Source organism: Kitasatospora sp. NPDC058478 (assembly GCF_042720345.1).
Taxonomy (GTDB): Bacteria; Actinomycetota; Actinomycetes; order Streptomycetales; family Streptomycetaceae; genus Kitasatospora.
This window is the reverse complement of the sequence record NZ_JBHXML010000031.1, coordinates 56,215-96,917: the sequence shown is the minus strand read 5'-3', so window position 1 is coordinate 96,917 and position 40,703 is coordinate 56,215. Positions and strand designations below refer to the sequence as shown.

The following is a 40,703-nucleotide window of genomic DNA, read 5'->3' as shown; positions in this document are numbered from 1 at the left end:
CCACAGCTCATCGCAGTCGTGACGCCGATCGGCCGCTGTCCAGAATCCCGGTCAGCGGCCGATCGGCGTTTCCGCACCCTCTGGGGGTGTCGGACACGCCCAGAGGGCCGGGCGACGGGTCAGTGCGGTCCGCGCGGGTCGTGCGGCTTGGGGTGGTCGCCGTCGTCGTCGGGCCGGCCGGGTGGCGGAGCGGGCTCGGTGGCCGTGTCCGCCGGGGTGGCGGCGTCGACCGGCCCGGGGGCCGTCGCGCCGGCGGCGTGCGCACCGGCGGGTTGGTCGGCCCGGTCGGTCGGGGGTTCGACCAGCCACTCCGGGTTGCTGTGCCGGCGCCACCACTGCCAGGCCACGATCCCGCCGCCGATCGCCAGCGCACCGGCCACGGCGAGGCCGGTGGCCAGGCCGTTGCACCGCTTCCTCCGGGCGTTGCGGGCGGCCAGGTGGCTGATCTCGGCCGAGGTGACGTTGCCGTGCAGCGCGGTCAGCGCGGCGGCGCCCCGGGTCTGGGCCTCCTGGGCGACCGGGGTGACGGCGGCGCGGGCCTCCTCGACGGCCTGGACGACCCTGGGACCGACCGTGGAGCGGGCCTGGTCGGCTGCGCGGGCGGCGGAGAGCCGGGCCGCCAGGGCGGCCTCCTGGGCGCGGTGGAAGGCCTTCAGGACGTGCTGCTGGGTTTCGGGGGGCAGGCTGGCGAAGGCGTGACCGAACTGCGGGGCGATGTGCCGGTCGTACTGGACGCGGAGGCTCTGGGCGGCCTGGGCGGCTTTCGGCCCGAGGGTGTCCAGGGCCGGGCCCAGGCGCTGCTTGGCGCCGTCCGCGAGGTGCGCGGCGGTGTCCCGGGTCTTGGTGGCCGTCTCACGAGCCGAGTCCGAAAAGGTCACGAGTCTCTCCTCCTGGGTGGCGTCCTTTATGCACATATCCACCTGAATGCTGATCATGCATGCTGATTTGTCCACCGGCATGTCGGAGTGGGCCGTACGCGGACTGTGGGAGCGGCCGGGGAGAAGGCCCGATGTCGGATCCGCCGCAGTAGGCTGGCGATTTCGGCGGTCCCGTACGGGAGGGGAAGAACCTGATGCTGACCGGCTGCTACCGGCACCCGCAGACGGCCACCGGCGTCTCCTGCACCCGCTGCGAGCGGGCGATCTGCCCGCAGTGCATGGTGGCCGCCTCGGTGGGCTTCCAGTGCCCGGAGTGCGTCGGCGGCGGGCACGCCGGGACGCGGCGGGCGACCACCCGGTTCGGCGGGGCGATCGCCCGGGACGGCGGGCTGGTCACCAGGGTGCTGATCGGCATCAACGTGGTGGTCTTCGTGCTGGCCGCCTACGTGCTCACGCCGCGGCTGGGCCAGGTCTGGGAGCTGTACAGCGTCGGGCGGGCCGTCCTGGGCGGTCCGGACGGCGTCGCCGACGGCCCCGCCCAGTGGTACCGGCTGCTGACCTCGGTGTTCCTGCACCTGCAGTGGTGGCACATCGGGATGAACATGCTGGTCCTGTACTGGCTTGGCCCCACGCTGGAGGCGGCGCTCGGCCGGCTGCGGTTCCTGGCCCTCTACCTGCTCTCCGGCCTGGGGGGCAGCGCCCTGGCCTTCCTGATCGACGGCAACTCGCTGCGGTCGGTGGGGGCCTCGGGCGCGATCTTCGGGCTGATCGGCGCCACGGTGGTGATGCAGCTGCGGAACCGGGGCCCGCTCGCCCCGGTGATGGCGTTCCTGGTCTTCAACCTGGTCGTCACCTTCTCGCGGACGGACATCGACTGGCGGGCGCACATCGGCGGCCTGGTGGTGGGCGCGTTGACGGCGGCCGGCCTGATGTACGCCCCGCGCGAGCGCCGCGGCCTGGTCCAGGGGCTGGCGTTGGCGGGGTCGCTGGCCGTGGTGGCGGCGATGCTGATGATCGGGATGGCCCGCTACGGCGCGTGACGCCGCGGGTGTTTGTCCACAGCGGGTGCGGGGTTGTGCACAGGCTGTGTGCCGCCCGGGGTGTGGACTGCTGTTCTACGCGTGTCCTGCTGTGCGGTTTTCCCATTCTCGGGAAGTTGTGCACAGCCGTGGAAAGCCCGCGGTCGAAAAGTTATCCACAGGCTGGGGAGACTTTTCCCCAGTGTGGATAACCATGTGGATAAGCGCGACCATCTGATGATGGGGATAACCGACCGGCTTCCCGCCCGTGTCCGGGCATGCCTGACCGCCGCCCGGCACCAGTGGCCCGAAGCGGCGGAGGTGGCTCGATCGGAGCCTCAGGAGGAGCGGGAAGCTACTTCCACTGGGTGGAGACGCCGAACCCCGCGGCGATGAACCCGAAACCGACCAGGATGTTCCAGTTCCGCCAGCCCTCGACCGGGTAGCTGCCGCTGGTCACGTAATAGGTGACGATCCAGACCAGGCCGATCAGGAACAGCGCCAGCATCAACGGTGCGACCCAACTACGGCCCGAACTGATCTTCACCGTGGCCGTGGTCGGCGGGGTGTAGTCGGACTTCTTGCGGAGTCGAGACTTCGGCACGAGGAGCTCTCCTGTCGATGCGCTGTGAGACCGCGCAGAGGTGCAGCGGGGGTCGGTCTGCCGGCGACGGGCGGTGCGGAACGCACGGGACCGTTCCCGCACGCGCCACCGGCGTCCGTTAGCGTAGTGGCTCGGTGGGTCTTAAGGAGATAAGGGTACGGTGCCTAATTTGTCGATTCCCCCTCGGCCGACCACTACCCGCCGCTCCGGCACCCGAATTGTCGGGCGTGCCCTGACCTGTGCGGTCTTCGCGCTCGCCGGACTGCTCTTCTACATCAGCGCGCAGACCGCCCGCGGCACCGACCTGCGGACCGACAACTCGCTGCTGAGCCTCGGCGACGTGATACGCCAGCGCAGCTCGCAGAACCAGCAGGCCCAGGCCCAGCTGGCCGACCTCCAGGCCCGCGCGCAGGAGCTCACCGGGCAGCAGGGCGGCAACCCCGCCGACGCCGCCCGGCTGGAGGACCTGCGGCTCGGCGCGGCCCTGGAGCCGCTGCAGGGCGGCGGCCTGACCGTCACCCTCAACGACGCCCCGCCGAACGCCACCGCCCGCATCCCGGGCGTCCCCGAGCCGGGCGTCAACGACCTGGTCATCCACCAGCAGGACATCCAGGCCGTGGTCAACGCGCTGTGGCGGGGTGGAGCCGAAGGGGTGCAGGTGATGGACCAGCGGCTGATCTCCACCAGCGCCGTCCGCTGCGTCGGCAACACCCTGCTGTTGCAGGGCCGGGTCTACTCGCCGCCGTACGTGGTCCGGGCGGTCGGTCGCACCGATGCGCTGAAGGCCGCCGTGGACGGCGACCCGACGATCCGCAACTACCTCCAGTACGTCCAGGCGTACGGGCTCGGCTGGAAGGTCCAGGAGAGCGGTGACCTGACCCTCCCCGGATACTCCGGGACCACCGAGCTGCGGTCGGCGGGCGGGCAGCAGTAGCGGACCGGCCTCGCGGTCGTTGATCCCGGGTCTACTCTTGACCCCAGTCCGCTACGTCGAGGGAGCACCATGTACGGCTGGATCTGGCGTCACCTCCCGGGAAACACCCTGGTCCGCGCCGTCGTCTCGCTGCTCCTCATCGCGGGGATCGTCTATCTCCTCTTCACCTACGTCTTCCCGTGGGCGGAACCGTTGCTCCCCTTCGGTGACGTCACAGTGGACGGCGGCGAAGGTGCCGCGGCCGGCTGAACCGGCGGCCCTGCTCCTCCACCCTGCCGACCCCGCCCCGCATCCCACGGAGACCACGCGAGAATGACCACCCAGCCGACCGCGCCCCGCATCCTGGTCGTGGACAACTACGACAGCTTCGTCTTCAACCTGGTCCAGTACCTGTACCAGCTCGGTGCCACCTGCGAGGTGGTGCGCAACGACGAGGTGACCGTCGAACACGCCGTCCGTCGGTCCGGCGGCGAGGACGACCAGGGCTTCGACGGGGTGCTGCTCTCCCCCGGGCCCGGGGCGCCGGAGGAGGCCGGGGTCTGCATCGGGATGGTGCACCACTGCGCGGGGATCGGGCTGCCGGTGTTCGGCGTCTGCCTGGGCCTGCAGTCGATCGCGGTCGCGTACGGCGCGGTGGTCGACCGGGCACCGGAACTGCTGCACGGCAAGACCTCGCCGGTCGAGCACGAGGACGGCGGGGTGTTCGAGGGACTGCCCTCGCCGCTGACCGCCACCCGGTACCACTCGCTGGCGGTCGAGCCGGCCACCGTGCCGGACGAGCTGGTGGTCACCGCGCGCACCGACAGCGGCGTGATCATGGGTCTGCGGCACCGCGAACTGCCCGTCGAGGGCGTGCAGTTCCACCCCGAGTCGGTGCTCACCGAGGGCGGCCACCGGATGCTCGCCAACTGGCTGGCGGAGTGCGGCTACCCGCAGGCCGTGGACCGGTCGGCCGGGCTCGCCCCGGTGATCGGCCGGGGCTGAGCGGCGTGACCGCGCTGCGTCCGGAGGGGCGTTACCAGCCGGCGGCGGGCCCGGGAGACGGACAGCCGTACGGCGGCGCGCAGCACGGCGACGGCCCGTACGGCGGCGGTCCGTACGGCGACGGGCAGCACCACGGCGGCGCGGCGGCGTACCCGCAGCCGTACCCGGCGCAGCCCGGACAGGGCGCCGCCGAGGACGCCTGGGGCGTGTACGAGCAGGCCGAGCAGCCCGCCGCGTCCGGACCCGAGTACCCGTGGCTGCCCGACCAGACGCTCCAGCTGCGCCTGCCCCTCGACATCGGCGGGCCGGCCGCGGAACCGGCCCCGCCCACCGGCGGCCGGGCCGAGCGCCGCAGGGCCGCCCAGGGCCGGACCTCCGTGCGCGCGGGCGTCGGTCGGCGCCGGGCGAGCGGCCGGGGCGCCGGGGCGAAGGCGCGGCCCAAGGAGTCCGCGGTCGTGGTGGCCGCGCGGCTCGTCGGGGAGCTGTGCATCACGCTCGGCGTGGTGATGCTGCTCTTCGTCTCGTACCAGCTCTGGTGGACCAACGTGCAGGCCGACGCGGCCGCCGACGGCGCCCGCAACCGGCTGGAGCAGCAGTTCGACGCGGCCCTGGCGCCGCCGAAGCCCGGGCAGCCGGCTCCGGACCCGGCCAAGCCGGAGTCGTTCGAGCCCGGCAAGGGCTTCGCCATCATCTACCTGCCCAAGCTGGGGCTGAAGTTCCCGATCGCCGAGGGCACCTCCAAGCCGGCGGTGCTCGACAAGGGCCTGGTCGGCCACTACACCGGCACCGGGATGCCGGCCGACAAGGCGGGCAACTTCGCGCTGGCCGCGCACCGCAACACCCACGGCGAGCCGTTCCGGTACATCAACCAGCTCGGCAAGGGCGACAAGATCGTGGTGGAGACCGCCACCTCGTACTACACCTACGAGGTCACCAGCAGCATCCCGGAGACCTCCCCCAACAACGTGAGCGTGATCAAGCCCGTCCCCAACGGCGCCGGTTACGCGGGCGCCGGCCGGTACATCACGCTGACCACCTGCACCCCGGAGTTCACCTCCAAGTTCCGCCTCATCGTCTTTGGCAAGATGACCGAGGAACGGCCGCGCAGCCAAGGCAAGCCGGCCGCGATCACGGGCGGGTGACCGCCCGGGCACCCGGCACGAAGGGGGAGCACCGGAGATGACGGACGAGACCGCGCAGTCGGCCGAGCCGCGGGAGGAGGCCTTCCCGCCGCCCGAGACAGGCCCCGCGCCCGCCCGGCGCGGCCGCAGCCGGGCGCTGGCCGCACTCGGCGTCTTCGGCGAGCTGCTGATCACCCTGGGACTGGTGCTCGGCCTGTTCGTGGCCTACTCGCTGTGGTGGACCAACGTCGAGGCGGACCGCTCGGCGGCCGCGGCCTCCGACCGGCTGCGCGACACCTGGGCCGCGAGCCCGACCGGCACCCCCTCGGCGCCCCCCGGCGGGACGCCCGCCCCCGCCGCGCCGTTCGCGGCCGGGGACGCGGTCGGCTTCCTGCACGTCCCGGCGATGGGCCGGGACTACCAGGTGCTGATCCGGATGGGCACCGACGGCGACACCCTGGCCGAGGGCGTGGCGGGGGTGTACGAGCAGCCCTACCGCGCCGCGATGCCCTGGGACCAGGCCGGCAACTTCGCGCTGGCCGCCCACCGGGACGGCCACGGAGCCAAGTTCCACGACCTGGACGCGGTGCACCGGGGCGCCGCGGTCGTCGTCGAGACCAAGGACAAGTGGTACGTCTACCGGGTCGACAGCACCCTGCCGGAGACGTCCAAGTACGACACCGGCATCGTCGCGCCCGTCCCGGTCGGCTCCGGCTACACCGGACCCGGCCGGTACATCACGCTGACCACCTGCACGCCGGTGTACACCTCGCGCTACCGGATGGCGGTCTGGGGGAGCCTGGTGCGGGTGGACGACGTGGACGCCAAGCGCACCCCGCCGCCGGAACTACGCCAGCCCTGAGCCCGGCTGCCGCTGCTGCGGCCGGCTGCCGTAGGCCGGAACCGAGAACGCCCGAGGGCCCGTCGCAACCGCTGCGACGGGCCCTCGGGCGTACGGCCGGACAACTCCCACCAAGCCTCAGATCCAGGGGAACCAGGGCTTAGTTGTTGCTCCCCCCTTTGGTGTTGGAGGGTGAGGGGGAGAGGGGGTCACCCCCTTTGGGCGGATCGGCCGGCTTCGTGATGAGCATCACCTGGGTGTTCGGGTCCAGCTGGGTGCCGGCGGGCGGGTTGGTGCTCACGACGATGGCGTTCGGGTCCGACGGACCGGACACCACCGTGTAGAGCAGCCCGACCTTGCCCAGCTGCGAGATGGCGTCCGACAGCTTGACGTTCTGCAGCGGCGGGACCTGGGGCTTGTCCTGCATCTTGAAGATCGTCAGCGTGATCTTCGTGTTGGCCGGGACCTTGGTGTTGGCCTGGACCGACTGCGCGGCGACGGTGTTCGCCTTGCTCTGGTCGGTGGTCTGCACCGTCTTCGAGGTGTCGACCTGGAAGCCCAGGCCCTCCAGCTGGGCCTGCGCCACCTCCTTCTGCGCGCCGGCCACGTTCGGCACGGTCACCTTCGACTTGCCCTGCGAGACGGTCAGCTTGACCGGGGCGGTCGGGTCGCCGGCGGTGCCCGCCGCCGGGTCCTGGGCGGTGACGTTCTCCTGCGGAGCGGTGTCGTCGTCCTTGTACTCGGTGGTGACGTTGGTGAAGCCGGCGTCGCCGAGCGCCTTGGTCGCCTGGTCCTTGGTCTTGCCGACCACGTTCGGCAGGGGGGCCTTGGCCGGGCCGGAGGACAGCTGCACGGTGATGGTGCTGTTCTCCGCGACCTGGCCGCCGACGGCCGGGTTCTGGGTGCAGACCTGGTCCTTCTTGATGTTGGCGTCCGGGCAGGCGAGCTTGTCGCCCTCGGCCACCACGAGCTTGGGACCGGCCGCGGCCGCGGCCGTCTTGGCGTCCGCCAGGCTCTTGCCGACCAGGTTCGGCACGGCGACCTTCGGGGTCTCCGTGGTGCCGCCGCCGTTGCCGTTGAACATGGCCTGGGCCACGAAGAAGGTGCCGACCAGGACCAGCACGGCGGCGACCGCCAGCACGATCCAGGAGGTGTTGCTCTTCTTCGGCGGCTGCTCGCCGCGCCGGCCGCCGTCCCGGCCGTAGCCGTCGTCGTGGCCGCCGCCCGCCGGGCCGTCGGCGTAGGCCTGGCCGTAGCCGTCGTCCTGGTAGCCGCCCTGCGGGCCGTAGCCGGGCTGGCCGCCGGCCTGCGGCAGGACGGTGGTCGGGCCGCCGCCGGGCTGCTGCGGCAGCACGTTGGTCTGGCCGTACGGGTCGTGCTGCTGCGGGTAGCCGTTCTGGTCGTAGCCGTACCCGGCGCCCATGCCGTACGCGGCGGCCTGCTGGGCGGCGGCCACCGGCAGGCCGTCGAGGAAGCGCTCGATGTCGTCGCGCATCTCGTCGGCGCTCTGGTAGCGGTAGTCGCGCTCCTTGGCGAGCGCCTTCAGCACGATCGCGTCGATCTCGGGGCGGACCTCGGGGTCGAAGACGGACGGCGGCTGCGCCTCCTCCCGGACGTGCTGGTAGGCCACCGCGACCGGGGAGTCGCCGACGAACGGCGGGCGGACGGTCAGCAGTTCGTACAGCAGGCAGCCGGTGGAGTAGAGGTCGGAGCGGGCGTCGACCTGCTCGCCCTTGGCCTGCTCGGGGGAGAGGTACTGGGCGGTGCCGATGACGGCCGAGGTCTGGGTCATGGTCATCCCGGCGTCGCCCATCGCACGGGCGATGCCGAAGTCCATGACCTTGACGTTGCCCTGCCGGGTCAGCATCACGTTGGCCGGCTTGATGTCACGGTGCACGATGCCGGCGCGGTGCGAGTACTCCAGCGCCTGCAGGATGCCGATGGTCATCTCCAGCGCGCGCTCGGGCAGCAGCCGTCGGCCGGAGTGCAGCAGCTCGCGCAGGGTGGACCCCTCGACGTACTCCATCACGATGTACGGGATGGAGATGTTGTCGATGTAGTCCTCGCCGGTGTCGTACACGGCGACGATCGCGGGGTGGTTCAGGGACGCCGCGGACTGCGCCTCGCGGCGGAAGCGGGCCTGGAACGACGGATCCCGGGCCATGTCGGCCCGGAGCGTCTTCACTGCGACGGAACGGCCGAGCCGGGTGTCATGGGCGAGGTACACCTCGGCCATGCCGCCGCGTCCGAGGACGCCGCCGAGCTCGTACCTGCCGCCTAGGCGACGAGGCTCTTCCATAGTTCCGACCCTCTCCCTCACCTGCCGGCGAGGTTGTGACGTAGGTGTCCCCGCACGCTCAGGGTGACGCCGAGCGGGTCTCGACCGGTTCTCCGGCCGGGCCGTGCGCCGTCTCGCGGGCGGCAACGGGCACACCCGCTGCTGGCGGATACGCTACCGGTCGCACCGCATCGGACCGGAGTCGGCCGTCGGCCGATATCAGACCGGTATCCGGACGGGGGTGTCGATCGTGACTTTCCACTCACGGTCGGGCCTCCTCCTCACTTGCCGAGGACGGCCTGCATCACCGCCTTGGCGATCGGGGCGGCCAGCCGGCCGCCGCTGATGCCGTCGCGGTTGTTGGAGCCGTCCTCGACCACGACCGCGACCGCCACGGACTGGCCGTCGGTGGTCTTGGCCCACGAGGTGAACCAGGCGAACGGCAGCCCGGCGTTGTCCTCGCCGTGCTGCGCGGTACCGGTCTTGCCGCCGACCTGGAGGCCGGGGATCTTGGCGTTCTTGCCGGTGCCGTTGTCCACCACCGAGACCATCAGGTCCTGCATCTTCTGCGCGGTGGCCGGGCTCATCGGCTGGGAGAACTGCTTCTCGGTGTGCTTGGAGATGGTGGTCAGCGAGGCCGAGCGCTCCTGGTCGACCAGGTACGGCTGCATCAGGCTGCCGTTGTTGGCGATCGCGGCGGACACCATGGCCATCTGCAGCGGGGTGGCGCGGGTGTCGTGCTGGCCGATCGAGTCCTGCGCGGTGCCGTCCAGGCTCGCGCTGCTCGGGAAGATGCTCTTCTCGGAACGGACCGGGGTGTCGATGGTGCTGTTGAAGCCGAACTTCTCGGCCTGCGCCCGCATCTTGTCCTTGCCGAGGTCCGCGCCCATCTTGGCGTAGACCGTGTTGCAGGACTGGTCCATCCCCGACTTGACCGTGGCGTTCCCGCACTTCTCGAGCGGCGACTCGTTGTTGAGCACCGTCTGGGTGCCCGGCAGGGTGTACGGGTCCGGCGTCGCGGTCTGGTCGTCGATGTTCTGGTACAGGCCGTTCTCGAACGCGGCGGTCGCGGTGACCAGCTTGAACGTGGAGCCGGGCGGATAGGTCTCCTTCAGCGCCCGGTTGAGCATCGGCTTGTTGGGGTCGGCGTTGAGGTCCGTCCAGGCCTTGGAGTCGCCGCTCTCGCTGCCGGCGATGGTGCCCGGGTCGTAGGACGGGGTGGAGACCAGCGCCAGGATCGCGCCGGTCTTCGGGTCGATCGCGACGGCGGCGCCCTTCTTGTCCCCGAGGCCGTCCCAGGCGGCCTTCTGGGCCTTGGCGTTGATCGTGGTGACGACGTCGCCGCCGCGCTGCTGCTCGCCGGTCAGCATGTCCAGGGTGTTGCGGAAGAACAGCCGGTCGTCGGTGCCGGAGAGGATGCCGTCCTCCAGGTTCTCCAGCTGGCTGGAGCCGAAGACCTGGGAGGAGTAGCCGGTGACCGGGGCGTACATCGGGCCGTCGACCCAGGAGCGCTTGTACTTGTAGCGCAGGCCGTTGACGAAGTCGGACTTCGTGACCGGCTGGCCGCCGACGATGATGTTGCCGCGCGGGTGGGCGTACCGGTCGTACTGCTGGCGCTTGTTGTTCTTGTTGGTGGCCCAGGCGTCGGCCTGGACGCCCTGCACCCAGTTGGTGCGCACCATCAGGGCCAGGATCAGGACGAGGCAGAAGATCGAGACCCGGCGGATCGGCTTGTTCATCGGACGGGTCCTCCCTGGCCCTCGGTGGCCGGGGTCGCTTCGACCCCGGGTCGGCGGGCGCTGTCGCTGATCTTCAGCAGGATCGCGACCAGCGCCCAGTTGGCGACCACGGACGACCCGCCCTGGGCGAGGAACGGCATGGTCATACCGGTGAGCGGGATCAGCCCGGTGACGCCGCCGGCCACGACGAAGACCTGCAGCGCCATCGCCGACGAGAGCCCGACGGCGAACAGCTTGCCGAACGGGTCGCGGGCGGCGAGGGCGGTGCGCAGGCCGCGCTGCACCAGCAGGGCGTACAGCAGGAAGATCGCCATCAGGCCGGTCAGCCCGAGCTCCTCGCCGAACGAGCCCAGGATGAAGTCGCTCTTCGCGGCGAAGTTGATCAGCCAGGAGCGGCCCTGGCCGAGGCCCGAGCCCGTCACCCCGCCGGAGCCGAGCGCCATCAGCGACTGACCGATCTGCTCGGTGGCGCCCTTCGGCGGGTGTGCTCCGAAGGCGGCCATCGGGTCGAGCCAGGCGTCGATGCGGACCTTGACGTGGCTGGTGGTCATCGCGACCGCGACCGCGCCGCCGATCGACATCAGCAGGCCGAACAGGATCCAGCTGGTCCGCTCGGTGGCGACGTAGAGCATCACCACGAACAGGCCGAAGAACAGGAAGGACGTGCCGAGGTCGTTCTCGAAGACCAGGATCAGCAGGCTGAGCAGCCAGATCACGACGATCGGGCCGAGGTCGCGCCCGCGCGGCAGGTACAGGCCCATGAAGCGGCGGCTGGCCAGGGCGAGGGCGTCGCGTTTGACCATCAGGTAGCCGGCGAAGAACACCGTCAGGATGATCTTGGCGAACTCGCCGGGCTGGATGGAGAAGCCGCCCATCCGGATCCAGATCTTGGCGCCGAAGTCCTCCGCCCGGGCCGGGAAGAAGGCCGGCGCGGCGAGCAGGACCAGCGCCGCCACCATCGAGATGTAGGTGTAGCGCTGGAGCACCCGGTGGTCCTTCAGGAACACCATCACGCCGATGAACAGCCCGATCCCGAGGGCCGACCACATCAGCTGGTTCCGGGCCGCCGGGAAGTTGGCGCTCAGCAGCTTGCCGGCCTTGTCGAGCCGCCAGATCATCACCACGCCGAGACCGTTCAGCAGGGTGGCGATCGGCAGCATCAGCGGGTCCGCGTACGGCGCGAAGCGGCGCACCAGCAGGTGCGCGACCAGCGCCAGCGCGCCCATGCCGAGTCCGTAGCCGACCATGCCGCTCGGCAGCGCGGAGTCCATCGCGAGGCCCACGTTGGCGTACGCGAGGATCGGCAGCACGACGGCGAAGGCCAGCAGGGCCAGCTCGGTGTTGCGCCGGTTCGGCGCGCCCTGGAGGGAGATGGTGGTGTTGGCCCGGCGCCGGGAGGCGGCGCGGTCGGTGGCCGTCCGGCGCCTGCCGGCCCGGCCGGTGTCGTCGCTCAGGTCGTAGGTGCTCACGTGGTGACCGCTCCCTGACGGCCGGCTGCCCCGCTCGGGGCGGGCCTATGTCGGATCACGGAGGTCACTGCTTCGGGCAGGAGTCGGCCCGGCTGCGCTCCTCCTCGGTCAGCCCGGAGAGGTCGCCCGACGGGCCGGTGTTCGGCGCGGCGGCGTTCGGCGCCGGTGCGGTCGGGCTCGGGGCCGTCGGGGTCGGGGTGGCCGGGGTCGGAGTGGTGGGGGCCACCGGGGGGCGGGTCTTCTCGCCCGGGGTGGGCGTGACGGCCAGGAACGCGGCGTGGGTGGCCTGCGCCGCCTGGGTGCCCTGGGCGCCCGGGTTGGTCCGGGCGTCGGCGACCTTCTTGCAGAGCTTGACCCAGCCGTCGAGCTCCTGGACGGTCGCGGTGGCGGCGCCCAGGCTGTCGGCCGAGATGGTCTTGTTCAGGTGCTCGGCCTGGTCCTGCGGCAGGTACTTGAGCTCGACGTCCTTGTACGCGGTGTGCACCGAGGACAGGCTCAGGCCGGCCAGGTTCTGGTTGATGCCCTGGTAGACCGCGACGTGGTCGCCCTGCTTGGCGACGTAGTACTGGTCCTGGGTCCACTGGTAGCCGAAGAACCCGGCGCCGCCGAGCAGGCCGAGGGTGACCAGGACGGCCACCGAGACGGTGAGGCCCTTGCGCTTGCGCTTCGCGGGCGGCTCCTCGTCGAACTCCTCGGCGCCGTACACCGAGGGCTCGCCGGAGCCGTAGCCGTACTCGCCCTCGTAGCCCTCCGCGGGGCCGAAGCCGCCCTGGGCGGCGCCGTAGCCGGCGTCGTAGCCCTCGGCCGGGCCGAAGGCGCCCTGCGGGGCGCGGCCGAGGCCGGCGGCGCGGCCGGCCGGGGTGTCGGCGATCGAGCGGTCCGCGGCGGCCGAGGACGGCGGGGTGTCGGCGACCGCGCCGACCACCACCGGGACGTCGTTGTACTGGCCGCTCGTGGTGTCCGTGGCACCGACGTCGATGACGTCCGCCACGATGCAGGTGATGTTGTCCGGACCGCCGCCGCGCAGCGCGAGCTGGATCAGCTCCTGCACGGTCTGCTCGGGCGAGTAGTAGCTGCCGAGGGTGTCCTGGAGGGTCTGGTGGCTGACCGGGCCGGAGAGGCCGTCGGAGCAGATCAGGTAGCGGTCGCCGGCGCGGACCTCGCGGATCGACAGGTCGGGCTCGACCTGGCCGCGGCCGTCGAGCGCCCGCATCAGCAGCGAGCGCTGCGGGTGGGTCTCGGCCTCCTCCGGCGTGATCCGGCCCTCGTCGACCAGGCGCTGCACCCAGGTGTGGTCCTGGGTGATCTGCACCAGCGAGCCGTCGCGCAGCAGGTAGGCGCGGGAGTCGCCGACGTGCACCATGCCCATCCGCTGGCCGGTCCAGAGCATCGCGGTCAGCGTGCAGCCCATGCCCTCCAGCTGCGGGTCCTCCTCGACCATCTGCCGGAGCCGGTCGTTGGCGCCCTGGACGGCGTCGCCCAGCAGGGTCAGCAGGTCGGCGCCCGGCACGTCCTCGTCCAGTCGGACGATCGAGCCGAGCACCTCGGAGGACGCGACCTCGCCGGCCGCGGCGCCGCCCATGCCGTCGGCCACGGCCAGCAGCCGCGGCCCGGCGTAGCCGGAGTCCTCGTTCCCCTCCCGGATCAGTCCCTTGTGGGAGCCGGCGGCGAAGCGCAGCACCAGGGTCATGCGACCTGTGCCCCCCTCTGGGTCATGGACGGGATGCTGTCCCTCATGCGCTACTACTTCCGCAGTTCGATGACGGTCCTGCCGATACGGATCGGCATGCCCGGCTGGAGCGGAGTGGGCGCGGTCAGGCGCTGCCGGTCCAGATAGGTGCCGTTGGTGGAGCCTAGATCCTCGACCGTCCACTGCCCAGTCTGATCCGGATAGATCCTGGCATGCCGGGAGGACGCGTAGTCGTCGTCCAGCACGATGGTGGAGTCGTGCGCGCGGCCCAGGGTGATGGTCTGGCCCTGGAGCGCGACGGTGGTCCCGGCCAGCGAGCCCTGCACCACCACGAGCTGGGTCGGGGCGCCGCGGCGGCGGCCGCCGCCCTGGGTCTGGCCCGCCGCGGGGCCTGTGGCCGGGGCCTGCGCGGTGCGCCCGGCGGCCGGAGCGGCGGCGGCGCCGCCCGGAGCGGCGTTGGCGCCGCGACGGGAGGAGCGGGGGTTCACCTTGGTCCCGAACAGGTCGCTGCGGATCACCTGGATCGCGACGATGACGAACAGCCACAGCACGGCCAGGAAGCCCAGCCGCATGACCGTGAGGGTCAGTTCTGACATGGCCGGCCCGCCTGTCGGTGAGCGAGGCGCGCGAACAACTCGGACACTACCCTTCGACCTGTCGGTAGACGATGGTGGTGGAGCCCACGACGATGCGGGAGCCGTCGCGGAGCGTAGCGCGCTGGGTGTGCTGTCCGTCCACCACGATGCCGTTGGTGGAGCCCAGGTCGAGGACCATCGAAGGGGTGCCGGGGCGGATCTCGGCGTGCTTGCGGGAGACCCCGGGGTCGTCGATCCGCACGTCCGCCTCGGTCGAGCGGCCGAGTACGCAGGCCGCGCCGGTGATCTGGTGGCGGGCGCCGTTCACCTCGATCCAGCGGCGGAGCGAGGCGCCGTGGCCGGCGCCGGGGAAGGCGCGGACGTTGCCGCCGGACGTCGCGGGCGGGCCCTGGGGCATCGCCGGGGGCGCGGCCGGCGGCGGGGGCGCGCCGTACTGGCCGGCGCCGGTCTGCTGCCACGGTGCGCCGGGGGCCGGGGCGGCCGGCTGGCGGTCGTATCCGGGCTGCTGCTGTTGCTGCTGCTGCGGGGCGTACTGCTGGGGCTCCTCGGCCGCCAGGGTGCGGCTGCGCACCCGGTACAGGCCGGTGTCCAGATCGTCGGCCTTCTCCAGGTTCACCTGGAGCGGGCCCATGAAGCTGTACCGCTGGGCCTCCGCGTACTCGCGGACCATGCCGGCCAGCTCGGCGCCCAGCTGCCCGGAGTAGGGGCTGAGCCGCTCGTGGTCGTGCGGGCTCAGCTCGACGATGAAGTCGTTCGGCACGACGGTGCGGTCGCGGTTCCAGATGCTCGCGTTGTTGTCGCACTCGCGCTGCAGCGCACCGGCGATCTCCACGGGCTGGACCTCGGACTTGAACACCTTGGCGAAGGTGCCGTTGACGAGACCCTCAAGTCGCTGTTCGAACTTCTTCAGCACTCCCATGGGACACCCCCTTCCAGGGTTCGTTCGCCTGCCTGCCGACCGGATCCCGCCGGGAGTCGGTCGTGCCTACTTGCGGTACTTCCGTACTGATCGTATCCACGCCGGGCCCTTCCGTACGGTTCCCGGACAGCGTGGTGCCCGGGGGTGGGCTCGGACACACAGGGTGACGCATACCGGGTACGGCACGCCAGGTGTGCCCGCCCGGGTGGGCTCCCGTCACTCGCTCGCCCGTTCGTCGTGCATCCGTTCGGATGCGCTTCGTCCCGCCGGAGAACGGATTCGGAGCGGCCCCCCGGGTCGTGCTACTGTTTTCCACGTCGGAAGGGCCGCCCACCAGGGAGGCCGGTCCAAGGAAACGCGAAGACCACATGGTACCGAGCGGTTCGGAAGATCGGTCGGCAACGAAGACGACACCCATGCGCGGGTGGCGGAATAGGCAGACGCGCTGGATTCAGGTTCCAGTGCCCGAAAGGGCGTGGGGGTTCAACTCCCCCCTCGCGCACAGCGAAGCCCCGCAGATCTACGGATCTGCGGGGCTTTCTCGTTGTCCCGGTCAGGAACGGGTGGCGGGCAGCTCGGCGCGGACCTCGAAGCCGCCGTCCTGGGTGGGGCCGGCGCTGAGCGAGCCGCCCAGCAGCTGTGCGCGCTCGCGCAGGCCGACCAGGCCGTGGCCGCCGCCCGGCAGGATCTCGTCCGGGTGGACCGGGGGCGCGTCGTTGCGCACCTCGACCCGCAGCCGACGCCCCTTCGCCCGGACCTTCACGTGCACCGCCGCCTCCGGGGCGTACTTGGTGATGTTGGTGAGCGCCTCCTGGACGGTGCGGTAGGCGGCCCGCTCGACCGCCTCCGGCCACGGGCGGTCACCGGGGTTCAGTTCGGTGTCGGCGGCCAGCCCGCTCTCCGCGATCAGCCGGGGCAGGTCGGCCAGCCGGGGCTGCGGGGCGAGCGGGGCGTCCGGGCGCGGGCCGGCGGTGCTGCGCAGCACCCCGACCATCTGGCGCAGCTCGTCGAGGGTGCGGACGGCCAGTTCGCGGATGGTGCGGGCGGTGGTCGCGGCGGCCGGGTCGGCGGTGCTCACCTGGAGCGCGCCGGCCTGGATGCTGATCAGGCTGACCTGGTGCGAGACCACGTCGTGCATCTCCCGGGCGAGCCGGCCGCGCTCGCTGATCAGCACCCGTTCGGCGAGCAGCCGGCTCTCCCGCTCCTGGCCGCGGGTCAGCTCGTCGAGCCGGGCGGCCAGCTCCCGCCGGGTGCGGGCGAGCATCCCGGTGGCGGCCGGGCCGGCGGCCAGCATCACCGACTGGATGGCGTAGAGCGCGGTGTCCCGGCTGAGTTCGAGGGTCTGCTCGGACAGCGGCCAGTGGAAGAACTCGACCAGCGTGAACAGGGTCGCGCAGGGGATGACGATCCGCGGGCGGGGGCGTTCGGCGGCCACCGTGTAGACGGCGGTGATCGGGGCCAGCCAGATGTCGTCGACGTAGCTGCCGGGCATGGTGAGCAGCAGCGCCGCCACCGGGAAGCGGCGGCGCCAGAGCAGGGCGACGGCGGCCAGCGTGGAGAGCGCGATCTGCCACCACGGGGAGTTCCGGGCCACCAGGGCGGCGTCCAGGAGGGAGTAGAGGGCGGGCAGCAGCAGCATCAGCCAGGGGGCGGTGCACCAGGCCGGGAGCCGTCTGGACGGCAGCTGTTCGGTGGCCGTCATGCCCCGTCGCCGGGTTTCGGCCGGACCAGCCCGGCCCGGTGGGCGAGCACCGCCGCCTGGACCCGGTTGGCCGCGCCGAGCTTGCCGAGGATCGCGCTGATGTGGTCCTTGACGGTGCCGGTGCCGAGGAAGAGCCGGTCGGCGATCTCGGCGTTGGACAGTCCCTCGCCGAGCAGGGCCAGCACGTCGAGCTCCCGGCCGGTGAGGGTGCGGGCGAGCGAGGTGGCCTCGGCGTCCGGGCCGCCGCCGTCCACGTAGCCGCCGATCACGGTGCGGGTGACGGTCGGGGACAGGATGTTGCCGCCGGCCGCGAGCACCCGGACGGCGTGGACCAGCTGCTCGGGGGCGGTGTCCTTGAGCAGGAAGCCGGAGGCGCCGGCCCGCAGCGCGGTGCCGATGTACTCGTCGCTGTCGAAGGTGGTGAGCATCGCCACGGCGGGCGGGTCCGGCAGGGCGCGCAGCCGGCGCAGCACCGAGATGCCGTCGAGGTCCGGCATCCGGATGTCGAGGAGCACCACGTGCGGGCGCAGGCGCTGGACGTGCTCCTCGGCCTGGCCGCCGGAGCAGTCGCCGACGACCTCCAGGTCGGGGGCGGAGCCGACGATGAGGCCCAGGCCGGAGCGGACCAGGATCTCGTCGTCCACGATCAGCACGCGGGTGTCGGTGATGGTGCCTCCTCGGTTCTGGCGGCCGGGGTCGGGCGGTCCGCGCGGGTCGTTTCGAGGGTAGGGGTAGCCGGGGTGGGGCGCCGAACGGATGGCGGTCCTTACCCCCGCCACATGGCGGGGGTGGGAATCCGCTACCCGGTTCACGCAATTCTCAGGCCGGGTGGGGAACCATGGAGTTGGCTGCCCTTTGTCGGCCTGCTCCATTCAGTGGGCGCCCGGTCGAGGTGAGGGCCGCCGGTCAGTCCGTCGGGCCCCTGCGGGCACCCGTCGCCGGGCCGTGTGCGGATGCGCCCCACCATCTGATCGTTTGGAATTGAGCTGTGTCGTCCACTGTGAAGTCGGAGCCTTCCGCCACGTCCACCGGGCCCCGGCCCGTCGGCGTGCTCGACCGCTGGCGCCCGCGGGCCGCCGCCGTCTCCGTGTGGTACCTCCGGCTGCTGGCGCTGCTGAACGTGGCGACGGTGCTGCTGGTGCCATGGGGGAACCAGGTCAACGAGCACAACGAGGGTGAGTACTTCACCCCGTACCTGATGACCTCGGGTCTGGCCAGCGCGGTGCTGGCGGTCTTCCTGGCCATCGCGATGCGGCGGCGCAAGCGGGCCGCCTGGATCTTCAACGCGGCCCTGGCCAGCATGTTCGCGGTGCTGTACCTGCTGGCCATGGTGATGCCCGGCGAGCGGTTCAAGGCCCACCCGCTCAACTACATCTCCACCGTGCTGACCTGCCTGTTCGTCCTGGCGCTGGTCATCGGGCGGAAGGACTTCACGTCCAAGGGCGACCGCTCCAACCCGAAGACGGCGGCGGCCACCTTCGTCGGCGGGCTGCTGTTCGGCGGGGTCGTCGGCGCGCTGCTGGTCTGGGCGACCAACGGGCTCGGCGGCGCGGGCTTCTGGGACCTCTTCCGCTACTCCGTCGGCCGGATGATCACGATCAACCCCTCGGAGCACCTGCGCTCGGTGATCTCCTCGCCGACCTGGGTCAACGCGGCGATCAACGCGATGGGCGCGGTGCTCTTCCTGCTGGTGCTCTACGTGGCCTTCCGCAGCCCGCGCGGCAAGGAGCTGCTGAACCCCGAGGACGAGGCGAAGCTGCGCTCGCTGCTGGACAAGCAGGGCGAGCGGGACTCGCTCGGCTACTTCGCGCTGCGCCGGGACAAGGCGGTGATCTTCTCCCCCAGCGGCAAGGCGGCGGTGACCTACCGGGTGATCGGCGGGGTCTCGCTGGCCTCGGGCGACCCGATCGGCGACCCGGAGGCCTGGCCGGGCGCGATCGACTCCTGGCTGGCCGAGGCCCGCGAGCACGCCTGGGCGCCGGCCGTGATGGGCGCCTCCGAGGAGGCCGGGGTGATCTACGCCCGGCACGGGCTGGACGCGCTGGAGCTGGGCGACGAGGCGATCGTCGAGCTGGACGAGTTCTCGCTGGACGGCCGGGCGATGCGGGTGGTCCGCCAGGCGTACAACCGGGTCAAGCGGGCCGGGTACACGACGCGGATCCGCCGGCACGAGGACATCCCCGAGTGCGAGATGGCCGAACTGGTGGCCAAGGCCGACCAGTGGCGTGACGGGGCGACCGAGCGCGGCTTCTCGATGGCGCTCGGCCGGCTCGGCGACCCGGGCGACGGCCGCTGCGTGATGCTGGAGTGCCACGACGGCGACGGCGAGCTCAAGGCGCTGCTGAGCTTCGTCCCGTGGGGCCCGGACGGGCTCTCGCTGGACCTGATGCGCCGGGCCCGGGACACCGAGAACGGCCTGATGGAGTTCATGGTCATCGAGCTGCTGCAGCGTGCCGAGGAGGTCGGGCTGAAGCGGGTGTCGCTGAACTTCGCGATGTTCCGTTCGGTCTTCGAGCGCGGTTCGCGGCTCGGCGCCGGCCCGGTGCTGCGGTTGTGGCGTTCCGTCCTGGGCTTCTTCTCGCGCTGGTGGCAGATCGAGTCGCTGTACCGCGCGAACGCCAAGTACCGGCCGATCTGGGAGCCCCGCTACCTGCTGTTCGAGAAGAGCAGCGAGATCCCGCGGATCGGCATCGCCAGCGCGCGGGCCGAGGGCTTCATCGTCGCGCCGAGCCTGCCCGCCCTGTTCCGCCGCCGGCACTCCGGGGCCGCCGTGGTGGCGCCCCGGCTGCCGGTCGCGGCACGGGACGGGAAGGGGTAGCCCTCCGCCGGGGGGCGGAGGGGACCGGGCGGTCGGATAGGGGGTGACGTCAGGGATATCCCTCCCCCCAGAGGATGACCCTGATCCGCATCTATGCCGATGTGGATTTGTTAAGAGGCTTCTAATGTTGGAGTAGCTCAGAAAGTTCGGGGATTCGGGAGTAACGGTTGTGATGGACAGGACCCACGCGGGGGGCGTGCGGGAGGGGTCGCTGGCGCTGGCCAGATCGGCCGCTGCCGCCGAGTGGGGGACGTTGTACGCGACGGTGCGGGACGCGGTGGTGCGCAAGAAGTTCGCCGCCGTTCCGATGGCCACGGCGGCGACGTTTCTGATCCTCCTGTTCAGCATCACCCAGCACCTGCCGGGCGGTGAGCACTTCGTCAACCGCATCGGGGTGGTGAAGGCGGCGCTGCCGCTGGACGTCTCGCTGCTGCGGACCCCGCTCTCGCTGTACGTGCCGGCGCTGGACCTGCCGGTCTGGGGCGCACTGGCCCAGGTGTTCGTGGTCTTCGGCGTCGCCGAGATCGTGCTCGGCCGGCGGATGACCCTGGTGGTGGCCTACACCTGCACCCTGGCGGGCACGCTGTTCGCCCGGATCGGCGTGGCGCTCGGCCCGGATCACCTGTTCGGCTTCCCGAAGTGGGTCGCCTACGTGCGGGACACCGGGCCGTCGGCCGCGGTGGTGGCGCTGGCGATCTGCATCGCGTTCCGCTGCCGGGCCTGGTTCACCGCCGGCCTGGTGGTGGTCATGATGGTCGGCGAGGCGGTCGTGCTGCCGAACCTGGCCGGTCTGGAGCACGTGGTCGCGGTGATCACCGCGCTGCTGCTCGCCGTCTCGGTCGAGGTGTTCGGGGACTTCTGGCCGCGGGTGCTGGCCGGGGTCGGGGCCGCCACCTCGGTGGCCGCCACCGCGTCGCGGGAGGTCGCGGTGGAGGCCCGGCGGCGCCCGGCGGGCGCGCTCGTCCCCTGACCCACCCGCCGTCTGACGGCCGTCGGGCAGCCGGCCGTCAGGCGTGCGGCAGGGGGAGTTCGAACCAGACCACCTTGCCGACCGCCTTGCGGGCGGTGCCCCAGCGCTCGGCGAGCTTGGTCACCAGGGTGAGGCCGCGGCCGGTCTCGCCCAACTGCTCGGCCGGCTCCAGCGACGGCAGGTTGTGGTTGTCGTCGCTGACCTCGACCAGCAGCTTGTCCACCCGGATCAGCTGGAGCCGGACGCGGTCCCGGGCCACCCGGACGGCGTTCGTGACCAGCTCGCTGACCAGCAGCTCGGTGATGTCACTGAGCGCCTCCAGGTGCCAGCCGGCCAGCTGCTCGCGGACCAGCGAGCGGGCCCGGCGCACCTCGCGGTGGTCCACCCTGAGGTCCCAGGTGGCCACCTCGGACGGGGCGACCCCGTCGAAGCGGGCCACCAGCAGGGCGACGTCGTCCTTCCGATCGTCCGAGTGCAGCCGCTTGAGCACCACGTCGCAGGCCTGCTCGGGGCTCTGCCGCGGGTCGATCAGATTGCCGCACAGCGCGGCCAGGCCCGCTCCTATGTCGCCGCCCCGGACCTCGACCAGGCCGTCGGTGCACAGCACCAGCATCGAGCCGTCCGAGACGTCGATGGTCTTGGCGACGAACGGCACCCCGCCGACCCCGATCGGAGCGCCGGCCGGGATCTCCAGCAGCTCGCCGGAGCCGTCCGGGTGCACCAGCACCGGCGGGACGTGGCCGGCGCTGGCCAGCTCGCAGGTCCGGTTGATCGGGTCGTAGACCGCGTACAGGCAGGTGGCGAGGTGGTCGTCGCCGAGCTTGTGGGCCAGGTTGTCCAGGTGCCGCAGCAGCTGGCCGGGCGGCAGGTCGAGCGCGGCGAGGGTCTGCATGGCCGTCCGGAAGCGGCCCATCGCGGCCGCCGAGTGCAGGCCGTGGCCCATCACGTCGCCGACCACCAGGGCGACCCGGCTGCCGGGCAGCTGGATCGCGTCGAACCAGTCGCCGCCGACCTCGGCCTTCGGGTCGCCCGGCAGGTAGCGGTGGGCGATCTGGACGCCGGGGATCTGCGGCGGGCGGGTCGGGATCATCGAGCGCTGGAGGGTGGTGGCCACCCTGGCCTCGGCGCGGTGCAGCCGGGCGTTGTCCAGGGAGAGCGCGGCGCGGACGGCCAGCTCCTTGAGGGTGGCGGCGTCGCTCTCGTCGAAGGGGGCGCGGTCCGGCAGCCGGAGCAGCTTGAGGATGCCCAGCACGGTGCCCCGGGCGGACAGCGGCACCACCAGCATCGAGCGGCCGGAGACCACCTGGGCCAGCCGGGCCCCGCCGAGCGCGATCGCGTAGTCGACCGCGACGTCCGCGCTGATCACCGGGACCAGGACCGGCTGGTTCAGCTGCAGGGCCATCCCCGGCGGGGTGCGGCGAGGCATGCTGACCAGCGAGCCCTCGGACAGCACGTGGTCCCAGGCGCCGCCGGTCTCGTTGTAGACCAGGGCGACCCGGCGGAGCATGGTGTCGTCGTCCGGGCGGGCGGCCGGCAGCTCGGAGTCGGAGATCAGCCCGTCCACCAGGTCCACGCAGGCGAAGTCGGCGACCCGGGGGACCAGCACCTGGCAGAGCTCGTGCGCGGTGAAGCCGAGGTCCAGGGTGGTGCCGACCTTGCCGCCGACCTCGTTCAGCAGTGCCAGCTGCTCGCCGGCCTGCCCGTTGGTCAGGAACGGGCTCAGCCGCCCGGACGGGGCGCCCTCGGCGCCGGTGGGGGTCTGGTCGCTACGGCGGGGCGGACGGCCGTTGGCGGGCGGTTCGGCGGCGGCCGGCTCGATGGCGGCTCCTCCTCCGGTCGGGGACGGGGCGGTCGGGGGCGGGGTGGTCGTCGTCGGGGTGGTCGGGGCCGGGGTGGTCGGTGGGACGCCCGCCGGGGCGCCGACGGCGCCGGACGGCTGGGCGGCCGCGGACCGCTCGGCGGTCTCGCGCTGGGCCGGCAGCGGGCCGGGCGTCCGCCCCCGGACCGTCCGGGCCGGGGGCGCGGACTGCTCGGGCTGCGGCGGCGGGCCGACCCGGGCGGCGCGCTGCTGGGCGGTCGGGTAGCGGCGGCCGAGTCCGGCGGCGGCGTGCGCGGCGGCGGTCTGCGGGTCGGCGGGCAGGACCGGCAGCACGGTGGCCGGGTCCAGCCGCAGGGCGGGCAGACCGGCCTGGTCCAGCACGTCGAGCAGCAGCGCCCGGCGGGCGGCCGAACCGGCCGGCAGCAGCCCGGCCAGCCGGTCGGCCGACAGCAGACCGGCGCGCAGCCGGCCGGGCGGGGTCAGGGCCGCGCCCAGCCGGTGGAAGCCGCCCCGGGCGGGCGGGGTGGCGGCGAACGGCAGCAGCCGCTCGCCGAGTGCGAGCCGGGGGCCGGCGGTGCGCAGCGGTCGGGCGTCGGCGGCGAGGGCGAGCAGGCCGCCGAACGGGTCGGGCAGCGGCCAGGCCCACCAGAGCACGTCGCGCAGGTGCTCCTCGCGGTCGATGACGGCCAGCTGGCCGGCCCAGGGGCGCCCGTCGGCGGTCAGCGCGGCCAGGGTGTCCAGGGCGTCGCAGCGGCGGCGCACGGCGGACCCGGCGGCCTGGCCGGGGGCGGCGAGCGGCTCCACGGCGGGCAGCAGTCCGCTGGCCGGCCGGTCGTGGGCGACCTCGGCGCGGTGCCCGAACAGTTCCTCGGCGGCCCGGCTCCACTGGGCGATCCGTCCGGCCCGGTCGATCAGGACGAGGGCGAGCCGGACCAGGGCGGCCACGCCGGTCGGGTGGTCACCCGGTACGGCCTCGGCGTCCGCCGGACGCGGTGTGGAGTTGGACTCGGCCACCATGGATTCGGTCTGCTCCCGCCTGGCCGCCACGCCTGGAGGCGGCCGTCTCTCCGGAGGAAGGCACGCTGTGCGGAAACCCGGGGCGTGTCCTGTGGATCGTGCCGGGCTTGAGGGCGTGTCTGAACGAGTCCGCCGGGTGCCCGACGCCGCGCGCTGATCCGACGCGAATCATCAGACACGCCCTAGCGAAGCACGGACCGGCCCGGGCGTGATAGCGAAACGGGGAGATTCCTCAGGATCGGTTGCGTGCCGTGCGGCGCGCGCCGGTTCGCACTCCCCGTTCACCCGGACGGGGCTTTCGCGCGCGAGGGTAGGGTGGCAGGCCGGGCCACCCCGCGAGGCGGCTCCGCAGGACGCAGCCGGCCGGACGAGACAGAGGCGAGAAGTGACCGCGCAGAGCCCCGTCCGCTGGACGGACCCGCAGCAGCAGGAGTTGGAGGAGCGGGTCGCCGCCGCCGAACTCGCCTGGCTCAGCATGGACGTCGACGTGCAGACGCTGCGGGTCGAGATCGACAACTTCGCGCTGATCCACCATCAGCTGCTGGGTCCGCTCTACGCCCGGCTGGACGAGCTGGAGGCGCTGGTCGCCGAGGCGGTCGCGGCCAGGACCGGGCACCCCGAGGACCTCCGCCGGGCCGCCGAGGCCCGCCGGCAGGTCGACGAACTGCCCGACCTCGACGCGCTGTTCGACTCCGTCCGGGAGCAGGAGGCGGCCCCGCCGCCGCCCGCCGCGCCGGCCCGGGTGCGCCCCGGGCGGGACGCCCAGCGGATCTACCGCGAGCTGGTCCGCCGGGCCCACCCCGACCTCAGCACCGACCCGGCCGAGCAGCAGCGCCGGGCCGCGTTCCTGGCCCGGGTGAACGAGGCCTACGCGGTCGGCGACGCCGCCGCGTTGGAGGGCCTGTCCGCGGAGTGGTCCACCGCGCCCGAGGCCGCGCCCGGCACCGACTCCCCCGACCGGCTGGAGTGGCTGCGCCGCCGGCTGGAGTGGCTGACCGGCAAGATCACCGAGACCGCCACCGAGCAGGTCCGGCTGGAACAGACCCCGATGGGCCAGCTGCTCGCGCTGGCCCCGCAGGACCCGGACCGGCTGCTGGAGCAGCTCGCCGAGGAACTGCTCGCCAAGGCCGCCGCCCAGCAGGCCGAACTGGAGCGGCTGCTAGGCGCCCCGGCCGCCCCGGCCGCGGCGGGCGACGGCCACCGGCAGCCGGTGGGCGACAATGGCACCGACCCGACCCAGCCCCAGGAGAGCCACACGATGTTCGCGCAGATCCCCTCCACCACCGCCGCCGCCGTGCCCGCCGACGCAGCCCTGCTGGACGTGCGCGAGCAGGACGAGTGGGACGCCGGCCACGTGGACGGCGCGCTGCACATCCCGCTCGGCGAGGTCATCGCCCGGATCGGCGAACTGCCGGACGGGAAGCTGTACGTGCTCTGCCGGGTCGGCGGCCGCTCCGCGCAGGTCGTCCAGTACCTGGTGCAGCAGGGCCGGGACGCGGTGAACGTGGACGGCGGCATGTACGCCTGGGAGGGCGCGGGCCGTCCGATGGTGAGCAGCACCGACCAGGACGCCTTCGTCCTGTAGGTCTGCAGGCCTGTGGCCTCGTAGCCCCGTGGTCCGGTGGCCCCGTCCGGCACCGTCGTGTTCGCCCGGTAGGGCAGGATGGGCGCGCGACCGCGCCGGGACGGGACCCGGGCGGCGCGCCGACCGGGCCGGGGAGGCCATGACGGAGACGACGGACCGCCCGGCCGCCGGACGGGTCTGGTCGACGCCCGCGCAGCTCGTGCTCGGCCTGACCGCGGCGGTGCTGGTGGTCGGCACCGGGCTCTTCCTCGCGGCGGTGTTCCTGCACGTCGCGCCGGCCAACTCGCTGTCCCGGCAGTACCGGGACGAGGTCGACGGCCTGGTGTACCCGGAGTTCGAGCAGAACTGGCGGCTGTTCGCGCCGAATCCGCTGCAGCAGAACGTCAGCCTGGACGCCCGGGTGCGCACGGCCGCCGCCGACGGCACCACCCGTACCCGCGACTGGACCGGGCTGACCGCGCAGGACCTCGCCGCGATCCGGCACAACCCCGCCCCCAGCCACGTCGACCAGAACGTGCTGCGCCGGGCCTGGGACTTCTACGACGGCTCGCACAACCCGCAGGACGAGGCGCTGACCAACACCCGCGGCAGGCTCGCCGAGCAGTACCTCAAGCGGATCGCGCTGCAACGGATCGGCCGGGAGGTGGACGGCGAGCGGATCCTGGAGATCGAGTTCCGGGCCACCGCGGTGACCGTCCCGCCGCCGTCCTGGAGCGGCGAGGCCGCGCCACCGGCGCCGAAGGTGCGGGAGCTGCCCTGGTGGCCGGTGGACGACGAGGACTACCGGGAGCTCGGGTGAGCGAGGTGTCGCCGGAGGTGTCGCCCGAACTCTCGCCCGACGTGGCGTCCGAGTTCTCGCCCGAGTTCTCGCCGGAGGTATCGCCGCAGCCCGAGCAGCGGTGGTCGGAGGGCATCCCGCGCCAGGCCGGGCAACCGCCCGCCGTCGGCTCGGCCCCCGGGCTCCGGCCAGACCCGGCGCCGCGCGGGCCCGGCCCGGCCGACCTGGCCGCCCGGGCGATGGCCGCCTTCACCGGGCGGGCGCTGGGCCGCCACCAGGCCGCCGTGGTGCGGATCGGCTTCGGGCTGGTCTGGCTCGCCTACCTGCTGCGCGAGTGGCCCAACCGGCGGGTGCTGTACGGGGACCGGTCGCCCTGGTCGATGGACCTGGCCGAGCGGCTGCTGACCGACAACGGGGCGTTCACCGTGCTGCCGTGGTTCGGCGGGCGGCCCTGGTCCGAGCTGGTCTACCACCTGGCGGTGCTGGCCGCCGTCGCGGTGGTGCTGGGCTGGCGGACCAGGGCGAGTGCGGTGCTGTTCCTGGTCACCGTGCTGTCGCTGCAGAACCGCAACGTCTTCCTCGGCGACGGCGGCGACAACGTCGTCCACCTGATGGCGGTCTACCTGGTCTTCACCCGCTGTGCCGAGGTGTGGTCGCTGGACGCCCGGCGGGCCCGGCCGGGGCGGGCCGGGGTGGTGCTCTGGGTGCTGCTCGGCGCCGTCCTGGCGGCCTGCCAGGTCGGCGGCTTCTCCGGCGAGAGCCTCACCTGGACGGTCCGGACCTTCCCGTACGTCGGCTGGGCGCCGTTGTTCTGGGGGCTCTGGGCGGTGGCCGGGCTCTGGTGGACGCTCGGGCGGCTGCGGCCGGACGGCGAACCGCGCGCGGTGCTCGACGCGCTGGCGAACATGGTGCACAACTGCGCGATGCTGGTGATCGCCGTCGAGGTGGTGCTGATCTACGCGACGGCCGGCTGGTACAAGGTGCAGGGCTCGCGCTGGCAGGACGGCACCGCGCTGTACTACCCGCTGCACCTGGACTACTTCACGCCCTGGCCGTGGCTGTCCGGGCTGGTCGGCTCGGCGCTGCTGCCGGTCTTCCTGATCTCGTACGGCACGGTGGTCGTGCAGGTCGCGTTCCCGTTCACGCTGCTCAACCGGCGGGTCAAGAACGTGCTGCTGGCCGTGCTGCTGGCCGAGCACCTGGGGATCGCGCTGCTGCTCGGGCTGCCGGTGTTCTCGCTCGCGATGATCGCGGCGGACGCGGTGTTCCTGCCGACCAGCGCGCTGCTCTGGGCGGCGGCGCGGCTGCGGCGGATCCGGCGGTCACGAGCGCCGGTCGCCGAGGGCGTGCCCTAGGCTGACCCGTATGTCCTGGTTCGCCGCCCTTCGCGACACCGCGCGGACCGGACTCACCCTCGACCGGGCGCTCACCGACCCCAAGCGGGCCCTGCGCGGGGCCGTCGCGGTGGCGTTGGTGCTCTTCCCCACCCTCGCGCTCGGCGGGGTCGCGCTCGCCACCTCGGCCGCGATGGGCGCCTTCATCGCCGGCACGGCCACCTTCCAGCGCAGCTTCCGGCCCCGGGCCAGCCTCGCCGTCGCGGCCGGGGCCGGGCTCGGGGTCAGCACCTTCCTCGGCTACCTGGCGGCCGGGGTGCCCGGGTTGTTCCCGGTGCTGCTCGCGGTGTGGGCCTTCGGCGCCGGGCTCGCCTGGGCGATCGGGCCGACCGCCGGGGTGGTCGCGACCAACACCGTCTCGGTGATGCTGATCGTCGTCCAGCTCCCGGTCAGCGCGACCGCCGCGCTCGGACACGGGCTGGTCGCCGCCCTCGGCGGGGTCGTCCAAGCCGTCGTCATCACCCTGTGGCCGATCGGGAGCTGGAGTGCCCAGCGGGACGCCCTCGCCGACACCTACGCGGAACTCGCCGACTACGCACGCAGGTTGAGGCAGGATCCGACCGCGCACGTCGACCCGGCACCGTTCATGACGGCCCGGCACGCCGCCGCCCTGACCCCCTGGCAGGACCGCCACCGGCCGGCCGAACTGCGCGGCCTGCGCGGCCTCGCCGAGCGCATCCGGCCCACCCTGGCCGCGCTCGCCGACCCCAAGGTGGGCGCCCCGGAGGAGGGGCCCGAACGCGACCGGGCCCGTGAGGTGCTGGCGGCCGCCGCCGAGGTCATGGACGCCCTGGCCCGGGCCGTCCGCACCGGCGACCCCGTCCGGCTGCCCCGCTCGGCGCCCACGCTCACCCTGGTCCCGCCGGACGAGGGGCCGCGGCTGCAGGGGGCGGCCCGGCGGTCGGCCCGCCGGCTGGGCGGGCTGCTGCGCAAGGCCGCGGACACGCTGGAGCGGGGCGACGCGGACACCATCACCACGCCCGTGATCGGCGCGGGCGGGGCGCTGCACAAGCCGTCGATCCTCCGGATGCTGCCGGTCGCGCTGCGGACGGTGCGCCGGCAGCTGCGGCCGCGCTCGGCGATCTTCCAGCACGCCGTCCGGCTCGCCGGGGTGGTCACCGTCGCCTACCTGCTGGCCCGGCTGGTCGGCTTCCACCACGGCTACTGGGCGCCGATGACCGCCGCGATGGTGATGCGGCCGGACTTCGCCCAGACCTACAGCCGGGGTGTCGCCCGGCTGGCCGGGACGGTCGTCGGGGTCGCCGTCTCGACGCTGGTGGTGCAGCTCACCCACCCCGGGGAGTGGGTGCTGGCCGCGCTGGCCGTGCTGTGCATCGGCGGGTCGTACCTCGCGTTCCGGACCGGGTACGCGCTGACGACGGTCGGGATCTCGACGTACGTGGTGTTCCTGCTCGGGCTCCAGGCCGGGAACCCGCTCACGACGGCTTTCGAACGGGTCGGGCTCACCCTGCTCGGCGGGTCGGTGGCGCTGGTGACGTACGCGCTCTTCCCGACCTGGCAGACCGCCCGGCTCGGGGAGCGGCTGGCCGAGTGGCTCGCCGCCGCCGGGCGGTACGCGGCCGCGGTGGTCGCCTGCTACGAGGACCCGGCCGCGCCGCGCGGGCGGGCGGTGCGGGCCGCGCTGCTGGACTCCCGGGAGGCCCGCTCGGAACTGCTCCAGGCCATGCAGCGCGCCGACGCCGAACCGGGCCGGCACGCCTCCGGGCTGCCCGGGGTGTCCCGGCGCCAGGTCGACCGGGCCCGGGCGGCCGTCGGGCACCTGGGGCGGGTCGCCGTCCTGCTGGAGGCGCACCTGCCGGCCGCCGACGCCGACCCGGTGCCGGGGACGGCGGAGTACGCGGAGGAGCTGCGGCTGGCCACCGCGCTCGCGGGGGCGGCGCTGCTCACCGGGCAGCCGGTGGAGTTCGGCGCCGTGCGGGAGGCGCAGGCGCGGCTGGAGGAACGGCTGGCGCAGGCGCCGGCGGGGGTGCAGCGGGACGTGGTGCGGGCGGGGACGCGGCTGCTGGGGCAGGCGCTGAAGGACCTGGAGCGGGCGCTGCGGGGGCGGGAGGACGTGCGGGGGCCGCAGTAGGCGCCGTTCGCCCCTCCTGGAAGGGCGAACGGCGGGGGCGAACGGAGGGGGGCGAACGGCGCCGGGGCGTCAGGCGGCGCGGGCGGCGGCCTCCAGCCAGTTGGCGAACTCGCAGGCGAAGTGCCACTGGTGGCCGGTGCCGAGGAGGGCGGGGGCGGCCTCGGGGAACTGGACGGTGAGGCGGATCCGCAGGCCGTCCGGGGTGTCGGCGAACTCGTGCATCACCCGCAGCACCTCGGTGCCGTCGGCGAGGGTGCCGGTGCCGCCGATGCGGACCGGGAAGGCCTGGTGGCCGGGCCCGGCGATCGGGACGTCGTCGTGGAAGCGCAGGAAGAAGCGGGCCGGGCCGGTGCCGAGGGTCTCGATGATCTCGACCCGTTCGCCGGTGGAGTCGGCCAGGTAGTGCTCGGGGTTGGCGGCGAGCAGGGCGTCCCGGTCGGGGGCGTGCAGGCGGCCCTGCCACCAGGTGAGGAAGCGGTCGGCGTCGATGCCGGTGGCGGTGAGCTCGGTGACGGCGGTGCTCCACCGGCCGCCGGAGGCGTGGGCCCAGGCGGCCAGGGCGGTGTCGGCGGCGGTGGTGTCGGGGGTGAGCAGTTCGCGCGTCCGGTCGTCGCCGAGGCGCTGCTTGAGCAGGCGCAGGGCGGTGCGGGCGCGGTCGAGCTCCCAGGCGAGGACGGCCTCGCGCGGGTGGCTGGTGCCGTCGATGTCGGTGTGGACGGTGAGCGCGGTGGTGGTCACGGCGTCACTCCTCGGCTCCTCAACGATGCGGAGAGATTTTCTCCGCTTCACTGGACGCTAGCATAGGGGGAGAGAATTTCTCCGGTTAGGGAGTTGCCGATGAGGGCCGACGCGGAACGCAGCCGGCGCAGGATCCTGGACGCCGCCTGCGAGGTGTTCCTGGAACGGGGCCCGGACGCCCCGCTGGACGCCGTGGTCCGGCGGGCCGGGGTCGGCCCGGCCACCCTCTACCGGCGCTTCCCCGACCGGGAGGCCCTGGTCCGCGCCCTGGTCACCGACCTGCTGGCCCGGCTCGCCGAGGCCGCCGCACAGGCCCGCCGCGACGAGACCGACCCGTACCGGGCGCTGCGCCGCTTCGTGCACGCCGCCGCCGACCTGCGGATGGGCGCGGCGATCGTGGTGCTGCTGGAGCGGCTGGTGGTGGACGAGGACCTGGTCGCCGTCCGCCGCGACGCCGTCACCGCCGTCGAGGCACTGCTGCGCGCCGCCCAGGACGCCGGGCGGCTGCGGGCCGACGTGGGGATGGGCGACCTGGTGCTGCTCTGCGTCCGGGTGTCCCGCCCGCTGCCGGGCGCGCTGGCCGCGCTCGACGCGGACGGCTCGCTGGTCCACCGGCACCTCGACCTCGCGCTCGCCGGGCTGGCCGCCGATCCGGACGGCCCGACCGGCCGGCCGCTCGGCTTCGACGAGGTGATCGCCGCCGCCGGCCGCCCCGGCGAGCCCGACCCCGGCGGGATCGTCCCGGGCGGGGTGGCCCCGGATCAGACGGTCCTGGATCAGGTGGCCCTGAATCAGACGGCCCTGGATCGGACGGCCTCGGACGAGGTGGCAGAGTGAACGCCATGAACGCCATGAACGCCATGGACGACGAGGTGCTGCGGGCGTGGCGGGCGGCGGAGCGGGAGCCGGGGGCCGTCCTGCTGGACGGGTTCCACCCGCTGAAGCACGCGCTGCGCTTCGGCGGGGACGTCCGGCGGGTGCTGACCGCCGACCGGGCGGCGCTGCTGGCCCTGGCCGGGGAACTGGCGCCGGACGTCGCCCCGGCACTGGACGCGCTGGCGGTGGAGTTGCCCGAGGACCGGCTGCGGACGCTGGCACCCCGGCTGCACCCGACCGGGGTGGTCGCCCTGGCCGCGCGGCCGTCCGTCGGGGCGAACCTGGCGGCCCTGGCCCGGCGCCCGCGCCCGGCCCCGGTGGTGCTGCTGGAGAACCCGCGCAACCTGGGCAACGTCGGGGCGGTGATCCGGCTGGCGGCCGGCTTCGGCGCCACCGGCGTGGTGACCACCGGCGATCTGGACCCCTGGCACCCGACCGTGCTGCGCGGCAGCGCGGGCCTGCACTTCGCCACCGCGGTGGAGCGGCTGGCCCTGCCGGAGCTGCCCGCCGGGCCGCTGTACGTGCTGGACCCGGAGGGCGCGGACATCCGGACGCTGCCGTTCCCGGACGACGCGCTGCTCGCCTTCGGCACCGAGCGGCACGGCGTCTCGGCGGAGCTCAAGGCGCGGGCGGACCACCTGGTCTCGGTGCCGATGCAGCCGGGGGTGTCCAGCTTCAACCTGGCCACCAGTGTGGCGATGGGCCTCTTCCACTGGATGTCGTCGAAGCCGCGGGGGTGAGGCGTGGCGCCCGCCGGGCGGGCACCACGCCGTTCACGGGCTAGGCGAAGAGCCGGCGCCAGGTGTCCGGGCCGGGGTAGCCGTCGGCCTCGGCGCCGCGCCAGCCCTGGGCCTGCTGGAAGGCCTGGACGGCCCGCCGGTCGCTCTCGCTCCAGCGCGGGCCGGGGCCGACGCCGTACGAGCCGCCGAAGCCCTTGCGGACCAGCTGCTCGCCCAGCAGGCGGACCTGGTCGTTGTTCTGACCCGGCCCGAAGTACTGCCGGCCGGGGAAGGCGGGCGCCCCGGTGCCGGGCCCGACCGGCGGCGGTGGCAGCGGGGTGGTGCCGGCGCCGATGGCGCGGCCCTTGCCGTTGACCAGGTAGTCCCAGGTGTCCTTGCCGGGGATGCCGTCGGCCTCGGCGCCGCGCCAGCCCTGGGCCTCCTGGAAGGCCTGGGTGGCCCGCCGGTCGGCCTCGCCCCAGCGCGGGTCGGGCCCCTCGGAGTAGAACCGGGCGCCGCCGCGCTGCACCAGCAGCCGGCCGAGCTCGGTGACGTACGCGTTGTTCGCGCCGGGGCCGAACTTGTCCGCGCCCGGGAAGGCGGTGGCCGGGGCGCCGTCGTTGCTGCCGCCGGACAGGCCGGTGTAGCGGTACGGGACGTAGGCGCCGGAGTTGTTCCAGTAGGCGTACGGGGTGTCGCGCTTCTTGGTGCCGGGGGAGGTCTGCTCGTAGGCGAGGTAGCGGGTGAGGGAGGAGTCCGTCCAGCCGCCGAAGATCGTCACGTGCGACCCGGACTGCGGGCTGGCCGGGTTGTTGTAGATCAGCACGTCGCCGGGCTGGAGGTCGGCCTTGCCGATCCGCTCGGCGAAGTTCGGCAGGGTCCAGGTGGTCTGGCTGCTGCCGAGGCCCCAGGCCATCGAGACGAAGCCGGAGCAGTCCTGGCGGTAGCCGTCCGACCAGTAGCTGCCCATGCCGTACGGCACCTGTTGGTCGACCCAGCCCTGGGCGCGCTGGATGATCTGCGCCCGGGTGGGCGGCTGGGCGGCGGCGCGCGGGGCGGCGAAGGCGCGGGCGCCGGGCGCTTGGCCGTAGAGGCCGCTGACCTCGCCCTGCGGGGTCTGCGGGGGCTGGGCGGTGCTGCTGCCGCCCGGGGTGGGGCCGGGGGTGGGGGCGGCGGTGGCGTGTCCGGCGGCGGCCGTCCCGCCGCCCACCGCGGTGCCGACGGCGGCCATCAGCACGGCGGCCCGGCGGCGGATGCTGCGGGCCGCGGCGTGCCCGCCCTCGTGGACCGGTGCGGCGTGCCGCCGGGCGCGGCGGCGGGCGCTGCAGCCCCCGCATATGCAGTCCTCGTCCGGTTCGACCTCGTCGAACTCCAGCAGCCGGGACAGGTGGTCGGTACGGGTCATGCTCCGCCTCTTTCCTGCGGTCTTCCTGGTCGACGCCTGACGGCGTGACAGGACTGGCCTTCCCGGGCCGGCCCCGCGTGTTATCGGGACCAAAGTCCCAAAGCGGGCGGAAGGTGGCACGGCGGATTGCGCCGGACGGGTGACAACCGTTCGGCGGCCCGGGCGTGGCGGGGGCGAGGAGGAGGCGGTAGTGCCGGCGCCGGGCCTGGCGGTCGGTCAGGCGTGGCGGGGGTGCGCGGGCCGGTTCGAGGACGGCGGGGGCGGCTGGATGTCAGGGATGACTGGACGCCGGGAGGGGGCGGCTACTGCCACTCCCAGCGGATGCCGATGTGCCCGGGCTGCTGGTCCGGGGCGAGCACGTGGGCACTCGCGGAGGCGCCGATCCAGAGCTGCTCGCGGCGGTGGTCGACGTCCGCGCCCGGCTCGCGGTCGTAGCGCTCGCAGTGTGCGGGGACGGCCGCCGGGTCGAAGTGCACCTGGAGCACGTACTCGCGCACCGGGGTGGCGAAGCGGCGGCTGTACTCCAGCGTCGGGCCGCCCGGCGGGATCTCCACCTCGTACTCGAAGACCGTGCTGTCGCCGAGCGCCAGCGGGCGGTCCAGCATCAGCTCGCCGACGGTCAGGCCGGTCTCCGGGCGGCGCCGGACCCGGCCCAGTCGGCCGTGCCGCACCGAGGTGATCTCCGGGCAGCCGGTCGCCTCCTCGTCGGCCTTGTGCACGACCAGGCAGCGGCCCACGCCGCCGACGGTGGCGCGCACCACCTGGCGCATCCGCAGCAGGTTGCCGCGCCGCTCGGCGTCCACGTAGTACGAGTCGTGGATGCTCAGCCGCTCCAGTTCGCCCTGCGGCGGGGCGTCCAGCTCGGCGAAGATGTCCGCGATCTGCCGTTCGCCCGGCCAGACGTCCTCCAGGCCGAGGTGGCAGGTGTTCGCGACGGCGGCCCAGCGGCCGCGCGGGCGGGGCGGGCCGAGCAGCGAGGTGAGCGCGCTGTGCGGCAGTCCGAGCAGTTCCTCCAGCAGGTGGACGGCCCTCAGCGAGCTGGCCCGTTCGGGCTGGCTGCGCCCGCGCCGCCAGTAACTCAGCGTCGTGACGCTGACTCTGACGCCGCGTTGGGTGAGGGCGGCTCTGATCCTGTCCAGGCTGAGGCCGCTGGCCTCGATGGCCAGGTGCAGGGTGTCCGCGAAGCCGCCCGGGGCGGTGGCCCGCCCGGCGTGCGCGGGTGCCGGAGGCGGTGCGGGTGCGGACGGGCCGGGGCGCTCCGGGCGCAGTCCGACCAGCCGGAGTCGCGCGGAGTCCTGAGGCTGCTGTGCGGCCATGCGGTGACCCTCCCCGCCAGGTGAGTTCGGAGGGGCCTGGCCGGCGCCGAGGCTCGCCGCCGACGGCTTCACCGAGCTTTGGGGAACCCTATGCACGGTCGAGAGGCTACGTCATCAGTCGTGCGTATGACAGGGGTCACGGCAGGTGAACCGAAGGGTTAGTGATCTTGAAACAGTTCGGAAACACACGCCCGCGCCGCCCGCCGCGCCGGGCGGACGCACACCGCCGGGGCGGGCCCTGTCGGCGCCGCCCCGGCGGGGGTCAGGTGGTGCTACCCGCTGGTGGTCAGTTGACGTTCAGCGCGACGTCGTCGATCACGAAGCTGGTCTGGTTGGAGCCGTCCTCGGTGCCGGTGAACTTGATGGTCACGCTCTTGCCGGCGAAGGAGGAGAGGTCCAGGGTGCGCTTCACGTAGCCGGCGGCGGCGTTGACGTTGGAGTACGTCGCCAGCGTGGTGCCGTTGGCCTGGACGGTCAGCTTGTCGTACGCGGTGGTGCCGGTCTCCGCGGTGTCGATGTGCAGCCAGAAGGTGAGGCTGGCGGACTTGCAGCCGGCCGGCACCGAGACGGTCTGCGACAGGGTGTCGGTGTGGGCGCTGCCGTAGCCGTCCAGCCAGGCCTTCCAGCTGCCCGAGTGGGCCGCCTGCGAGGAGCTGTTGTCGACCACGCCGCTGGAGGTGGTCCACGGGGCGGCGGTGCCGGTCTCGAAGCCGCCGTTGCCGACCAGCTGGGCCGCGGTGCAGCCGCCGGGCGGGGTGGTGGAGCCGCCGCCGAGCAGGGCGGTGGTCAGGCCGTCGGCGATCGGGGTGCCCCAGCCGGTGACCTGGTCGTAGCCCGTCCCGGCCGGGAAGTCCTGGTTGGAGCCGCTGGTCACGTCGTGGAAGGCACCCGAGTAGTTGCTGCTGTTCGCGACCGCGTACAGCTTCGGGCTCGCCTCGCCCAGGACCGGCTGGCCGGCCGCCTTGGCCTTCTGGTTGAACTGGGCCGCGTAGCCGGCCCACAGCGGCGCCGCCGCACTGGTGCCGCCGTAGACCTGCCAGGAGCCGGCCGTGTAGATCGCGAAGCCGCTCGCCGGGTCGGCGTTGGAGGAGACGTCCGGGACGGTGCGCATGGTGCCGGTGCCGGTCTGCCAGGTCGGCTTGCCGAACACGGTGGAGACGCCGCCGCCGGCGCCGCTCCAGGCGCTCTCCGAGGAGTACGAGGTGCCGGACACCTGGAGGTTGGTGCCGCCGACGCCGGTCTGGTGCGGGCTGGACGCCGGGAAGTCGACCGCCTTGACCGACGAGCCGCTGGTGGAGCGGGTGCAGTCGCGGGAGCCGTCGTCACCGGAGGCGGAGAAGATCGAGATGCCCTGGGCGGCGGCCTGCTTGAAGGCGTTGTCCACGGCCGTCATCGAGGCGGCGGTGGTGTCCGGCTCGCAGGAGCCCCACGAGATCGAGATGACCGAGACCTGGTTGTCGGCCACGATCTTGTTGGCCATGTCGATCTCGCCCTGGTCGCTGTTGGGCGCCTCGTAGACCAGCTGGGTCGCCTTCGGCGCCGCGCCGCGGACGATCTCGCTGTCCAGCTCGACCTCGCCCTGGCCCTGGCCGGGGGCGGAGTCGTAGTTGGCGCCGTCCACCGAGACCGTGGAGACGGCCGGGCCGGACAGGCCGTACTGCGAGTCGTAGGTGGTCAGGTTGGAGGACGAGTAGCCGTCGAACTCCCAGAGGGCGACCGTCGTGCCGGTGCCGTCGGCGCCGGTCTTGTTCAGGTTGTAGGCGCCGTCGTACTGCGACGGGCCGAAGCCGCTCGGGGTCGAGGAGGCCGTGTGCGGGGTGACCGAGTTCGGCTTGGCCAGGCGGTTCTTGCGGACCGCGTGGTTGTCCAGGCCGCTCACGCCCTGGACCACGTCGGCCAGGTCGGCCGGGACGGAGGCGGCGGCGTCGTTGGCGAAGAAGGCGCGCTGCAGCTGCGGGTCGACGTAGGAGCTCTCGTGGGTGCCGAAGGCCTGCGAGATCTGCGCGTTGGTGCCGTGGGCGCTGACCACCTGGCGGTTGGCGCTCACCTCGGTGACGGTCAGGCCCTGGGCGGCCAGGTAGGTCTTGACCTGGTCGACGGCGGCCTGGGTCGGCCCGAACCGGGCGGTGAACTGCTCCGGCGTCAGGTACTTGCCGAACTCGGGGGTGCCGGGGGTGGCGACCGCGGTGAGGAAGTGGTCCAGGGCGGCGGTGTCACGCAGCTTCAGGCTGACGGCCACCGAGATCTGCTGCTCGGCCGGGACGTCGCCCTTCTTCTCCGAGTGGGCCACCGCCGGGTTGACGGTGTTCGGGAGCGCGACACGGGGAGCGGGGGCGGCCTGCGCGGTGGAGACACCGAGCGAGACGGCGGTCAGCGGCAGTACGGCTATCGCCGCGGCGAGGGCAAGGGAGCGGGGGCGCAACGGATCCTCCTCTGGCCGGCTGTGGGGGCCGGCAAGGGGCCAGAGCGTTCCGGAGTCGAAAACGCTGGCTAGAACATGACAGAACCAGTGCGCAAAGTGGCTCATGGTCAAGCAATTCGTTGCTAAAAAACAGTCAACTGTGGACACCCGGAATGCGGGGATTCCATACAGTGAATGGCCCGGATTCCGGAACCGGTCCCTACCGGTGGGGGGGCGGAAGGGACGGACGTGGAATCGGGTGGGGCCGGGCGGGAAGCACGGCCGGCGTGGGCCGAATGACGACGCGCGGAAATCGGGCGCGGGTGGCGCGGAACTATGTGAAAGGCGCGGCCCGGCAGCTGCTCTGACGTCGGGCCGGGAGGGACCGACGGAGGGGGCCGGGCGGGTATGGCGGAGGGCCTGGAAGCCCTGACGGCGGGCCGGGGGGGGGGGGGGGGGGGGGGGGGGCCCCCCCCCCCCCCCCCGGCGGGGGTCAGGGGGTGCCGAGCCAGGCGGTGAGGGCGGTGCGGAGCTCGCCCTGGCCGGGGTCGACGGCGCCCCAGGCGGCGTAGCCGTCCGGGCGGATCAGCAGGACGGTGTCGCGCAGCTTGCCGTGCGGGTCGGCCGGGGCGGCGGTGACCATGCGGTCCGCCCAGGGCTCGGCGGCGGCCAGCTCGTCGTTGCTGACCAGGACGAACTTCCCCGCGCGCAGCGCCTCGTAGAGCCGCTCGGGGGCGGCCGGGGCGCCCTCGACGGGCTTGCGCAGCGCCGTCAGCCGCAGGTCCGGGACGCGCTTGCCGACCTGCGGGTGGGCGTCCTTCGGGGCCGGGTAGGAGATGTCGATGCCGGAGACCATCCGGGCGCCGCGCTCGGTGACCAGGTCGAGGTGGCCGCCGAGCGTGGTGAGCGCCCCGCGCAGTGCGCGGGTGGGGGCGGACTCGGCGAGGGCGAGCCGGATCAGCGCGCCGGAGGTGCGCAGCACCGTCCGGCCGACCGGGTGCCGTTCGCTCTGGTAGGTGTCGAGCAGGGCGTCGGTGGCGCGGCCCTGGAGGGCGGCGGCGAGCTTCCAGGACAGGTTGGCGGCGTCCTGGAGGCCGGTGTTCATGCCCTGGCCGCCGGCCGGGGAGTGGCAGTGCGCGGCGTCGCCGGCCAGGAAGACCCGGCCGGAGCGGTAGTTGGGGGCCTGGCGCTCGTCGCTGTGGAAGGTGGAGCTCCAGCGGACGTCGTGCAGGCCGTAGTCCTCGCCGAGGGTGGTCCGGGCGATGGCGGCGAGGCGCTCCGGCGAGGGGGTGGTGCCGTCCGGTTGCCGCTCCTTGCGGTCCCAGGCGATCAGCCGGTACCAGCCGTCGCCGAAGGGGGCGAGGAAGGAGAAGCCGGTCTCGTTGGCGCCGACGGTGATGGTGTCGGCGGGCTCGCGCTCCAGCCGGACGTCGGCGAGCATCACGGAGTCGACCACGGATTCGCCGGGGAACGGGATGCCGAGCAGGTCGCGCACGGTGGAGCGGACGCCGTCGGTGCCGACCGCGTACCGGGCGGTGAAGGTGTTCCCGTCGCGGGTCTCCAGGGTGACGCCCTCGGCGTCCTGGCGCAGGGCGGTGACCTCGGCGCCGCGCAGGATGGTCGCGCCGGCCTGCTCGGCGCGCTCCTGGAGCAGCCGTTCGACGTGGTACTGCGGCGTGATCAGGACGAACGGGAAGCGGGTGGGCAGCGAGCTCAGGTCGATGCCGAAGCGGTCGAACATCCTCAGGCCGGTGACCGGGCGGCCGGTGGCGATGAGGTCGTCGGCGAGGCCGCGGGCGTCCAGGAGCTCCAGGCTGCGGGCGTGCACGGCGAAGGCCCGGGTCAGGTTGGACTCGGCGCCGCGCTTCTCCAGGACGGTGACGCCGACCCCGGCCGCGGCGAGATCGCCGGCCAGTAGCAGTCCGGTCGGTCCGGCACCGACGATCAGGATGTCGGTGGCGGTCGTCGGCTTCGCGGTCATGTGTCAGCTCCCGGTGTTCGGAGGGCGGTTGGACGCCGTGTCCGGCGTTCTCCCAGACTCCATCATCCAGGGCCCGCGGGGAGCTGTGAACCGCCGGGCCCCGGCGGTGGGTGACCGCCGGGGCCCGGAGCGGATCGGACGGGGCCGGGACGGCGCTCAGCCGTGCCGGCGGACCTCCACGGTACGGAACCGGTTGGCGACGAACGCGCCGTCGCAGTAGGCCGAGTTGGCGGCCGGGTTGGCACCGGTGCCGTGCAGGTCGGAGAAGGCGGCGGTCTGGTTGGGGTAGACGCCGCCGGTCAGGTTGAGCGAGAGCGAGACGCCGGCGTCGAGCGCGGCCGCCACCAGCAGGCCCTCCACCTCGGGCGAGGTGGTGTAGCCGGAGGCGGTCATGGCGCCCTTGTCGCGGACCGTGGTGCGCAGCAGTTCGACGGCGGCGGGGGTGGACTCGACGGCGACGGCGAAGGAGACCGGGCCGAAGCACTCGGTGCGGAAGACCGCGCGGTCGTCCGGCTTGTCGGCGTCCAGCTTGACCAGCGCGGGGGTGCGGACGGTCGCGCCGGGGAAGTCCGGCGAGGTCACCGCGCGCGGGGCGAGGGCGAGCTCGCCGTACTCGCCGCCGGCCGCGGCGGCCGAGCGCTGCAGCACGCCCGGGTTGACCACGGCGCCGAGGATGGCGGCGGCGCGGGCGTCGTCGGAGAGCAGGCCGTCGATGGCGGCGGCGAGGTCGGCGACGACCTGGTCGTAGGACTTGTCGCCCTGGTCGGTGGCGATGCCGCCGCGCGGGATCAGCAGGTTCTGCGGGGTGGTGCACATCTGGCCGCTGTAGAGCGAGAGGGCGAAGGCCAGGTTGCCGAGCATGCCCTTGTAGTCGTCGGTGGAGTCGATGACGACCGCGTTGACGCCGGCCTTCTCGGTGTACACCTCGGCCTGCTTGGCGTGCTCCTCCAGCCAGTCGCCGAAGGCGGTGGAGCCGGTGTAGTCGATCAGCCGGATCTCGGGGCGGACGGCGAGGGTCTGGGCGACGGTGCCGCCCTCGTGCTCGACGGCCAGGCAGACCAGGTTGGGGTCGTAGCCGGCCTCGGCGAGCACCTCGCGGGCGGTCCGGACGGTCAGCGCGAGTGGCAGCACGGCGCGCGGGTGCGGCTTGACCAGCACCGGGTTGCCGGTGGCCAACGAGGCGAACAGGCCGGGGTAGCCGTTCCAGGTGGGGAAGGTGTTGCAGCCGACCAGCAGCGCGAGGCCGCGCGGGACGACGGTGAACTCCTTGGTCATCACCAGCGGTTCGCGCTTGCCCTGGGGCTTGGTCCAGCCGGCCCGGCGGGGCAGCCGGGTCTGCTCGGCGTAGGCGTAGGTGACCGCCTCCAGGCCGCGGTCCTGGGCGTGCGGGCCGCCGGCCTGGAAGGCCATGCCGTAGGCCTGGCCGGTGGTGTGCATGACGGCCTGGCCGAACTCGTGGGAGCGGGCGTTGATCCGGTGCAGGATCTCCAGGCAGACGGCGGCGCGTTCCAGCGGGGTGGCGGCGGCCCAGTCGGGCCGGGCGGCGCTCAGCGCGGCGATCAGCGCGTCCGGCTCGGCGTGCGGGTAGCCGATGCCCAGCTCGATGCCGTACGGGGAGGCTTCGCCGCCGACCAGGTCGCCGTCGGCGGGGTGGCCGTCGAGGGTGAACGGCTTGCCGAGCAGGGCGTCGAAGGCGGCCTTGCCGTCCGCCGGGCCGCTCTCGCCGTACGCCTTCGGGAACTCGGGGTAGGGCGACCAGTAGTCGCGCTTGGCGGCGGCGTCGAGGGCGGCGTCCAGGGTGGCCTGGTGGCGCTCGACCAGCTCGCCGACGAGGGGGTGGGTGACCGCTGCGGACATCTGTGCGCTCCTCAGGAGGGAGGACGGGACACGTCACAGGGTAACCGAACGATCGGTCGGCTCAAGAGGGTGCAGGGGACGGAATCCGGGAAAACGCACGGGGGCGGTGTCCGGAAACGCGCGGGCGCGGTGTCCGGAAAACGCGCGGGGGCGCGTCCGTGGT

Annotated in this window: 31 protein-coding genes and 1 tRNA gene; 15 read left to right on the top strand and 17 right to left on the bottom strand. The window is 73.4% G+C overall.

Annotated elements, in window-relative coordinates; all coding sequences use genetic code 11:
* Positions 1 to 119 precede the first annotated feature (119 nt).
* Positions 120 to 878: a DUF5324 family protein gene (locus ACFWPT_RS19115; RefSeq protein WP_380482934.1), complete on the bottom strand. Its 759-nt coding sequence runs from the start codon at positions 876 to 878 to the stop codon at positions 120 to 122.
* 194 nt (positions 879 to 1,072) lie between these two features.
* Here ACFWPT_RS19115 and ACFWPT_RS19110 point away from each other — a divergent pair, with 194 nt between their 5' ends.
* Positions 1,073 to 1,918, top strand: a complete 846-nt coding sequence (locus tag ACFWPT_RS19110) for a rhomboid family intramembrane serine protease (protein WP_380482932.1) — start codon at positions 1,073 to 1,075, stop codon at positions 1,916 to 1,918.
* A gap of 334 nt (positions 1,919 to 2,252) precedes the next feature.
* On the opposite strand, the gene crgA is transcribed toward ACFWPT_RS19110, so the two are convergent.
* Positions 2,253 to 2,501, bottom strand: a complete 249-nt coding sequence (gene crgA / locus ACFWPT_RS19105; protein ID WP_063348451.1) for a cell division protein CrgA — start codon at positions 2,499 to 2,501, stop codon at positions 2,253 to 2,255.
* 175 nt (positions 2,502 to 2,676) lie between these two features.
* Here crgA and ACFWPT_RS19100 point away from each other — a divergent pair, with 175 nt between their 5' ends.
* From ACFWPT_RS19100 to ACFWPT_RS19080, 5 genes are all read left to right on the top strand, one after another.
* Complete coding sequence (locus ACFWPT_RS19100; protein ID WP_380371416.1) at positions 2,677 to 3,435, top strand: DUF881 domain-containing protein; 759 nt, start codon at positions 2,677 to 2,679, stop codon at positions 3,433 to 3,435.
* A gap of 69 nt (positions 3,436 to 3,504) precedes the next feature.
* Positions 3,505 to 3,684 carry a hypothetical protein gene (locus ACFWPT_RS19095; RefSeq protein WP_063348450.1) on the top strand — a complete coding sequence of 60 codons (180 nt, stop codon included), beginning with the start codon at positions 3,505 to 3,507 and terminating at the stop codon, positions 3,682 to 3,684.
* A 63-nt stretch (positions 3,685 to 3,747) separates the two neighbouring features.
* The gene (locus ACFWPT_RS19090; RefSeq protein WP_063348449.1) at positions 3,748 to 4,419 is read left to right on the top strand and encodes an aminodeoxychorismate/anthranilate synthase component II; all 672 of its coding nucleotides are present in this window, start codon (positions 3,748 to 3,750) and stop codon (positions 4,417 to 4,419) included.
* A gap of 5 nt (positions 4,420 to 4,424) precedes the next feature.
* A complete protein-coding gene (locus ACFWPT_RS19085) occupies positions 4,425 to 5,561 on the top strand; it encodes a class E sortase (protein ID WP_380371301.1) in 1,137 nt (378 codons plus the stop codon).
* Between the two features lie 37 nt (positions 5,562 to 5,598).
* On the top strand, positions 5,599 to 6,402 hold the full coding sequence (locus ACFWPT_RS19080) for a class E sortase (protein WP_380482929.1): 804 nt from the start codon (positions 5,599 to 5,601) through the stop codon (positions 6,400 to 6,402).
* A 139-nt stretch (positions 6,403 to 6,541) separates the two neighbouring features.
* Here ACFWPT_RS19080 and pknB read toward each other — a convergent pair whose 3' ends face one another.
* From pknB to ACFWPT_RS19050, 6 genes are all read right to left on the bottom strand, one after another.
* On the bottom strand, positions 6,542 to 8,680 hold the full coding sequence (gene pknB, locus ACFWPT_RS19075; protein WP_063348447.1) for a Stk1 family PASTA domain-containing Ser/Thr kinase: 2,139 nt from the start codon (positions 8,678 to 8,680) through the stop codon (positions 6,542 to 6,544).
* 260 nt (positions 8,681 to 8,940) lie between these two features.
* Positions 8,941 to 10,398: a peptidoglycan D,D-transpeptidase FtsI family protein gene (locus ACFWPT_RS19070; protein WP_380482927.1), complete on the bottom strand. Its 1,458-nt coding sequence runs from the start codon at positions 10,396 to 10,398 to the stop codon at positions 8,941 to 8,943.
* The gene (locus ACFWPT_RS19065) at positions 10,395 to 11,771 is read right to left on the bottom strand and encodes an FtsW/RodA/SpoVE family cell cycle protein (protein WP_063351252.1); all 1,377 of its coding nucleotides are present in this window, start codon (positions 11,769 to 11,771) and stop codon (positions 10,395 to 10,397) included. The genes ACFWPT_RS19070 and ACFWPT_RS19065 overlap by 4 nt, the downstream gene beginning before the upstream one ends.
* Positions 11,772 to 11,931: 160 nt before the next feature.
* Positions 11,932 to 13,557 (bottom strand): PP2C family protein-serine/threonine phosphatase, encoded by a 1,626-nt coding sequence (locus ACFWPT_RS19060; RefSeq protein WP_380371306.1) that lies wholly within the window; start codon positions 13,555 to 13,557, stop codon positions 11,932 to 11,934.
* 53 nt (positions 13,558 to 13,610) lie between these two features.
* Positions 13,611 to 14,153: an FHA domain-containing protein gene (locus ACFWPT_RS19055; RefSeq protein ID WP_380482925.1), complete on the bottom strand. Its 543-nt coding sequence runs from the start codon at positions 14,151 to 14,153 to the stop codon at positions 13,611 to 13,613.
* Between the two features lie 46 nt (positions 14,154 to 14,199).
* Entirely contained in the window at positions 14,200 to 15,072 is an 873-nt protein-coding gene (locus tag ACFWPT_RS19050) for a DUF3662 and FHA domain-containing protein (protein WP_363368196.1), read from the bottom strand.
* Between the two features lie 418 nt (positions 15,073 to 15,490).
* Here ACFWPT_RS19050 and ACFWPT_RS19045 point away from each other — a divergent pair.
* Positions 15,491 to 15,574, top strand: a tRNA-Leu gene (locus tag ACFWPT_RS19045).
* A 51-nt stretch (positions 15,575 to 15,625) separates the two neighbouring features.
* On the opposite strand, the gene ACFWPT_RS19040 is transcribed toward ACFWPT_RS19045, so the two are convergent.
* Together ACFWPT_RS19040 and ACFWPT_RS19035 are read right to left on the bottom strand one after the other, a co-directional pair.
* On the bottom strand, positions 15,626 to 16,774 hold the full coding sequence (locus ACFWPT_RS19040) for a sensor histidine kinase (RefSeq protein WP_380482923.1): 1,149 nt from the start codon (positions 16,772 to 16,774) through the stop codon (positions 15,626 to 15,628).
* Positions 16,771 to 17,421 carry a response regulator transcription factor gene (locus ACFWPT_RS19035; protein WP_244293637.1) on the bottom strand — a complete coding sequence of 217 codons (651 nt, stop codon included), beginning with the start codon at positions 17,419 to 17,421 and terminating at the stop codon, positions 16,771 to 16,773. The genes ACFWPT_RS19040 and ACFWPT_RS19035 overlap by 4 nt, the downstream gene beginning before the upstream one ends.
* 341 nt (positions 17,422 to 17,762) lie before the next feature.
* Here ACFWPT_RS19035 and ACFWPT_RS19030 point away from each other — a divergent pair, with 341 nt between their 5' ends.
* Together ACFWPT_RS19030 and ACFWPT_RS19025 are read left to right on the top strand one after the other, a co-directional pair.
* The gene (locus ACFWPT_RS19030; protein WP_079135728.1) at positions 17,763 to 19,592 is read left to right on the top strand and encodes a phosphatidylglycerol lysyltransferase domain-containing protein; all 1,830 of its coding nucleotides are present in this window, start codon (positions 17,763 to 17,765) and stop codon (positions 19,590 to 19,592) included.
* A 172-nt stretch (positions 19,593 to 19,764) separates the two neighbouring features.
* Complete coding sequence (locus tag ACFWPT_RS19025) at positions 19,765 to 20,562, top strand: hypothetical protein (RefSeq protein WP_380371312.1); 798 nt, start codon at positions 19,765 to 19,767, stop codon at positions 20,560 to 20,562.
* A 37-nt stretch (positions 20,563 to 20,599) separates the two neighbouring features.
* Here ACFWPT_RS19025 and ACFWPT_RS19020 read toward each other — a convergent pair whose 3' ends face one another.
* Positions 20,600 to 23,428, bottom strand: coding sequence for a SpoIIE family protein phosphatase (locus ACFWPT_RS19020; protein WP_380482920.1), 2,829 nt, complete (start codon positions 23,426 to 23,428; stop codon positions 20,600 to 20,602).
* 355 nt (positions 23,429 to 23,783) lie between these two features.
* Between ACFWPT_RS19020 and ACFWPT_RS19015 the strand changes: the two genes are divergently transcribed.
* The 4 genes from ACFWPT_RS19015 to ACFWPT_RS19000 all read left to right on the top strand — a co-directional run bounded on the left by ACFWPT_RS19015 (position 23,784) and on the right by ACFWPT_RS19000 (position 29,247).
* The gene (locus ACFWPT_RS19015; RefSeq protein ID WP_380482918.1) at positions 23,784 to 24,983 is read left to right on the top strand and encodes a rhodanese-like domain-containing protein; all 1,200 of its coding nucleotides are present in this window, start codon (positions 23,784 to 23,786) and stop codon (positions 24,981 to 24,983) included.
* Between the two features lie 139 nt (positions 24,984 to 25,122).
* Positions 25,123 to 25,782 carry a DUF5819 family protein gene (locus ACFWPT_RS19010; protein ID WP_363368186.1) on the top strand — a complete coding sequence of 220 codons (660 nt, stop codon included), beginning with the start codon at positions 25,123 to 25,125 and terminating at the stop codon, positions 25,780 to 25,782.
* Positions 25,779 to 27,116, top strand: a complete 1,338-nt coding sequence (locus tag ACFWPT_RS19005; RefSeq protein ID WP_380482916.1) for an HTTM domain-containing protein — start codon at positions 25,779 to 25,781, stop codon at positions 27,114 to 27,116. Before ACFWPT_RS19010 ends, ACFWPT_RS19005 begins: the two co-directional genes overlap by 4 nt.
* Positions 27,117 to 27,126: 10 nt before the next feature.
* Entirely contained in the window at positions 27,127 to 29,247 is a 2,121-nt protein-coding gene (locus ACFWPT_RS19000; protein ID WP_380482914.1) for an FUSC family protein, read from the top strand.
* 69 nt (positions 29,248 to 29,316) lie between these two features.
* On the opposite strand, the gene ACFWPT_RS18995 is transcribed toward ACFWPT_RS19000, so the two are convergent.
* Positions 29,317 to 29,985: a hypothetical protein gene (locus ACFWPT_RS18995; protein WP_063348437.1), complete on the bottom strand. Its 669-nt coding sequence runs from the start codon at positions 29,983 to 29,985 to the stop codon at positions 29,317 to 29,319.
* A 99-nt stretch (positions 29,986 to 30,084) separates the two neighbouring features.
* Between ACFWPT_RS18995 and ACFWPT_RS18990 the strand changes: the two genes are divergently transcribed.
* Together ACFWPT_RS18990 and ACFWPT_RS18985 are read left to right on the top strand one after the other, a co-directional pair.
* On the top strand, positions 30,085 to 30,822 hold the full coding sequence (locus ACFWPT_RS18990; RefSeq protein ID WP_380482912.1) for a TetR/AcrR family transcriptional regulator: 738 nt from the start codon (positions 30,085 to 30,087) through the stop codon (positions 30,820 to 30,822).
* Between the two features lie 23 nt (positions 30,823 to 30,845).
* The gene (locus ACFWPT_RS18985) at positions 30,846 to 31,601 is read left to right on the top strand and encodes an RNA methyltransferase (RefSeq protein ID WP_363368375.1); all 756 of its coding nucleotides are present in this window, start codon (positions 30,846 to 30,848) and stop codon (positions 31,599 to 31,601) included.
* Between the two features lie 40 nt (positions 31,602 to 31,641).
* Here ACFWPT_RS18985 and ACFWPT_RS18980 read toward each other — a convergent pair whose 3' ends face one another.
* The 5 genes from ACFWPT_RS18980 to paaN form a co-directional block, all read right to left on the bottom strand.
* Positions 31,642 to 32,985: a peptidoglycan-binding protein gene (locus tag ACFWPT_RS18980; RefSeq protein ID WP_380482910.1), complete on the bottom strand. Its 1,344-nt coding sequence runs from the start codon at positions 32,983 to 32,985 to the stop codon at positions 31,642 to 31,644.
* Between the two features lie 302 nt (positions 32,986 to 33,287).
* Positions 33,288 to 34,301 carry an XRE family transcriptional regulator gene (locus ACFWPT_RS18975; protein WP_380482908.1) on the bottom strand — a complete coding sequence of 338 codons (1,014 nt, stop codon included), beginning with the start codon at positions 34,299 to 34,301 and terminating at the stop codon, positions 33,288 to 33,290.
* Between the two features lie 286 nt (positions 34,302 to 34,587).
* A complete protein-coding gene (locus tag ACFWPT_RS18970) occupies positions 34,588 to 36,723 on the bottom strand; it encodes a protease pro-enzyme activation domain-containing protein (protein ID WP_380482906.1) in 2,136 nt (711 codons plus the stop codon).
* A gap of 472 nt (positions 36,724 to 37,195) precedes the next feature.
* Complete coding sequence (locus tag ACFWPT_RS18965; protein ID WP_380482904.1) at positions 37,196 to 38,683, bottom strand: FAD-dependent monooxygenase; 1,488 nt, start codon at positions 38,681 to 38,683, stop codon at positions 37,196 to 37,198.
* Between the two features lie 156 nt (positions 38,684 to 38,839).
* Complete coding sequence (gene paaN / locus ACFWPT_RS18960) at positions 38,840 to 40,540, bottom strand: phenylacetic acid degradation protein PaaN (protein ID WP_063348432.1); 1,701 nt, start codon at positions 40,538 to 40,540, stop codon at positions 38,840 to 38,842.
* Positions 40,541 to 40,703: the final 163 nt, after the last annotated feature.

Excerpts from the sequence above, each read along its gene's own strand:
- ACFWPT_RS19110 (WP_380482932.1), top strand. The coding sequence starts at position 1,073 with ATGCTGACCGGCTGCTACCGGCACCCGCAGACGGCCACCGGCGTCTCC.
- ACFWPT_RS19095 (WP_063348450.1), top strand. The coding sequence starts at position 3,505 with ATGTACGGCTGGATCTGGCGTCACCTCCCGGGAAACACCCTGGTCCGC.
- ACFWPT_RS19090 (WP_063348449.1), top strand. The coding sequence starts at position 3,748 with ATGACCACCCAGCCGACCGCGCCCCGCATCCTGGTCGTGGACAACTAC.
- ACFWPT_RS19080 (WP_380482929.1), top strand. The coding sequence starts at position 5,599 with ATGACGGACGAGACCGCGCAGTCGGCCGAGCCGCGGGAGGAGGCCTTC.
- pknB (WP_063348447.1), bottom strand. The coding sequence starts at position 8,680 with ATGGAAGAGCCTCGTCGCCTAGGCGGCAGGTACGAGCTCGGCGGCGTC.
- ACFWPT_RS19070 (WP_380482927.1), bottom strand. The coding sequence starts at position 10,398 with ATGAACAAGCCGATCCGCCGGGTCTCGATCTTCTGCCTCGTCCTGATC.
- ACFWPT_RS19060 (WP_380371306.1), bottom strand. The coding sequence starts at position 13,557 with ATGACCCTGGTGCTGCGCTTCGCCGCCGGCTCCCACAAGGGACTGATC.
- ACFWPT_RS19055 (WP_380482925.1), bottom strand. The coding sequence starts at position 14,153 with ATGTCAGAACTGACCCTCACGGTCATGCGGCTGGGCTTCCTGGCCGTG.
- ACFWPT_RS19050 (WP_363368196.1), bottom strand. The coding sequence starts at position 15,072 with ATGGGAGTGCTGAAGAAGTTCGAACAGCGACTTGAGGGTCTCGTCAAC.
- ACFWPT_RS19040 (WP_380482923.1), bottom strand. The coding sequence starts at position 16,774 with ATGACGGCCACCGAACAGCTGCCGTCCAGACGGCTCCCGGCCTGGTGC.
- ACFWPT_RS19025 (WP_380371312.1), top strand. The coding sequence starts at position 19,765 with ATGGACAGGACCCACGCGGGGGGCGTGCGGGAGGGGTCGCTGGCGCTG.
- ACFWPT_RS19010 (WP_363368186.1), top strand. The coding sequence starts at position 25,123 with ATGACGGAGACGACGGACCGCCCGGCCGCCGGACGGGTCTGGTCGACG.
- ACFWPT_RS19000 (WP_380482914.1), top strand. The coding sequence starts at position 27,127 with ATGTCCTGGTTCGCCGCCCTTCGCGACACCGCGCGGACCGGACTCACC.
- ACFWPT_RS18990 (WP_380482912.1), top strand. The coding sequence starts at position 30,085 with ATGAGGGCCGACGCGGAACGCAGCCGGCGCAGGATCCTGGACGCCGCC.
- ACFWPT_RS18985 (WP_363368375.1), top strand. The coding sequence starts at position 30,846 with ATGGACGACGAGGTGCTGCGGGCGTGGCGGGCGGCGGAGCGGGAGCCG.
- ACFWPT_RS18980 (WP_380482910.1), bottom strand. The coding sequence starts at position 32,985 with ATGACCCGTACCGACCACCTGTCCCGGCTGCTGGAGTTCGACGAGGTC.
- ACFWPT_RS18975 (WP_380482908.1), bottom strand. The coding sequence starts at position 34,301 with ATGGCCGCACAGCAGCCTCAGGACTCCGCGCGACTCCGGCTGGTCGGA.
- ACFWPT_RS18965 (WP_380482904.1), bottom strand. The coding sequence starts at position 38,683 with ATGACCGCGAAGCCGACGACCGCCACCGACATCCTGATCGTCGGTGCC.
- paaN (WP_063348432.1), bottom strand. The coding sequence starts at position 40,540 with ATGTCCGCAGCGGTCACCCACCCCCTCGTCGGCGAGCTGGTCGAGCGC.